Origin of the sequence: Actinomadura rayongensis, assembly GCF_009831215.1 — a bacterium.
Lineage (GTDB): Bacteria > Actinomycetota > Actinomycetes > Streptosporangiales > Streptosporangiaceae > Spirillospora > Spirillospora rayongensis.
In genome coordinates this window covers 401,499-458,405 of record NZ_WUTW01000002.1, presented here as the reverse complement: position 1 = coordinate 458,405, position 56,907 = coordinate 401,499, and the positions used below count along the sequence as shown (strand labels likewise).

The 56,907-nt window shown below is 73.3% G+C and carries 52 protein-coding genes (1 of these 52 cut by a window edge); 37 read left to right on the top strand and 15 right to left on the bottom strand.

The window, feature by feature from the left end; all coding sequences use genetic code 11:
• The 4 genes in view from GQ466_RS11475 to GQ466_RS11460 are tightly spaced (each overlapping or abutting the next) and all read left to right on the top strand, a layout consistent with a single transcriptional unit that may run on beyond the window.
• Window positions 1-414, top strand: the 3' portion of a protein-coding gene (locus tag GQ466_RS11475; protein ID WP_161102857.1) for a hypothetical protein. The gene continues 57 nt to the left of window position 1, outside the view; the window shows 414 of its 471 coding nt (coding positions 58-471); its start codon lies beyond the left edge, outside the window; the stop codon is at window positions 412-414.
• Window positions 411-1,481 carry an efflux RND transporter periplasmic adaptor subunit gene (locus GQ466_RS11470; RefSeq protein ID WP_161102856.1) on the top strand — a complete coding sequence of 357 codons (1,071 nt, stop codon included), beginning with the start codon at window positions 411-413 and terminating at the stop codon, window positions 1,479-1,481. Before GQ466_RS11475 ends, GQ466_RS11470 begins: the two co-directional genes overlap by 4 nt.
• A complete protein-coding gene (locus GQ466_RS11465) occupies window positions 1,478-2,149 on the top strand; it encodes an ABC transporter ATP-binding protein (RefSeq protein ID WP_161102855.1) in 672 nt (223 codons plus the stop codon). The genes GQ466_RS11470 and GQ466_RS11465 overlap by 4 nt, the downstream gene beginning before the upstream one ends.
• Complete coding sequence (locus GQ466_RS11460) at window positions 2,146-3,333, top strand: ABC transporter permease (RefSeq protein ID WP_161102854.1); 1,188 nt, start codon at window positions 2,146-2,148, stop codon at window positions 3,331-3,333. The genes GQ466_RS11465 and GQ466_RS11460 overlap by 4 nt, the downstream gene beginning before the upstream one ends.
• Here the strand turns inward: GQ466_RS11460 and GQ466_RS11455 are convergent.
• On the bottom strand, window positions 3,330-3,983 hold the full coding sequence (locus GQ466_RS11455) for a response regulator transcription factor (protein ID WP_161102853.1): 654 nt from the start codon (window positions 3,981-3,983) through the stop codon (window positions 3,330-3,332). The genes GQ466_RS11460 and GQ466_RS11455 overlap by 4 nt on opposite strands.
• Before the next feature lie 70 nt (window positions 3,984-4,053).
• Between GQ466_RS11455 and GQ466_RS11450 the strand changes: the two genes are divergently transcribed.
• The 5 genes from GQ466_RS11450 (at window position 4,054) to GQ466_RS11430 (ending at window position 10,579) form a co-directional block, all read left to right on the top strand.
• The gene (locus GQ466_RS11450; protein ID WP_161102852.1) at window positions 4,054-4,938 is read left to right on the top strand and encodes a DNA glycosylase family protein; all 885 of its coding nucleotides are present in this window, start codon (window positions 4,054-4,056) and stop codon (window positions 4,936-4,938) included.
• A gap of 282 nt (window positions 4,939-5,220) precedes the next feature.
• Window positions 5,221-6,168, top strand: coding sequence for a LysR family transcriptional regulator (locus GQ466_RS11445; protein ID WP_161102851.1), 948 nt, complete (start codon window positions 5,221-5,223; stop codon window positions 6,166-6,168).
• 80 nt (window positions 6,169-6,248) lie between these two features.
• The gene (locus GQ466_RS11440; RefSeq protein WP_161102850.1) at window positions 6,249-8,816 is read left to right on the top strand and encodes a bifunctional FO biosynthesis protein CofGH; all 2,568 of its coding nucleotides are present in this window, start codon (window positions 6,249-6,251) and stop codon (window positions 8,814-8,816) included.
• A 670-nt stretch (window positions 8,817-9,486) separates the two neighbouring features.
• Window positions 9,487-10,338: a helix-turn-helix domain-containing protein gene (locus tag GQ466_RS11435; RefSeq protein WP_161102849.1), complete on the top strand. Its 852-nt coding sequence runs from the start codon at window positions 9,487-9,489 to the stop codon at window positions 10,336-10,338.
• Between the two features lie 10 nt (window positions 10,339-10,348).
• Window positions 10,349-10,579 (top strand): helix-turn-helix domain-containing protein, encoded by a 231-nt coding sequence (locus GQ466_RS11430; protein WP_161102848.1) that lies wholly within the window; start codon window positions 10,349-10,351, stop codon window positions 10,577-10,579.
• On the opposite strand, the gene GQ466_RS11425 is transcribed toward GQ466_RS11430, so the two are convergent.
• Window positions 10,563-11,945 carry a coenzyme F420-0:L-glutamate ligase gene (locus tag GQ466_RS11425; protein WP_161102847.1) on the bottom strand — a complete coding sequence of 461 codons (1,383 nt, stop codon included), beginning with the start codon at window positions 11,943-11,945 and terminating at the stop codon, window positions 10,563-10,565. The genes GQ466_RS11430 and GQ466_RS11425 overlap by 17 nt on opposite strands.
• Window positions 11,942-12,883 (bottom strand): 2-phospho-L-lactate transferase, encoded by a 942-nt coding sequence (gene cofD, locus GQ466_RS11420; protein ID WP_161102846.1) that lies wholly within the window; start codon window positions 12,881-12,883, stop codon window positions 11,942-11,944. Before cofD ends, GQ466_RS11425 begins: the two co-directional genes overlap by 4 nt.
• Before the next feature lie 239 nt (window positions 12,884-13,122).
• Here cofD and GQ466_RS30705 point away from each other — a divergent pair, with 239 nt between their 5' ends.
• From GQ466_RS30705 to GQ466_RS11400, 4 genes are all read left to right on the top strand, one after another.
• Entirely contained in the window at window positions 13,123-14,079 is a 957-nt protein-coding gene (locus tag GQ466_RS30705) for a hypothetical protein (RefSeq protein WP_202420387.1), read from the top strand.
• A gap of 201 nt (window positions 14,080-14,280) precedes the next feature.
• The gene (locus GQ466_RS11410) at window positions 14,281-14,547 is read left to right on the top strand and encodes a WhiB family transcriptional regulator (protein ID WP_019629142.1); all 267 of its coding nucleotides are present in this window, start codon (window positions 14,281-14,283) and stop codon (window positions 14,545-14,547) included.
• 132 nt (window positions 14,548-14,679) lie between these two features.
• The gene (locus GQ466_RS11405) at window positions 14,680-17,781 is read left to right on the top strand and encodes a glycosyltransferase family 2 protein (RefSeq protein WP_161102845.1); all 3,102 of its coding nucleotides are present in this window, start codon (window positions 14,680-14,682) and stop codon (window positions 17,779-17,781) included.
• Window positions 17,778-19,286, top strand: a complete 1,509-nt coding sequence (locus GQ466_RS11400) for a DUF5719 family protein (protein WP_161102844.1) — start codon at window positions 17,778-17,780, stop codon at window positions 19,284-19,286. Before GQ466_RS11405 ends, GQ466_RS11400 begins: the two co-directional genes overlap by 4 nt.
• A 4-nt stretch (window positions 19,287-19,290) precedes the next feature.
• Here the strand turns inward: GQ466_RS11400 and GQ466_RS11395 are convergent, their stop codons facing one another.
• A complete protein-coding gene (locus tag GQ466_RS11395; RefSeq protein WP_161103837.1) occupies window positions 19,291-19,704 on the bottom strand; it encodes a metallopeptidase family protein in 414 nt (137 codons plus the stop codon).
• Window positions 19,705-19,904: 200 nt separating this feature from the next.
• On the opposite strand from GQ466_RS11395, the gene GQ466_RS32285 reads away from it, so the two are divergent.
• The 8 genes from GQ466_RS32285 to GQ466_RS11355 all read left to right on the top strand — a co-directional run bounded on the left by GQ466_RS32285 (window position 19,905) and on the right by GQ466_RS11355 (window position 27,648).
• Window positions 19,905-20,285 (top strand): DUF3499 family protein, encoded by a 381-nt coding sequence (locus tag GQ466_RS32285; protein WP_161102843.1) that lies wholly within the window; start codon window positions 19,905-19,907, stop codon window positions 20,283-20,285.
• A gap of 60 nt (window positions 20,286-20,345) precedes the next feature.
• Entirely contained in the window at window positions 20,346-21,695 is a 1,350-nt protein-coding gene (locus GQ466_RS11385) for a phosphomannomutase/phosphoglucomutase (RefSeq protein ID WP_161102842.1), read from the top strand.
• On the top strand, window positions 21,692-21,874 hold the full coding sequence (locus tag GQ466_RS11380; protein ID WP_161102841.1) for a Trm112 family protein: 183 nt from the start codon (window positions 21,692-21,694) through the stop codon (window positions 21,872-21,874). Before GQ466_RS11385 ends, GQ466_RS11380 begins: the two co-directional genes overlap by 4 nt.
• Window positions 21,871-23,010 (top strand): SIS domain-containing protein, encoded by a 1,140-nt coding sequence (locus GQ466_RS11375; RefSeq protein WP_161102840.1) that lies wholly within the window; start codon window positions 21,871-21,873, stop codon window positions 23,008-23,010. The genes GQ466_RS11380 and GQ466_RS11375 overlap by 4 nt, the downstream gene beginning before the upstream one ends.
• Window positions 23,007-23,942: a cation diffusion facilitator family transporter gene (locus GQ466_RS11370; protein ID WP_161102839.1), complete on the top strand. Its 936-nt coding sequence runs from the start codon at window positions 23,007-23,009 to the stop codon at window positions 23,940-23,942. The genes GQ466_RS11375 and GQ466_RS11370 overlap by 4 nt, the downstream gene beginning before the upstream one ends.
• Window positions 23,943-24,047: 105 nt before the next feature.
• A complete protein-coding gene (locus GQ466_RS11365; protein WP_161102838.1) occupies window positions 24,048-24,302 on the top strand; it encodes a hypothetical protein in 255 nt (84 codons plus the stop codon).
• 1,129 nt (window positions 24,303-25,431) lie between these two features.
• Window positions 25,432-26,946, top strand: a complete 1,515-nt coding sequence (locus GQ466_RS32715; protein ID WP_161102837.1) for a histidine kinase — start codon at window positions 25,432-25,434, stop codon at window positions 26,944-26,946.
• 21 nt (window positions 26,947-26,967) lie between these two features.
• Window positions 26,968-27,648: a response regulator gene (locus tag GQ466_RS11355; RefSeq protein ID WP_161102836.1), complete on the top strand. Its 681-nt coding sequence runs from the start codon at window positions 26,968-26,970 to the stop codon at window positions 27,646-27,648.
• Window positions 27,649-27,871: 223 nt separating this feature from the next.
• Here the strand turns inward: GQ466_RS11355 and GQ466_RS11350 are convergent, their stop codons facing one another.
• The gene (locus tag GQ466_RS11350; RefSeq protein WP_161102835.1) at window positions 27,872-28,456 is read right to left on the bottom strand and encodes a hypothetical protein; all 585 of its coding nucleotides are present in this window, start codon (window positions 28,454-28,456) and stop codon (window positions 27,872-27,874) included.
• A 79-nt stretch (window positions 28,457-28,535) separates the two neighbouring features.
• The gene (locus GQ466_RS11345; RefSeq protein ID WP_103561863.1) at window positions 28,536-28,874 is read right to left on the bottom strand and encodes a MerR family transcriptional regulator; all 339 of its coding nucleotides are present in this window, start codon (window positions 28,872-28,874) and stop codon (window positions 28,536-28,538) included.
• Window positions 28,875-28,998: 124 nt separating this feature from the next.
• Between GQ466_RS11345 and ahcY (GQ466_RS11340) the strand changes: the two genes are divergently transcribed.
• The 3 genes from ahcY (GQ466_RS11340) to GQ466_RS11330 all read left to right on the top strand — a co-directional run bounded on the left by ahcY (GQ466_RS11340) (window position 28,999) and on the right by GQ466_RS11330 (window position 32,937).
• On the top strand, window positions 28,999-30,429 hold the full coding sequence (gene ahcY, locus GQ466_RS11340; protein ID WP_161102834.1) for an adenosylhomocysteinase: 1,431 nt from the start codon (window positions 28,999-29,001) through the stop codon (window positions 30,427-30,429).
• A gap of 77 nt (window positions 30,430-30,506) precedes the next feature.
• Window positions 30,507-31,763 (top strand): adenosylhomocysteinase, encoded by a 1,257-nt coding sequence (ahcY, locus tag GQ466_RS11335; RefSeq protein ID WP_161102833.1) that lies wholly within the window; start codon window positions 30,507-30,509, stop codon window positions 31,761-31,763.
• 58 nt (window positions 31,764-31,821) lie between these two features.
• Entirely contained in the window at window positions 31,822-32,937 is a 1,116-nt protein-coding gene (locus GQ466_RS11330; protein ID WP_161102832.1) for a hypothetical protein, read from the top strand.
• 103 nt (window positions 32,938-33,040) lie between these two features.
• Here GQ466_RS11330 and GQ466_RS11325 read toward each other — a convergent pair whose 3' ends face one another.
• Complete coding sequence (locus tag GQ466_RS11325; RefSeq protein WP_161102831.1) at window positions 33,041-34,204, bottom strand: S8 family peptidase; 1,164 nt, start codon at window positions 34,202-34,204, stop codon at window positions 33,041-33,043.
• A gap of 317 nt (window positions 34,205-34,521) precedes the next feature.
• Between GQ466_RS11325 and GQ466_RS11320 the strand changes: the two genes are divergently transcribed.
• Genes GQ466_RS11320 through GQ466_RS11305 form a run of 4 tightly spaced genes read left to right on the top strand, consistent with a single transcriptional unit; the run spans window position 34,522 to window position 37,020 of the window.
• A complete protein-coding gene (locus GQ466_RS11320) occupies window positions 34,522-34,998 on the top strand; it encodes a hypothetical protein (protein WP_337193423.1) in 477 nt (158 codons plus the stop codon).
• 50 nt (window positions 34,999-35,048) lie between these two features.
• Complete coding sequence (locus GQ466_RS11315) at window positions 35,049-35,876, top strand: MBL fold metallo-hydrolase (RefSeq protein WP_161102829.1); 828 nt, start codon at window positions 35,049-35,051, stop codon at window positions 35,874-35,876.
• A gap of 5 nt (window positions 35,877-35,881) precedes the next feature.
• Entirely contained in the window at window positions 35,882-36,538 is a 657-nt protein-coding gene (locus GQ466_RS11310; RefSeq protein ID WP_161102828.1) for a phosphodiesterase, read from the top strand.
• 35 nt (window positions 36,539-36,573) lie between these two features.
• Window positions 36,574-37,020, top strand: coding sequence for a hypothetical protein (locus tag GQ466_RS11305; protein WP_161102827.1), 447 nt, complete (start codon window positions 36,574-36,576; stop codon window positions 37,018-37,020).
• Window positions 37,021-37,422: 402 nt separating this feature from the next.
• On the opposite strand, the gene GQ466_RS11300 is transcribed toward GQ466_RS11305, so the two are convergent.
• Window positions 37,423-38,508 (bottom strand): RDD family protein, encoded by a 1,086-nt coding sequence (locus GQ466_RS11300; protein WP_161102826.1) that lies wholly within the window; start codon window positions 38,506-38,508, stop codon window positions 37,423-37,425.
• 52 nt (window positions 38,509-38,560) lie between these two features.
• On the opposite strand from GQ466_RS11300, the gene GQ466_RS11295 reads away from it, so the two are divergent.
• Window positions 38,561-39,556, top strand: a complete 996-nt coding sequence (locus GQ466_RS11295; protein ID WP_161102825.1) for a stage II sporulation protein M — start codon at window positions 38,561-38,563, stop codon at window positions 39,554-39,556.
• On the opposite strand, the gene GQ466_RS11290 is transcribed toward GQ466_RS11295, so the two are convergent.
• From GQ466_RS11290 to GQ466_RS11270, 5 genes are read right to left on the bottom strand one after another with little or no spacing between them, the layout of a single operon-like run.
• Complete coding sequence (locus tag GQ466_RS11290) at window positions 39,553-40,845, bottom strand: DUF58 domain-containing protein (protein WP_161102824.1); 1,293 nt, start codon at window positions 40,843-40,845, stop codon at window positions 39,553-39,555. The two genes, GQ466_RS11295 and GQ466_RS11290, sit on opposite strands and share 4 nt — an antisense overlap.
• A complete protein-coding gene (locus GQ466_RS11285) occupies window positions 40,845-41,822 on the bottom strand; it encodes an AAA family ATPase (RefSeq protein WP_161102823.1) in 978 nt (325 codons plus the stop codon). Before GQ466_RS11285 ends, GQ466_RS11290 begins: the two co-directional genes overlap by 1 nt.
• Complete coding sequence (locus tag GQ466_RS11280; protein ID WP_337193422.1) at window positions 41,819-42,979, bottom strand: DUF4350 domain-containing protein; 1,161 nt, start codon at window positions 42,977-42,979, stop codon at window positions 41,819-41,821. Before GQ466_RS11280 ends, GQ466_RS11285 begins: the two co-directional genes overlap by 4 nt.
• A complete protein-coding gene (locus tag GQ466_RS11275) occupies window positions 42,976-43,638 on the bottom strand; it encodes a DUF4129 domain-containing protein (RefSeq protein ID WP_202420383.1) in 663 nt (220 codons plus the stop codon). The genes GQ466_RS11280 and GQ466_RS11275 overlap by 4 nt, the downstream gene beginning before the upstream one ends.
• Window positions 43,635-44,621: a hypothetical protein gene (locus tag GQ466_RS11270; RefSeq protein WP_161102822.1), complete on the bottom strand. Its 987-nt coding sequence runs from the start codon at window positions 44,619-44,621 to the stop codon at window positions 43,635-43,637. The genes GQ466_RS11275 and GQ466_RS11270 overlap by 4 nt, the downstream gene beginning before the upstream one ends.
• A 272-nt stretch (window positions 44,622-44,893) precedes the next feature.
• Here GQ466_RS11270 and mtrA point away from each other — a divergent pair, with 272 nt between their 5' ends.
• The 8 genes from mtrA (at window position 44,894) to GQ466_RS11230 (ending at window position 54,557) form a co-directional block, all read left to right on the top strand.
• On the top strand, window positions 44,894-45,571 hold the full coding sequence (gene mtrA / locus GQ466_RS11265; RefSeq protein WP_103561876.1) for an MtrAB system response regulator MtrA: 678 nt from the start codon (window positions 44,894-44,896) through the stop codon (window positions 45,569-45,571).
• 38 nt (window positions 45,572-45,609) lie between these two features.
• Window positions 45,610-47,187 (top strand): MtrAB system histidine kinase MtrB, encoded by a 1,578-nt coding sequence (gene mtrB, locus GQ466_RS11260; protein WP_161103834.1) that lies wholly within the window; start codon window positions 45,610-45,612, stop codon window positions 47,185-47,187.
• Window positions 47,188-47,207: 20 nt separating this feature from the next.
• Complete coding sequence (locus tag GQ466_RS11255) at window positions 47,208-48,953, top strand: LpqB family beta-propeller domain-containing protein (protein ID WP_237417850.1); 1,746 nt, start codon at window positions 47,208-47,210, stop codon at window positions 48,951-48,953.
• 108 nt (window positions 48,954-49,061) lie between these two features.
• The gene (locus GQ466_RS11250; protein WP_161102820.1) at window positions 49,062-49,427 is read left to right on the top strand and encodes a VOC family protein; all 366 of its coding nucleotides are present in this window, start codon (window positions 49,062-49,064) and stop codon (window positions 49,425-49,427) included.
• A gap of 70 nt (window positions 49,428-49,497) precedes the next feature.
• On the top strand, window positions 49,498-50,343 hold the full coding sequence (locus GQ466_RS33115) for a ComF family protein (RefSeq protein WP_378186359.1): 846 nt from the start codon (window positions 49,498-49,500) through the stop codon (window positions 50,341-50,343).
• Window positions 50,344-51,346: 1,003 nt separating this feature from the next.
• On the top strand, window positions 51,347-52,255 hold the full coding sequence (locus GQ466_RS11240) for an alkaline phosphatase family protein (protein ID WP_337193421.1): 909 nt from the start codon (window positions 51,347-51,349) through the stop codon (window positions 52,253-52,255).
• Between the two features lie 83 nt (window positions 52,256-52,338).
• A complete protein-coding gene (locus tag GQ466_RS11235) occupies window positions 52,339-53,580 on the top strand; it encodes an MFS transporter (protein WP_337193420.1) in 1,242 nt (413 codons plus the stop codon).
• On the top strand, window positions 53,577-54,557 hold the full coding sequence (locus tag GQ466_RS11230; RefSeq protein ID WP_161102818.1) for a TolB family protein: 981 nt from the start codon (window positions 53,577-53,579) through the stop codon (window positions 54,555-54,557). Before GQ466_RS11235 ends, GQ466_RS11230 begins: the two co-directional genes overlap by 4 nt.
• Before the next feature lie 4 nt (window positions 54,558-54,561).
• Here the strand turns inward: GQ466_RS11230 and GQ466_RS11225 are convergent, their stop codons facing one another.
• Entirely contained in the window at window positions 54,562-55,470 is a 909-nt protein-coding gene (locus tag GQ466_RS11225) for a phosphotransferase (RefSeq protein ID WP_161102817.1), read from the bottom strand.
• Between the two features lie 57 nt (window positions 55,471-55,527).
• Window positions 55,528-56,157, bottom strand: coding sequence for an HNH endonuclease family protein (locus tag GQ466_RS11220; protein ID WP_161102816.1), 630 nt, complete (start codon window positions 56,155-56,157; stop codon window positions 55,528-55,530).
• Window positions 56,158-56,907 lie beyond the last annotated feature (750 nt).

Genomic DNA, 56,907 nt, shown 5'->3' with positions numbered 1-56,907 from the left:
GGCGGATCGGACGACAAGGCGGGCGGCGGGTCCACGCCATCCGGGAACGATCAGTTCGTGGCGTTCGCCCAGTGCCTGCGGCAGCACGGCGTGGACGTCCCCGACCCCAAGCCCGGCCAGAACGTCGGGAACTGGATGTCGGACGCGGCCCGGGCGAAGCTGCGTGACACCAAGGCGCTGACGCAGTGCCAGGACAAGCTTCCGGCAGGCGTCCTGGACCGGCTCAAGAGCCCCGAGGCGCAGGACGCGCTGCTGAAGTTCGCCCGCTGCATGCGCACCAACGGCGTGGACGTGCCCGATCCGAAGAACGGTCAGCCCGACCTCGGGTCCGTCGACCGCGACTCGCCGCGCTTCAAGGCGGCGGCCGACAAGTGCAAGGGCACGCTGGACGCGCTGCGCGGGGGCGGCCGATGAGACGGCGGATGGCCGTCGCGGGCGGCGCCGTGGCGGCGGTCCTCGCGGCGGGCGCGCTCACGGCCGCGTCCCTGGCCGGCGGCGAGGACGACGACACGAAACCGGCACGGCTGCCGAAGGCCACGGCGACCGTCGAACGCGGCGACCTGGTCGACACTGAGACCGTGGACGGCACGCTCGGCTACGGCGACGAGGTGAAGCTGACGGCCGGGGCGTCCGGGAAGATCACCTGGCTGCCCGCCGAGGGCGCGACCGTGCGGCGCGGGCACACGCTGTACGACCTCAACGGCAAGCCCGTCACGCTGATGTACGGCGCGGAACCGGTCTACCGGCCGCTGTACGCGGGCGTCGCGGACGGCCGGGACGTCCGTCAGCTCGAACGCAACCTCAAGGCACTCGGCTACGGCGGATTCACCGTGGACGACCACTTCACGGCCGACACGGCCGACGCGGTCGAGCGCTGGCAGGACGACCGGGACCTCCCCGAGACCGGCCAGATCGACGGCGCGCAGATCGCGTTCGCGCCGGGTGCGGTGCGGGTCACGGCCCTGCCCGTCCCGGTCGGCGGGCGGCTCGGCGACGGCCAGCCGGTGCTGATGACGACGGGCACCGACCGGCTCGTCCGGATCGACCTGGACGCCGCCGACCAGAGCATGGCCCGCAAGGGCGCGAAGGTGAGCGTTGAGCTGCCTGGGAACAAGACGGTCCCGGGCCGGATCAGCGCGGTCGGCACGGTCGCCACCGCGCCCGCGTCGGCGAACGGCCAGACGAGCGACACGAAGGCGACGATCGAGGTGAACGTCGTCCTGGACCGCCCGAAGGACGCGGGCCGCCTCGACCAGGCCCCGGTGAGCGTCGAGCTGGAGAGCGAACGGCATCGCGACGTGCTGTCGGTGCCGCTGGAGGCGCTGGTCGCGCGGCGCGAGGGCGGCTACGCGGTGCAGGTCGTGTCCGGCGGGACGGTCCGGCTCGTCCCCGTCGAGACGGGTCTGTACGGCGACACGCGCGTGGAGGTCCGCGGCGCGGGCCTGGTGGCCGGGACGAAGGTCGGGGTGCCCGCGCGATGACGCCGATCGTGGAGCTGTCCGGGGTCGGCAAGGAGTACCCCGGCGGAGTCGCGGCGCTGCGCGCCGTGTCGCTGGAGATCGCGGAGGGCGAACTGGTCGCGATCGTGGGTCCGTCGGGATCGGGGAAGTCGACGCTGCTGAACCTGGCCGGGACGCTGGACCGTCCGACGACCGGGACCGTCCGCATCGCCGGGCAGGACGTGAACGCGCTCGGCGACCGTGAGCTGTCGGCGCTGCGGGCACGGCTCATCGGGTTCGTGTTCCAGCAGTTCCATCTGTCCGATGGCGTGAGCTGCGTCGACAACGTCGCCGACGGCCTGCTCTACTCCGGCGTGGACCTGCGGACGCGGCGTCGCCGGGCCGCCGTCGCGTTGGAGCGGGTCGGGCTCGGGCACCGGCTGAGACACCGTCCGAACGAGCTGTCGGGCGGGGAACGGCAGCGTGTCGCGGTCGCGCGGGCGGTGGTCGGCGACCCGCGCCTGCTGCTGGCCGACGAGCCGACCGGGAACCTCGACACCGCGTCCGGGAACGGCGTGCTGGCGCTGCTCACCGAGCTGAACGCCGCCGGGACGACCGTCGTGATCATCACGCACGACACCGAGGTCGCGGCGAGCGTGCCGCGCCGCATCGGCGTCCGCGACGGCGAGGTCAGCGGAGGCAGGCCATGACGACGTACACGCCCGCGCGGCTGAGCACGCGCGACACGCTGCGCGTCGGCGCCACCGGGCTGCGGACCCGGCCGCTGCGGGCCGTGCTGTCCGCGCTCGGCATCGCGATCGGGATCGCGACGATGGTGGCCGTGCTCGGGATCTCCTCGTCCAACCGGGCGGACCTGCTCGCCGAACTGGACCGGCTCGGTACCAACCTGCTCACCGCGTCGCCGGGGAACAGTCTCCTCGGCGGCAAGGTCTCGCTGCCGGAGCGCTCGGTGGAGATGACGCGGGCCGTGGACGGGGTGAAGACGGTCGGCGCGGTCGGCGCCACGGACGCGTCGATCCGCCGCACCGACAAGATCCCCGCGACCGAGACCGGCGGCGTCGGCGTCAGCGCCGCTACTCCCGACCTGCTGCGCACGCTGGACGTGACGGTCGTCAGCGGCGCCTGGCTCAACGCCGCCACGGCCCGCTACCCGGCGGTGGTGCTCGGCTCGGTCGCCGCCGACCGGCTCGGCGTGCAGGAGGCCGGGACGCCCGTGTGGATCGACGACCGCTGGTACACCGTCACCGGGATCCTCGGCCCCGCGCCGCTCGCGCCCGACATCGAGCGGTCCGCGCTGGTCGGCTGGCAGACGGCCCGCGACCGCCTCGGCTTCGACGGCGCGCCCACCACGATCTACGAGCGGTCCACGCCGGAGACGGTCGAGGCCGTCCGGGCGGTCCTCGCGGGCACGATCGACCCCGAACACCCCGAGCAGGTGGACGTGAGCCGCCCGTCCGACGCGCTCGCCGCCCGCGCCGCCGCCGACAAGGCGTTCACCGGAACGCTGCTCGGCCTCGGCGTCGTCGCGCTGCTCGTCGGCGGCATCGGCGTCGCCAACACGATGGTGATCTCGGTACTGGAGCGGCGCCGCGAGATCGGCCTGCGCCGGTCGCTCGGCGCCACGCGCGGGCAGATCCGGACGCAGTTCCTCACCGAGTCGCTGCTGCTGTCGACGCTCGGCGGCGTGGCCGGCGCGGGACTCGGCGCGCTGGTCACCGCCGGGTACGCGGTCGCACGGGACATCCCGGTCACACTGCCCTGGTGGGTGCCCGCCGGTGCGCTCGCCGCGACCCTGCTCGTCGGGACGGTCGCGGGCCTGTACCCGGCGGCGCGAGCCTCCCGCGTCTCGCCGACCGTCGCGCTCGCCGCCTAGATCCGGTAGCCCGCCCCCGGGACGGTCACCACGAGGGGCGGGTCGCCGAGCTTGCGCCGCAGCTTCATCACCGTCATCCGGACGATGTTGGTGAACGGGTCGATGTTCTCGTCCCACACCCGTTCCAGCAGGTCCTCGGCGGAGACGACGGCGCCGTCCGCGCGCAGCAGCTCGGTCAGCACCGCGAACTCACGGTTCCCGAGCGGGACGATCCGGTCGTCCCGGCGCACCTCCCGGCGCGCGACGTCCACGGTCAGCCCGTCGCGCCGCAACACCGGCGGCGCGGCGGGCACCGCGCGACGCAGCAGGGCGTGGACACGGGCTGACAGCTCCGCGAACGCGAACGGCTTGGACAGATAGTCGTCGGCGCCGATCCCGAGCCCGGCCACGCGGTCCCGCACGGCCGACGCCGCCGTCAGCATCAACACCCGCGTCCGCGCCCCGGACGCGACGATGGACCGGCACACGTCGTCGCCGTGGACGACCGGTAGATCCCGGTCCAGCACGACGACGTCGTAGTCGTCCACCGCGAGCCGTTCCAGCGCGCGGTCGCCGTCGAGCGCGACGTCCACCGCCAGCGCCTCGCGCCGCAGCCATTCCGCGATCGCGTCGGCGAGCAGCCGTTCGTCCTCCACCACCAGGACGCGCATGTCCGGCCTCCGATCGTTCCCGTGCCCCCAGAATCGCGGACGATTCGTCAGCTCCGCGTAACCTGTGCCGGTGACCGGGAGTGAACGCGAGTGGGCGCCGCCCTGGCCGCTGGACGTGGGCCGGGTGCTGGCCCCGCACCGGCGCGGCCACGGCGACCCGGCGTTCCGGGTGGACGAGGCGGGCGGGATCTGGCGCGCGTCCTTCACCCCCGACGGCCCGGGCACTCTGCGGATCGTCCAGACCCGTGCGGCGGTGCGGGCGACGGCGTGGGGACCGGGCGCGGCGTGGCTGCTGGACAACATCCCGGACCTGCTCGGCGCGCGGGACTCGACGGACGGCTTCGAACCCGTCCACCCCGTGCTGCGCGACGTCGCGACGCGCGTCCCCGGCCTACGGGTCGGACGGACGAACCGGGTGTTCGAGGCGCTCGTCCCGGCCGTCCTGGAGCAGAAGGTGCTGGGCGTGGAGGCGTTCCGCGCCTGGCGCTACCTGCTGCGCCGTTTCGGCACGCCCGCGCCGGGCGCTCCGGCGATGCGCGTGCCCCCGCCGCCGGACGTCTGGGCGCGGATCCCGTCCTGGGAATGGCACCGGTCGGGCGCGGAGGCCGTCCGGGCGCGGACGATCGTGCGGGCCGCCCGGGTCGCGGCACGGCTGGAGGAGGATCCGGCCGAGGCGCGACTGCGGTCCCTACCGGGCGTCGGCGTATGGACGGCCGCCGAGGTGCGCCAGCGCGCCGTGGGCGACGCCGACGCGGTGTCGGTCGGCGACTACCACCTGCCCGGCCTCGTCGGCTGGGCGCTCGCCGGGCGGAAGGTGGACGACGCGGGCATGCTCGAACTGCTCGCGCCCTACGCCGGCCACCGGCACCGCGTCACTAGGCTGCTCGAACTGTCGGGCGCGGGTCCGCCGCGACGCGGTCCACGACTTCCAGTTCGCGACTACCGGTCGTTCTGATCTCTTCGGGCTCTTCCGGCGGCCGGTCGCGCTCGCTCGTGGCCCAGTCGCGGCCGTCGCGCGAGTCCGCACCGAAGAAGTACGCGAGCGCGCCGAACGCCGCGATCGTCAGGAAGAGGGCGAGAATGGTGAACATGATGGGACCGTCCGGTTCTGGGGTGTTGGTGGACCCTGGCCAAGGGTCCGGGGGACGTTCCCGCGGGACTTGTTACAAGTCTGTATCGCCGCATCGTTCAGGTCCAGCGACGATTGCTGCACTGTTCATGTAAGGAATCCTTCACGATGCTCGACCTCGGCCGGCTGCGGGTGCTGCGCGAACTGAAGCTGCGGGGGACGGCGGGCGCGGTCGCCGACGCGCTCGGCTACAGCCCGTCGGCCGTGTCGCAGCAACTCGCGCAACTCCAGCGCGAGGTCGGGGTGCCGCTGGTCGAACGGGTCGGTCGCAGGCTGCGGCTCACCGACGCGGGCGAGGTGCTGGCCGAGCGGGCGCGGACGCTGCTCGCCGAGGCCGAGCGCGCGGAGGAGGCGGCGCTGGCCGCGAGCGGACGGGTCGCCGGGACGGTCCGCGTCGTCGGGTTCCAGACCGCGCTGCTGAACGTCGTCGTGCCGTCGCTGCCGGGGCTCGCCGCCGCCTACCCGGAGCTGCGGATCGACGTCCGCGACGAGGAGGACGACGGGATCCTGGACCGGGTCGCGTCCCAGGAGATCGACGTCGCGCTCACCGACGAGCACCCGCATCTCCCGCGCGCGGAGCGGCCGGAACTGGACTCCGAAGTGCTGATCACCGAGCCGATGGGCATCGTGCTGCCCGCCGCGCACCCGCTGGCCGCCGCGCCGGGGCCCGTCCCGCTCGCCGACCTCGCCGCCGAGGCGTGGGTCGCTCCGTACGCGACGACGAACCACGCCGCGCAGGTCGAGCGGGCGTGCCTGGAACTGGGCGGGTTCCGTCCGGACGTCCGGCACCGCTCCAACGACCTGCGCGTCATCTTCGGGCTGATCCGCGCGGCCGGCGCGGTCGGGATCGTGCCGCATCTCGCGGGCGCCGCCGACGAGCCGGGCATGGTCGTCCGGGCCATCGCGGGCGCGCCGCTGCACCGCCGGATGGAGCTGTGGCGGCGGGCGGGGGCGGACGTTCGTCCGTCGGTGCGAGCGGTGCTGGACGCGCTGCGCACCACGGCGGACGCGCTCGTCACGGCACGGCCCGGGCTCGTCCGCGGGTGCGGGGAATAGATCGCGCGCGGGCGTGGCTGCCATGAACAGGCGGGCTCCCCGGGCGTTCCGAAATATGACGCTTGGCATAGAGTGCCCGCATGGACGCCAACAGGACGCCGCCGGCCGAGTCCGCGCTGCGCCGGGCGCTGGCCCGCGCGCGCGACGGCAAGGCGCTCGACCGATCCGAGGCCGCGACCCTGCTGCACGCGCGTGGCGCGCAGCTCGACGAACTGCTCACCTACGCCTCCCGCACCCGCGACGCCGGTCTGGAAGCCGCCGGGCGGCCCGGGATCATCACCTACAGCCGCAAGGTCTTCATTCCCCTGACGCGCCTGTGCCGTGACCGCTGCGGCTACTGCACGTTCGCGACCGTCCCGCACAAGCTCGACTCCCCGTACCTGAGCCCCGACGAGGTCCTGGAGATCGCCCGGCAGGGCGCGGCGCTCGGCTGCAAGGAAGCGCTGTTCACGCTCGGCGACCGGCCCGAGGACCGCTGGAAACCCGCTCGCGAGTGGCTGGACGCGCACGGCTACGACGACACGCTCTCCTACGTGCGCGCGATGGCGATCCGCGTCCTGGAGGAGACGGGCCTGCTGCCGCACCTCAACCCCGGCGTGCTGACCTGGCGCGACTTCCAGCGGCTCAAGCCCGTCGCGCCGTCCATGGGCATGATGCTGGAGACGACCGCGACACGGCTTTTCACTGAGCGCGGCGGCGCGCACTTCGGATCCCCGGACAAGGACCCGGCGGTGCGGCTGCGGGTGCTGGAGGACGCTGGGCGCACGAACGTCCCGTTCACGACCGGCGTCCTCATCGGGATCGGCGAGACGATCGAGGAGCGCGCCGACGCGATCTTCGAGATCCGCCGGACGATGCGCGAGTACGGGGCGATCCAAGAGGTCATCGTCCAGAACTTCCGCGCCAAGCCGGACACGAAGATGCGGAACATGCCGGACGCGGAGCTGGCCGAACTGGCGGCGACGGTCGCGGTGACGCGGCTCATCCTGGGCCCGAAGGCACGCGTCCAGGCCCCGCCGAACCTTGTCGAGGACGAGTACGCGCTGCTGCTGCGCTCGGGGATCGACGACTGGGGCGGGGTGTCGCCGCTGACGCCCGACCACGTCAACCCCGAACGTCCGTGGCCGCACATCGACGAGCTGGCCGCGCGCACCGCCGCCGCCGGGTTCGAGCTGCGCGAACGCCTGACGATCTACCCCGAGTACGTGAAGCGCGGCGAGCCGTGGCTGGACCCGCGCCTGGCCGCGCACGTCGCCGCGCTCGCCGACCCTCGGACGGGCCTGGCCCGCGAGGACGCCGTGGTCGAGGGCCGTCCGTGGCAGGAACCGGACGGCGGGTTCACGTCGTCCGGCCGCACCGACCTGCACGTCGCGATCGACGCGACCGGCCGCTCCGCCGACCGCCGTGAGGATTTCGACTCGGTCTACGGCGACTGGGACGCGCTGCGCGAGCGGATCGATGCGCCCCGACGCTTCGACGCCGACGTCCGCTCCGCCCTGGCCCGCGCCGAGACCGACCCGACCGGCCTGTCCGACGACGAGGCCCTCGCCCTGCTGCACGCCGACGGCCCCGAACTCGACGCGCTCGCCCGCGTCGCCGACGATCTGCGCCGCGACGCGGTCGGCGACGACGTCACCTACGTCGTGACGCGGAACATCAACTTCACCAACGTCTGCTACACCGGCTGCCGGTTCTGCGCGTTCGCGCAGCGCCGCACCGACGCGGACGCCTACACGCTGTCGCTGTCCCAGGTCGGCGACCGTGTGGACGAGGCGTGGGCGGCGGGCGCCACCGAGGTCTGCATGCAGGGCGGCATCCACCCCGACCTGCCCGGCACGGCCTACTTCGACCTGGCGCGCGAGGTGAAGCGCCGCGCGCCCGGCATCCACCTGCACTCTTACAGCCCGATGGAGGTCGTGAACGGCGCGTCACGGACGAACCTGTCGATCCGCGAATGGCTGCAGGAGGCCAAGGCCGCCGGCGTGGACTCGCTCCCCGGCACGGCCGCCGAGATCCTGGACGACGACGTCCGCTGGGTCCTGACGAAGGGCAAACTGCCCGCCGACCAGTGGGTCGAGGTCGTCACGACCGCCCACGAGATCGGCCTGCCGACGACGTCCACGATGATGTACGGGCACGTCGACGAGCCGTCGCACTGGGTGGCGCACCTGCGGCTCCTGCGCTCGATCCAGGAACGCACGGGCGGTTTCAGCGAGTTCGTTCTACTCCCGTTCGTCCACCACAACGCGCCGATCTACCTGGCGGGCCTCGCCCGCCCCGGCCCGACCGTCCGCGAGAACATCGTCGTCCACGCGGTGGCCCGCATCCTCCTCCACGGCGCGATCCCCAACATCCAGACGTCCTGGGTGAAGCTGGGCGACGAACTCTGCACCCGAGTCCTGCGCGGCGGAGTCAACGATCTGGGCGGCACGCTGATGGAAGAGACGATCAGCCGCATGGCCGGTTCCGAGAACGGCTCCTACAAGCCCATCAGCTCGCTGGAGGCGATAGCCGCGGCAGCCGGGCGCCCCGCAAGGCAGCGCACGACCCTCTACGGTGAGGTCCCCGAGGAACGCTTGGCGGCGTCCCGCAGCACCGACGGCATCGGCAACTTCGGCCACCCGTCCCTCGGGCTCACGCCCGCCTGATCCCGAGCCGTGCCGCCGTCCCCAGGCGGCGGCACGGCGCTCCCCGGGGCGGTTCCGGCGGCCGGAGCTCGGCTCGGGGCGCCGCGACCGGCCGCGGCGTGATCGTGCACTGCACGTTCCTTCGGCGCGGCGGGTCCGGCCGTGCTCGTCCCCGCGTCCGCCGAGGTCCTGCGGTCATCACGCCTTTGCTCAAGGACGTGAATGACCCGCGCCATGGCGAACCACATGGTTCGCAGTACCCGGCCCGTCCGGGTCTTCTCCCGGATCTCGATCATTCCCTCGGACACCACCACCTCCAGGCAGCGGCCTGCACGACCGGCGATCATCACGTACGTGCGCTGGTCGCCGCTTCCGCAGTCGACCAGCACCTCGACACTGTCGCCTCGCATGGGCTCCGTCCTTCCTCGTGAGCGGATGAGCCCATGACAGCCGCTTCGTGGCGGTGATCGCATCACGAAGTCGGACCTGTGGATAACCGGACTCCGGGGCGTCCGCGATCGGGTGAAATGCCGGGCGTACCTGTCTGCGGCACTATGCGTCAGTCGGGACGGCAAGTGGGCCGTCCGGCCAAGGCCGTCGAAGAGTGTCACTCGTACGTTACGGGGCGGAATTCGAGAACTACCGAACGTCATGGGTTGCGGGGTGCTGTGATGGTCGCGGGAGGTTCGCCATGTCAGTTGAACGTCGTCCCCGCAAGGTCAACATGTTCCGCCTGGGGATGTATCTCCAGCACACGCGTGAGTTCCTGGAACTGTCGTACGAGCAGGCGGCCGAGCGGGCCGGGTGCGACGTCGAGTGGCTGATCCGGGTCGAGGAGGGGCTCGACGAGCCCGCGCCCGAACGCGTCCGGCACATCCTTGAGCGCTATGGCGTGATCGGCGCGCGGATCGCCGAGGTCATGATCGACCTGGCGTACCGGCCCGACGGCCCGTCCTGGCTGGACCAGCACGCGGCGGACATCAGCGCCAACCTGCGTGACGTGCTCGTCTGCGAGGCGGAAGCGACGATCGTGCGCAGCTACCGCGTCCGCCTGATCCCGGAACTCCTCCGGACCGAAGAGTACGAGCGCAGGATCGCGGCGGACCGCTACCCGCGGATCAGCCCGGATGTCGCGTGGGACATCCTGGACCACCGCCAGCGTCTCACCCCGGGCGGCCGATCACGCCGGATCGACGCGATGCTCGACGAGGCGGTCCTGAAAATTCCGGTGGGGGGCCCGCAGGTGATGATCGGCCAGCTCCGGCACCTGCTGGACGTCACGGACAGTCCCGACATCACCCTCCGCGTGGCCCCGTTCGACTCGCCCGCCTTCGAGGAACGCGCGCATGACTTCGACGTCTTCGAGTTCTTCAGCGCCGCGGACCGGGTGAGCGTCGCGCACATATCGCTGGGCGCCGAACTCGCCCCGAAAGATCTCCTCGCAGTGTGGGAGGAGATCGACGAGAGGGCGGCCCTGTCGCCGGACGAGAGCCGGGTCATGATCGAGTCGGCCCTCGCCGATTTCACAGCCCGGCACGGCTGACGGGCCGCGCATGGCCGTCGACCGACGCAAGGCCGACTCCTGGCGCCTCGGCCTGTACCTCCGGCGCACCCGCGAACTCCTCGACCTGTCCTACGAGCGCGCCGCCGAGCACATCGGCTGTGACGTGGACTGGCTCGTCCGCGTGGAAACCGGCTTCGCGTCCCTGTCGACGCGGCACGTCCGCCACATCCTGGAGCGCTACCAGGCGGCGGACGGGCCGCCCGTCAGCGGACCTCGATGAAGGCGGCGGGGTCGCGGGGCGGACGGTCGCGGGGCGGGGCGGCGGGATGGCCGACGCCGACCGCGCCCATCGGATCCCATTCCGTGGGAACGGACAGGGTCTCGCGGACGACGTCGCGGCAGAACATCGTGCTGGACACCCAGCAGGAACCGAGGCCCTGCACGGCGAGCTGGACCAGGAGGTTCTGGACGGCCGCGCCCGCCGCGACGGTGAACATCTCGCGTTCGGCCGTGTTGCGGCGGTCGTCGGGGTAGGTGTGGGCGCCGTCGGCGACCAGGCACGGGACGACAAGATAGGGCGCGCGACGCAGGACGTCGCCGCGTCGGAGGCGCTTGGCGATCGAGTCTTCGGAGAAGCCGTCGCGGCGCAGGTCCGCCTCCCAGGCGTCGCGCATCGCGTCCAGCAGACGGGTCCGGGATTCGGCCGACTCCAGCAGGACGAACCGCCATGGCGTCGTGTGGTGCGGCGCCGGGGCGGTGATCGCCGCCGCGACGGCCCGCCGGACCGCCGCCGGATCCACCGGGTCGGACGTGAACTCCCGGATCGTGCGGCGGGCGTGCAGGACGTCCATCGAGCCGTATCGGAACATGTCCTCGTCCGGGGGGCGCTGCAGGATGCGCGCGCCCGGTCCGTCGTCCGTCGTGACGAGCCCGGCGAGGCCGCGCACCACCGCGACCGGGACGCCGTCCAGCTTGCCCTTGACCAGGTCGGCCGCAGCCGCCAGTTCGTCGGCCACCGCGATGACCGTGGCCTCCAGCCGGTTGCCGTACACGTCGGTCCCGCCGCGCAGGTCGGCGGCCGGATCTAGGCCCGCGACGCCGATCGCCGCGTCCATCAGCCCGAAGCGCCACGGCCGGCCGAGCGTGTCGGAGATGATCACGGCGACGTCGCGGCCTCGGGCGCGCAGGGCCGCGCGCAGGCGCCGCGCCGACGCATCCGGGTCCTCGGGCAGCAGCAGGACGGTACCGAGCGGGGTGTTGGACGCGTCCACGCCCGCCGCCGCCAGCACGAGCCCCTGCCGCGTCTCGACGATCCGCGTGACGCCGCCCGGATGCTCGCGCCGTGCCACGAGCCGGACGGTCTCGGCGTCGATCGCCTTCTCGCGGTCGCCGGCGTGCAGCACCCGGCCCTCCGCCTTGCTGACGATCTTGGAGGTGACGACGAGCACGTCCCCGTCCCGCACCAGGTCCAGCGGTACGAGCGCCGCAAGATCCGTCCCCTCGGCGATCTCCGGCAGCCCGGGAATCCCGAACACCTCGAAGCTCGGTGTTCCCCGCTCGCCTGCGGCGAGCTCGGCGCCGCGCGGTTCCTTTGACGCGGGCTCCCCGCCCTCTTCAGGCAGGTGCCGTTCCTCGGCCTCGCTCATGACGCCAGTTCAAGGGCCAGTTCGAGGGCGGCTGCGGCGATGGCCTCGGTGGAAGCCGCGTCTTTCATGAGTAGCGGCAGGGACCGCACCGCGACGCCGTCCACCGCGACGCCCGCGTCGGCCTCGTCCACCAGCCAGCCGTCCAGCAGCGACGGCCCGTACAGCTCCGCCACGGCCCGCGCCGACGTCTCCACGCCGATCGCGGTCAGACACGCGTCCGCCATGCCGCGCACCGGCGCGTCCCCGACGATTGGGGAGACGCCCACGACGGTCTTCGCCGCCAGCGCGTCCCGGATGCCGGGCACCGACAGGATCGTCCCGATGCTCACCACCGGGTTGGACGGCGGGAACAGCACCACGTCCGCTGCCGCGATCGCGTCCAGCACGCCCGGCGCGGGCTTGGCGTCCTCCGCCCCGACCGGCGCGATCGACACGGCGGGCAGCGACGCCCGCAACCGCACCCACCACTCCTGGAAGTGGATCGCGCGGCGGCCGTGCTCGGGATCGTCCACGACGACGTGCGTCTCGACCTGGTCGTCGGTCATCGGGATCAGCCGGACGCCCGGCTCCCACCGCGCGCACAGGGCTTCGGTGACGGCCGAGAGCCGGTATCCGGCCGCGAGCATCTGCGTCCGGACGATGTGCGTCGCGAAATCCCGGTCGCCGAGCCCGAACCAGCCCGGCCCGACCCCGTACTCCGCCAGTTCCGCCTTGACGGCGAACGTCTCGTCCGCGCGGCCCCAGCCTTGTTCCTCGTTGATTCCACCGCCGAGCGTGTACATCACGGTGTCGAGGTCGGGACAGACCCGCAGTCCGAACAGGGAGATGTCGTCGCCCGTGTTCCCGATCACCGTGATCTCGGCCTGGGGGGCGGCCGTCCGCAATCCGCGCAGGAAGCGGGCCGCTCCGATGCCGCCCGCCGGCGCCACGATCTTCATGGGGCCAGCCTAGGCCGCCCGGGGACGCATGCGGCGTGGCGGCCCGCTTTGGACGGTCCTGGCCGAACGCAGGCGGAATGAGACGCGGGCGGGCGCGATGTGCAAAGCTTTGCGCTGTCATCCGATTGCCGTCGTCCGTGCTCTGTGCTTGCGCGGTGGGCGGGAATCGCGACGTCGGGCACAATGATGCGCCCGTCCTCGGGGCGGGTCAGAGGACCGCAACGTCTGGAGAAATCGTCGTGAACAAGGAAGCCGTCCAGCGCCTGCGCGAGCCGGCGGCCTGGGTACTGCTCGCCGCCGCGGGACTGCAGCTGCTCGCGGGACTCATCAGCCTCGTGATCGCCTCGTCGTCGTCGGAGTTCGCGAAGAGCTCGTTCTCCATCCGCGCGTTCACCGAGACCCAGAACGGGATCTTCACCCAGGTCGCGACGGTGGCGCTGCTCGTCGTCGCGGTGCTGCTGGTGACGCACACCTCGGCCGAGCCGACGCCGCAGGCCCGGACGGTCGTGCTCGGCTCCCTGATCGTCATCGGCGGGCTCGCGCTGTTCGGCGTCGTCGCCTGGCTCGCGGGCATGTTCGCCGACCTCGGCGACGGGACGAGCGGCTCGGTGAAGCTGGAGGCGTTCCTCTACGGTGCCTCTAAGCTCGCGGTGATCGGCGTTTCCGGATGGTTCGTGTTCACCGTCTTCCAGGGTCTGCCCGCGCGGCCCAAGGCCCCGGCGGGACAGGTGCCGCCCGGCTACGACCAGTACGGCCAGCAGCAGCAGTACCAGCAGTACGGTCAGCAGCAGTACGGCCAGCAGCAGGGGTACGACCAGTACGGCCAGCAGCAGGGCTACGCGCAGCAGGGCTACGACCAGTACGGCCAGCAGGCTCAGCAGGGCCAGCAGCAGGGCTATGGCCAGCAGGGGTACGAGCAGCAGCAGGGCTACGAGCAGCAGCCGCAGCAGCAGGGCTACGAGCAGTACCAGCAGTACCAGCAGCAGCAGTACGGCCAGCAGCAGCCGCAGGAGGGCCAGCAGCAGGCCGCGCAGCAGGCCGAGGACGAGGCCGCGGGCGAGTGGACGCGGGCCTACGGCGGCGAGCAGGGCCAGCAGCCGCAGCAGGGCTACGGCCAGCAGTACGGCCAGCAGCCGCAGCAAGGTCAGGAACAGCAGGGCTCTGATTGGTACCGGGACAACCGACCGCCCCAGTGACGTATGGCTTAACTGATCCCCTGTCAAAGCAGGCGGCTCCTTAGCCCAAAAGACCCTGTTCGTCCCTTCACAAACACGTTCCGCTTGACGGACCAGGTGTTACACACGTGTAATTTCGTGGGTGTAGTTCTATGCCTTCTCGGGGGAACGGAGCGCAGGGAAGGCATCGACCAGGGGGCTCCACGGGTTGGGAGGTGCGCTGTGAGCGAGGTGGTCATCCCGCTGGCGCACGGCACAGACGACGGCGAAGAGCTGGGCTGGCAGGAGCGCGCGCTGTGCGCGCAGACGGATCCGGAGGCGTTTTTTCCGGAGAAGGGCGGCTCGACGCGCGAAGCCAAGAAGGTGTGCCGCGCATGCGAGGTCCGGGCCGAGTGCCTGGAGTACGCGTTGCAGCATGATGAGCGTTTCGGTATTTGGGGCGGGCTCTCCGAGCGGGAGCGCCGCAAGCTGAAGCGCCAGGCCGTCTGACGGGCGGCCGGGATAAGGACGACGGCGGCGGCCGTCGCGTGCCACGGGGGGAACCGAGGGCGCGCGACGGCCGCCGCGGCGTACAGTGACCCGCGTCCCCGGCCGTCCTAGTCACCCGAGCGAGCGGATCCGTTGTCGCCCACTGTCGACCGCCATGTCGTCACCGCCGTCCTCGTCGTCCACGACGGGGCGCGCTGGCTGCCGGTGACGCTGAAGGCGCTGCTGACCCAGTCCCGTCCGGTGCAGCGACTCGTCGTGGCCAACAGCGGGAGCACGGACACGGGCGCGGCGGTGGCCGCCGAGGTGGTCGGCGGGCTGCTGGAGCTGCCGCGCACAACCGGGTACGGAGCGGCGGTAGCGGCGGCGCTGGCGCATCCGGCGGCGTCGGCGGACGTTTCCGATCCCGATCCCGGCGCTGGCCCGCGCACCGAGTGGGTGTGGCTGCTGCACGACGACTCCGCGCCCGCCCCGGACGCGCTGGCCCGTCTGCTGCGCGCCGCCGACGGCCACCAGGGCGCGACGGTGCTCGGCCCGAAGGTCCGGGCGTGGGACGACCACCGCGTCCTGCTGGAGATGGGCGTCACGCTGGACGGCGCCGGACGCCGCGAGACCGGCCTGGACCGCCGCGAGATCGACCAAGGACAGCACGACGGCGTCCACGACGTCCACGCGGTGGGCAGCGCGGGCATGCTCGTCCGCCGCGACGTCTGGGACCGGCTCGGCGGCTTCGACCCCGACTTCGGACTGTTCCGCGAGGACGTGGACTTCTGCTGGCGCGCTCACGCCGCAGGGCAGCGGGTTCTGGTCGTGGGCGACGCGGTCGTCCACCATGCCGAGGCGTCCCGGCGCGGGCTGCGCGAGATCGGCGCGACCGAGCAGCCGCGCCGCCTCGACCGCCGCAACGCCCTCTACACGCTGCTCGGCAACGTGCCGCCGCGAGTCCTACCGTGCGTGCTAGCGCGCAATGTGATGGCCTCGCTGCTGCGGGCGCTGCGCCTCTTCGTCGTGAAGCAGCCGGACGCGGCGCGCGACGAGCTGGCCGCGCTCGCCGACGTGCTGCGGGACCCGGCGAAGCTGCGGCGGGTGCGAGCGGCGCGCGCGGACGGCCGGACACGCGTCTACCGGACCGTCCGGCGCTTCCAGCCCCGCGCGGTCGCGTTGCGCCGCACGGCCGACGCCGTGTCGTACCGGCTGGCCGCGCGCGAGGCGGCGCGGCGCGCAGCGGCCGAACGGCGAGCGGCCGAGGGCGGTCCGCCGCCGCTGGTCCGGCTGCTGGCCCGGCCGCAGATCCTGCTGGCGGCGGCGCTCGTCGCGGTGACGCTGGCCGCCGAGCGCGGCCTGCCCGCCGCCGGAGACGCCCTCGGCGGCGGTGCGCTTGTCCCCGCGTGGGGCGGCGCGTCCGACCTGTGGGACCAGTACCTGTCGAGCTGGCATCCGGTCGCGCTCGGCTCGGACGCGGGCGCCCCGCCTTACATCGGAGTGCTCGCCGTGCTGGCGACGCTCGCGTTCGGCAAGCCGTGGATTCCCGTCGCGATCCTGCTGCTGGGCAGCGTGCCGCTCGCGGGGCTCACCGCCTACCGGGCGTCCGCGCTGCTGATGCCGCGTCCGCGCGAACGGGCGGGCCGCCGCGCCAAGGGACGGCGGAACATCCCGTTCGAGGCCGAGCGGATGTGGTTCGCCGCGACCTACGCGCTGCTGCCCACGGCCACCGGCGCCATCGCGGGCGGACGGCTCGGGACCGCCGTCGTGCTCGTCCTGCTGCCGCTGCTCGCGGTACGGGTCGCGCGGGCCATCGGGCTGCCGCGCCATCTCGCGACCGGCGACCGGCGGGCGCGGGCCCGCTCGGCGTGGGGCGCGGCGCTGCTGCTGACGGTCGCGACGGCGTTCGTCCCGTTGGTGTGGCCGCTCGCGCTGATCACCGGGCTGCTCGGACGGGCGCTGCTGGACGGTCGGCGCGGCGCCCCGTCCGGCCGAACGCTCGCCGCCGTCCTCGCGACGCCCCCGCTGCTCCTGCTGCCGTGGACGCTCGGCCTGCTCGCGCATCCGTCGCGGTTCCTGCTGGAGGCGGGCATCACGTCCGGATCGGCGTCGCCGACGCCCGCCGGGCTGGTCGCGCTCGACCCGGGCGGCCCCGGGACGCCCGCGTTCTGGGTGACCGCCGGGGTGCTGCTCGCGGCGCTCGTCGCGCTTCCGATGCGCGCCCGTCGGACGGCCGTCCTCGCGGGCTGGCTGCTGGCGATCTTCGGGTTGCTGGTCGCGATCTTGACCGCCGCCGCGTCCGCCACCGCCTGGCCGGGCGTCGCCGTGCTTTTCGCCGCAACGGGCGTGCTGCTGGCCGCCGCGACGGCGGTGGGACGCGCCGTGGACGCCCTCGCCGGCACCCATCCGCCGTATCGCGCGGGCGGCGCCGTCGTCGTGCTCGCCGCCTTGACCACGCCGGTGCTGGCGGCAGTCCTGTGGATCGCGCACGGCGCGGGCGGGCCGCTCGGCCGCGTGGACACCGGGCTCGTGCCCGAGTTCCTGGCCGGGTCCCGCACGCTCGTCCTGCACACCGGCGCGGACGGACGGGTCGACTACACGCTCGTCCGCGACGGCGCCCGTCCCCGGATCGGGGAGGGCGAGACGCCGCCGCCGGCCCGCGCCCGCCACGTGCTGGACGGCGCGGTCGCCGCGCTCGCCGGGGCGCGGCCGGGGGACGACGGGGCGGTGCTGACCCGGATGGGCGTCCAGTACGTGCTGGTGCTCGATCCGGGTAAGGACGCGCACACGCCCGTCCTGGACGCCGCGCCCGAACTGGCCCGCTACAGCCGCAACGCCGACTTCGCAGTGTGGAAGGTGCCTACGCCGACCGGCCGGGTGCTGCTGATCAGCGGCGCCGCTCAGACGCCGCTGAGGGTGGGCGCGGACGGCGCCGTCCGTGTCCCGCCCGGCACCGGCCCGCGCACCCTGCTGCTCGCCGAGCCCGCCGACGGAGGCTGGACCGCGTCCCTCGCCGGCCGCGACCTGCCGCGCCGAACTGTGGACGGCTGGGCGCAGGGATTCGCGGTGCCGCCGACCGGCGGACGGGTCGAGCTGGAGCGCGGTGAGACGCTCCGGCACCTGTGGGCGGCCGTGCAGGGCGTCGCCGTCGTCGTGCTGCTGATCCTGGCGTCGCCGGGCGCGGCTTCCGACGGGTTCGCGCCCGCGCGCCGCCGTGCGGTCCGTCCCGAGCCTGTCAAAGAGCCGGCCGTATGAGCAGCCAGCACCGCAGGCACCGGAAGCGGCGGCGGCCCGCCCCGCGGTTCACCGCACTGCGCTCCCTGCGGCCCACCGCGCGGCCCGCGGCCCGGTCGGTCCCGCGGCCCGCTGTGCGTCTCGCCGTTCCGCAGAACCGGTACGCGATCACGCTGCTCGTGCCCGTCGCTCTCGCCGCCCTGTACGGGACGGCCGCGCTCGCGCTCCCCGGCGGCTCGCCGGACCGTCCGCACGGCACGTCCGCGCCCGTCACGGCCGCACTCGCCGTCTGCCCGGGCGGAAAGGGCGCGCGGATCGGCGTCCAGACGCGGCCGGGCAGCCCCTCGGGAGGGAAGCAGGCAGGGGCGAGCACGGTGAACGTCACCGCGCTGGGCGGCGCGGCGCTGGCACAGTTCACCGGCGGGCTGTGGACGGGCGACGCCCCGGACGGCCCCGTCGTCGTCCGCGCGGACGGCCCCCTGGCGGCCGGGCTCACCGCGGAGCAGACCGGCGACACCGGTGACGGCGACGACCGGGGTCTCACGGCCGTCCGCTGCGCCGTCCCGGGCACCGACCAGTGGTTCACCGGCCCCGGACCGGCCTCCGCCGACCGTGTCGAGGTCGTCCTCGCCAACGCCGAGGCGCAGCCCGCCGCCGTCGATCTCACCGCGCTCTCCGGCGACGGCCCGCTCGACACGACCGAGGGCCGGGGGATCCAGGTGGATCCGGGGACGTCGCGCGTCGTGCGGCTCGGCACGTCCCCCGACGGGCTCGGCGACATCGTCGGCGTCGCGCACGACCTCGCGCTGCGCGTCCACGCCACGACGGGACGGGTCGCCGCGTTCGTCCGCGTCCGCACCGCGCCGGGCAAGGGCGTGGACTGGCTTCCGACCGCGGCCGAGCCCGCCGCGTCGGCGTTCGTGCCCGGCGTGCCGGGCGGACGGGGCGCGCGGCGGCTGCTGATCGTCGTCCCGGGCGACGCCGACGCCAAGGTGGGCGTGCGCGTGCTCACCGGCGACGGCGCCTTCACCCCGGCCGGGCAGGACGCCGTGGACGCCCCCGCCCGCACCGTCACGGCCGTGGACCTCCCGATGAACGGCAAGGCGGGAGCGGTGGTGGTGACGGCGGACCGTCCCGTCCTCACAGGGTTCACGGCCGAGCGCGGCGTGGACACGGCCTACGGTGCGGCGGGCACGCCGCTCGGCCCGGACGGCGGTCTCGCGGCCGGGGACGGGAACACCTGGTGGCTCGCGCTCGCCGCTCCCGGCAAAGCGGCGAAGGTGCGGCTGAGCGGACGCGCCGACACCGTGGTCACCGTCCCGGCCGGACGCGTGGTGGAGACCCGCGTCGCGCCCGCCGCCGGGCTGCTCGTCCGCCCCGAGAGCGGCGGCCCGGTCTACGCCACGCGGATGATCAGTGCCGGGCCGAACGACGAGCTGCGGTTCTCGGTGCTGCCCGTCGTTCCGCAGGTCCTCACGACGCCGCTGCCGCCCGTCCGGGAATCGGTGCGCGTCCTGTTGCGGTGAAAAGTCAGTCGTCGGGGGAGTCGTAGCTCGGGTCCACCGACTCCGGCGACAGGCCGAGCAGGTCCGCGACCTCCTCGACCAGCAGGTCCCGGACGAGCCGCCCGGTCTCCCGGTCGCCGTCCGCGCGGGCCTCCACGGGCCGCCGGTAGACCACGATGCGCACGCCGCCGTCGGCGTCCGCCTCGGTCAGGCCGAGCGGAACGGGGCCGTCCGACGCCGGGTCCACGTCGGGGACGTCCTCGACGACGAAGTCCACCCGGGCCAGCTCCCGCCCCCAGCGGCGGCCGAGCCTACGCACCTCGTCGGCGACCAGGTCCTCGAAGCGTTCGGCGCGAGTGCGCGACACAGGCGCCCGCGGCGGGGTCAGCGGGCCGCGCAGACCTCGTCCGCGCCGGTCGCGGCGCCGGACGCCTGCCACACGGGATCGCACGTCCCCAGCTTACCGCCCGTCCCCGTGATCGAACCCTGCATCGGCGGTCAGGTGACCGTCCCCACCGGGTGACGCAGCGTGCCGCACGGCAGCGGGATTGTGATCGTTACCGGGAAATTGACCGGTAACGGCGACACGTTCCGCGGGGTGGTGGCGGAGTCGGCGGCGGCGGGGTACGGTCGGCCATCGTGAGCCCCGTCCGCATCTGCTCCCGCACCGCCTGCAAGGCGCCCGCAGTGTTCACGCTCACGTACGTCTACCGAGACTCGACGGCCGTCCTCGGGCCGCTGGCCGCGTACGCCGAGCCGCACTGCTACGACCTCTGCGCGGAGCACTCCGAACGGCTCACCGCCCCCATGGGATGGGAACTGGTGCGTCTCCCCGTCGAGACCGAGGCCGAGCCGAGCGCCGACGACCTGGAGGCCCTCGCCGACGCCGTCCGCGAGGCCGCCCGCCCCGCCCCCGGATCCGGTCAGGAGCCCGTCGGCCAGGGCACCGAGGTGGGCCGCCGCGGCCACCTGCGCGTCCTGCGCTCCGAGCCCGCCGGAACCCAGCCCGGCCAGGAGTAGCCCGCCCCGCCCCCCGATAGGCTCATGGCCTCCGCAGGCGGTGACAGAACGGGAGCAGGAGTGGGCGACCTCGCCAAGATCTTCAAGGCGTACGACATCCGCGGCGTGGTGCCCGCCGAGCTGGACGAGGCCACGGCCGAGGCGGTCGGCGCGGCGTTCGTCGCGGTCACCGGGGCGTCGGCGGTCGTCACAGCCCACGACATGCGGCCTTCGTCCGTTCCGCTGGCCGAGGCGTTCGCGCGCGGCGCGACCGGGCAGGGCGCGGACGTCGTCGCCGCCGGACTCGGCTCCACCGACCTGCTCTACTACGCCAGCGGCGTCCTGGACCTGCCCGGCGTCATGTTCACCGCAAGCCACAACCCCGCCCGCTACAACGGCATGAAACTGTGCCGCGCGGGCGCCCGTCCGATCGGGCGCGACACCGGGCTCAGCGAGATCCGCGACCTGGTCGAGCGCGGCGTGCCGCCGTTCGCCGGGACGCCCGGGACGGTCGAGGCGCGTGACCTGCTCTCCGGTTACGCCGACCACCTCACGTCGCTGGTGGACCTTTCGGGCATCCGGCGGCTCAAGGTCGCCGTGGACGCGGGCAACGGGATGGCCGGGCACACCGTCCCGTCCGTCTTCGCCGGGCTGCCGCTTGACGTCGTCCCGCTCTACTTCGAGCTGGACGGCACGTTCCCCAACCACGAGGCCAACCCGATCGAGCCGGAGAACCTGCGTGACTTGCAGGCCGCCGTCCGCGCGAGCGGCGCCGACCTCGGGCTCGCGTTCGACGGCGACGCCGACCGCTGCTTCGTCGTGGACGAGCGCGGTGAGATCGTCTCGCCGTCCACGATCACGGCGCTGGTCGCGGCGCGGGAGCTGGCCAAGCACCCGGGGGCGCCGATCGTCCACAACCTGATCACATCGCGGGCCGTCCCGGAGATCATCGCCGAACACGGCGGCACGCCCGTCCGGACCCGCGTCGGCCACTCGTTCATCAAGCAGACGATGGCCGAGAGCGGTGCGGTCTTCGGCGGCGAGCACTCCGCGCACTTCTACTTCCGCGACTTCTGGTTCGCCGACTCGGGGATGCTCGCGGCGCTGCACGTCCTCGCTGCGCTCGGCGAGCAGGACGCGCCGCTGTCCGATCTGCTCGCCGAGTACACCCGCTACGCCGCGTCCGGTGAGATCAACAGCGAGGTCGCCGACCAGACCGCCGCCGCGGAGCAGGTGCGGGCGGCGTTCGCGGCGCGGCCCGGCGTTACGATCGACGAACTGGACGGATTGACGGTCATCGCCCGCGACTGGTGGTTCAACCTGCGGCCGTCCAACACCGAACCGCTGCTGCGCCTCAACGCGGAGGCCGCCGACGAGCCGACGATGGCTGCGCTCCGCGACGAGGTCCTGGCCATCGTGAGGGAGAAGTGACCGTGAAGCTGGACGCGTGGCTGCTGGAGGTCCTGGCCTGCCCGAACTGCGGGGGCCGGCTCGACGCCGACGAGGCCGCCGCCGAGCTGGTCTGCACGGGTCCCTGCCACTACGCCTACCCCGTCTTGGACGACATCCCGGTCCTGCTGGTGGACGAGGCGCGGACCCCCGCCCCGTGAACGTCGCGGTCGACACCGGGCGGCTGGACGATCCCGCCCGCATCGAGGCCGCCGACCCCCAGGGCATGCTGCGCCAGGTCGCGTCGTCGGCCGCCCAGATCCGCTCCGGGCTGCGCGCCGCGCTGGAGTCGGGCGCCGCGGACGTCCTCGCCCGTGACGGACGGCCTCGCGCGCTCGTCGTGACCGGCATGGGCGGCTCGGGGATCTCCGGGGACGTCCTGGCGGCCGTATGCGGGGCCGGCTGCGCGATCCCGGTCGTCACCGTGCGCGGTTACCGACTGCCCGGCTGGGTCGGCGCGGCGGACCTTGTCGTCGCCGTGTCCTGTTCCGGCGGCACCGAGGAGACCCTGTCGGTCGCCGCCGAGGCGGCGCGGCGGGGCTGCCGGCTGCTGTTCGTCGGCGGCGCGGACTCGCCCCTCGCCGACCTCGCCGCGGGGACCCGGTCGCCGTTCGTGCCCGTCCGGTCGGAGGGACAGCCACGTTCGTCGCTGTGGGCGCTGACGACGCCGCTGCTGGTCGCGGCGCGCGCCCTCGGGCTCGCGGACGCCCCGGACGGCCTGCTGGAGACCGTCGCCGGACGGCTCGAAGACATCGCGCACCGGTGCCGCCCGGCCAGCGAGACGTTCGTGAACCCCGCCAAGGAACTCGCCGCCGAGCTGCTCGGCAGCATGCCGATGGTGTGGGGCTCGTCCGATCTCGCCGCGACCGCCGCGTACCGGTTCTGCTGCCAGCTCAACGAGAACGCCAAGTACCCGGGCGTCGCGGGAAGCCTGCCGGAGGCCGACCACAATCAGGTCGTCGCGTTCGACGGGTTCTTCGCCGGCGGGGCGTCCGACCCCGACGACTTCTTCCGCGACCGCGCGGACGACACCGAGCACGGGCTGCACCTGGTCGTCATGCGCGACACCGACGAGCATCCGCAGGTCGCCAAGCGGCGCGCGGTGTCGGCGGAACTCGCGGCGGCGCGCGGCATACCGGTCACCGAGCTGCGCGCCGAGGGCGACCACCCGCTGGAACGGATCGCCACTTTGATCGCGCTCGCCGACTACGTCACGGTTTACTTGGCTATCGCACTGGGCGTCGACCCGACGCCGGTCGCGACCATCCAGGAACTGAAGACGAGGATCGCAGAATGAGTGCTGAGGGCGGGACGAAGGCCATCATCGCGGCGCTGGCCGCCAATCTGGGCATCGCCGCGTCCAAGCTGGTGGCGTTCGTGTTCACGGGGTCGTCGTCCATGCTGGCCGAGTCGATCCACTCGCTCGCCGACTCCGGCAACCAGGGACTGCTGATCCTCGGCCGCAAGCGCTCCGAACGGGACCGGACGCCCGAGCACCCGTTCGGCTACGGCCGCGAGCGCTTCTTCTACGCGTTCGTCGTCGCGGTCGTCCTGTTCACCGTCGGTGCGGCGTTCTCGCTCTACGAGGGCGTCGAGAAGGTGCTGCACCCGCACCACGTCGAGTCCCCGGCGTGGGCGTTCGCGGTGCTGATCGCCGCCATCGCGATGGAGAGCTTCTCGTTCCGGACGGCGATCAAGGAGTCCAACGCGCTGCGCGCCGACAAGTCCTGGGTGCAGTTCATCCGCCGGGCGAAGGCGCCGGAACTGCCGGTCGTCCTGCTGGAGGACGCGGCGGCGCTCATCGGGCTCGTCCTCGCCCTGTTCGGCGTGACGATGGCGGTCGTCACCGGTGACGGCGTCTGGGACGGCATCGGAACCATCGCGATCGGCCTGCTGCTCGCCTGCGTCGCGACCGTCCTCGCGATCGAGACCAAGAGTCTCCTGATCGGCGAGGGCGCCGACCCGGACCAGGAGAAGCGGATCGTCGCGGCCCTGGAGTCGGCCGAGGAGGTCGACCACGTGATCCACCTGCGCACCGAGTACATCGGTCCGGAGGAACTGCTGATCGCGGCCAAGATCGCCGTCCACCACGACGACACGGCCGCCCAGGTCGCCCGCGGCATCGACGCCGCCGAGGCCCGCGTCCGCGCGGAACTTCCCGAGGCACGCCTGATCTACCTGGAGCCCGCCCTGGCGGACAAAAAGGACGAGGCTCCCACCACTCACTAAAACGTCTGGCTTCCCCCTCCAGTGGGTAAGGTCAAAGTGTCCGGCACCGGCGTTGCTCCCGCCTCCAGACCGCACCGCCGCACCGGCCCACCCCAGGGGGAAGCCATGTCGTCCAGCCAGCACCACCTACCCGACCCCACCCGCCACTCGGACGCGCCCACCGCCCGCCGGGGCCGCGGCATGCCCCTCCTGGTCGCCGCCACGACCGTCATCGCTTTCCTGATCTTCTGGCTGACGACGACTCTGCTCGTGGCCCTCATCCTCGGCGCCCTCACGCTGACAGCGGGGATCGTCCTGCTCGGCCTGATGTTCGGCGCCCCTTGGCACCGCGCCGCATCCTCCCTATGGCGCAACCGCTGACCCGACGTCCAAGGCAACGTTGCGAGGCCGCGCGCTGAGAACCACGGCGCGCTGACGTCCCCATCGCTCCAGGCAGACGCGAGCGCTCCCGCGCACGACCGTTACGTGCCGCGCTGTGCGGTGGGGCCAGCAGTCCGTTGCGCGGCCCGCCGCGCTTTCAGGACCGCGCCAGGCACGCTGGCAGGGTTGCCTGGTGCTGCTGCTGCTGCTGCTGCTGCTGGTGCTGCTGCTGGTGCGCCGCCGCGTGCGATCGCGCTTGCGTATACGCGTTCACGGACACGCGCGCCAGCACGCATGCGGTTGCGGGTGACGGTGCGAGGCAGCCGGTCGGACCCGCCGCGTGATGCGCGTGCTGCACTGCGCGTGGTGGCGCGATGCGCGTGCTGCGCGGCGTGGTGGTGTGGTGACGCGTGCTGTGCGGCGCGTAGTGGCGCGGTGCGGCGCGGCGGTGACGCGTGCTGCGCTGCGCGTGGTGGCGTGGTGGCGTGGTGGCGTGGCGACGCGGTGCGCGGCGGCGCGGCGGGTGGTGATGTGGTGCGTGGGCTGCGCCTGCGCTGTGCGTGGCGGGTGTGGGCGCCTTGCGTTGGGCGGCGTCCGCGATCGAGGGCGGGGAGGGCGCCTCGCCGACCGGTTTTCGGTGGCCCCAGCCCAGGCGTCTCCGTGGGCGGCCGACGAGGGCGCCTTCCCCGGCGCCCGCCCGAACCCCTGAACCGGGCGGGCGCCGAGGTTCCAGGCCGTGCCTGGACGTCTCGCATGCGTGGACCTGGCACGCCGCCTGGCGGGCGGAGTGGAGGTCCCGCGGTTGTGGGCGGACTTCCGCTGGCGCGGTGGGTCCGTCCTGTCCCGGCCGGGGCTTCGGTCGCCGTCTGGTGGGCGGCGGGTTTCGGCCCTTGCGGGAGCTTGTGGCGGGCTCCGGTGGTTCGTGTGGAGCGCGGTGAGCGGGTTGGCGCCCCGGAGTCCCCCGCCGGGGCGCCGTTACCCGGTCACGTCAAGAACACTACGTTCCACGCACCCGGGCGGACGTCAGCCTGGAGGAGGGACTGGGGGTCGTCCTCCAGAGGGATGCCGTCCGGCCAGGTAAGCCTTGGCGGTGAGGTGAGAAGCGTGGCCGAGCGGTCACCATGAAGGGGTGACCGCTGACAACCGTCCCGCATCCGCGCCCGCCGAGGCGCCCACCGCTCTTGGACCTGCCGTCGCCCATCAGGCTTGGCGGCTGTCCGGCCGGATCGTCGCGGGCGTCGGCCAGTTGCTGCTGTGGATCCTGACCGGGATCGGGACATTGCTGCGTCCTGTGCGTCGACGTCTCGCGGATCGGCTCACGGGGAGTCGTCCACCGGTGCCGGGGGACGCGGGGACGCGGCGGGCCGTCTTCCCGCGCTGGGTCCACCTTTGGGAGGAGGTGACGGGGGCGTGGTACTTCGCGCCGCTGACCGGCCTGGCGCTGACCGTCGCCGCCCTCGCCGAGCTGGTTCCGCGCGCCGAGGCGCCGGTGAGCGTGGCCGGTGCGTTCGCCGTCGCGGCGACGTTGCCGCTGGTGTGGCGGCGCGAGTATCTGCGGCCCGTCGCGGCGGTGGCGTTGGGCGCTTCGGCGGCGTCGCTGTTGACCGGGCAGCCGGTGCTGGTGACCACGGCGTTCGCCGCGCTCTACACGTTGTACGCGCTGGGGCGGGAACTGCCGCGTCAATCCACGGGCGTCCTGGCTGCGGGCGCGGTCGTCACGGTCGCGGTGGTGTATCTCGCGACGGCGACGCTGGACGACGTCCCGTGGCCCGCGACGGTCCTCGCGGTGCTCGCCGCGATCGGGCTCGGTGACGCCCGCACCGCCGTGGAGAGCGCCGGACGCACCGAGGCCGCCGCTGCGGAGCGCACCAACGAGACCCTGACCCGGCTCAGCGTGGCGCAGCGCGAGCAGGCCGTCATGCGCGAGCGCGCCCGGATCGCCCGGGAGCTGCACGACGTCGTCGCGCACTCGGTCTCGATGATCGCCGTGCAGGCGGAGACGGCGCCGTACACGATGGACAACCTGTCCCCGGAGGCCCGCGCGGGCTACACCGAGATCGCCAAGACGGCGCGGGAGGCGCTGGTCGAAATGCGGCGGCTGCTCGGCGTCCTGCGCGCGGACGCCCGTCCCGAGCAGCCCGACTCCGCCCCGCAGCCCCGGCTGGACCGCCTGCCGGAGCTGATCGACCAGCATCGCGGCGCGGGCGGACGGGTCGACCTGCGCGTCCAGGGCGATCCGCGGACGCTGTCCACGACGGTCGAACTGTCGGCGTACCGGATCGTCCAGGAGGCGCTGACGAACGCCCGGCGGCACGCACCCGGCGCCGAGGTGAAAGTGGACCTCGTGTACTTGCCCGACCGGCTGGCCGTCCGGGTCCGGGACGACGGTGCGGGCAGGACGGCCGTCCTGCCGCAGGCCGGCGACCCGGCCGCCACGATGCTGGACGGCCCGGCGCGCACCCGCGTCCTCCCGGACCAGGGCGGCCACGGTCTGGTGGGCATGCGGGAACGTGCGACCATGCTGGGCGGACGGTTCTCCGCCGGACCCGCCGTGCAGGGGGGCTTTCAGGTGGAGGCCGAGCTTCCGCTGAACAGGGAGGAGAACCCCAGCCGTGAGCCCGAGGCACCGCCCGGCCGTCGCTGATTTCCCGGTGGGGACGCGCTGGTGATCAAGGTCCTGATCGTCGACGACCAGACCATCGTCCGCGCGGGCTTCGCGGCGCTGCTCGGCGCCCAGGACGACATCACGGTCGCGGGCGAGGGCGCCGACGGGCACGACGCGGTGCGGCTCGCCGAACTCCACCGGCCGGACGTGATCGTCATGGACATCCGGATGCCCGGCATGGACGGCATCGAGGCGACCCGCCGGATCCTGGCGCAGCCGTGGGCGGAGGGCGTGCGAATCCTCGTCCTGACGACCTTCGACGTGGACGAGTACGTCTACGAAGCCCTGGCCGTCGGCGCGAGCGGCTTCCTGCTCAAGGACGCGACGGCGGACGAGCTGGTCGCGGCCGTTCGCGTCGTGGCGCGCGGCGACGCGCTGCTGGCGCCGCAGGTGACGGGACGGCTCATCCGCGAGTTCACCAAGCAGCGCCGGACCCGTCCGCAGGCGCCGCCCGGGCTTGAGACGCTGACCGCGCGCGAGACCGAGGTGCTCGTCCTCATCGCGGGCGGCCTGTCGAACGCGGAGATCGCGCGACGGCTGGTGGTGAGCGAGCACACGGTGAAGACGCACGTGGCGCGGGTGTTCACCAAGCTCGGCCTGCGGGACCGAGCGCAGGCGGTGATGCTGGCGTACGAGTCGGGCGTGGTCGTCCCCGGCGGCGGCGCACCCGATTCGTCCTGACCCCTCGCCTTTCACCGACCCCGGGGTGCTCAGCGGCAGCCCCGTTTCCCGCAGTGCGCTGTCCGCAGAGCTCTACCTCTAGCGCTCTGCCCGGTTTGGCCTGAAGCGCCGCGCTCCGACGGGCGCCGCCCGAGGCTTAGATGCTCGCGGCGGTACGGCGGTTGCCCGCGTGCCTGCCGCACGACGCGCGGCCGGGGCGGCGCGCCTGGCTCGGTCTGGCCGGTCAGTGCCGGGGTGGTGGCGGGTAGCCCGGCTGCCCGTGGCCGGGCGGCGGCGCGGCCTGCGGCCCGCCGTAGGGCTGCTGCGGCGCGCCGTACGGCGGGGTGGGTTGGGGTCCGCTTCCGTGCGGTGCGTGCTGCGGTGCGTGTTGTGGTGCGGGCTGGGGTGCGCCGTAGTGAGGTGGGGCGTACTGCGGGCCGTAGTGCGGAGCGCCGTGCTGTGGCGGGGGCTGGGGGGTGTTGGGGTGGGGCGGGTTGTTCTGGAGGGCGCGGCCGGGTGGCGGGACGGTCGCGCGTGCGGCCGACCGTCGGCGTGCGACCCCGGCGGCTTGGCCGAGGAACACGAGGCCGCCGAGGAGCACGATCGGGCCGACCACCATCATGATCACGGCCTCACGGCCGTTCTGCGACTTCTGTTCGTCGTAGCCGCGGGTCGTGGACGAGCCGTTGCTGACCGTCCGGCACGTGTCGCCCGGTGCCATGACCTCGCTGCCGCACTTGACCTCGGAGCTGCCCCGGGACGCGATGCCCCCGATGAACAGCCCGATTCCGGCGACGATCCCGACGATTCCGTACAGCCAGCCCTTCACGGTGGCCCGCCTCTCAAACTGGGGGAGTTGGCGAAGCACTCCGATGCCGACGCGGCCGGACGAGTTCGTACCGATTCGATCACCGCCGCCGCAGCAGGCGCAGCGCCTTCTCCTTCTCGAAGTCGAGGTAGCGGGCGGGCGGAGCGGACAGCCGCCCGACGCGTTCGCCGAGTTCGCGCAGCCGCGCCTGCACTTCGGGCTCGGCGAGCACGCGCAGCCCGAAGGCGAGTTCGGCGGGCCCGATGTCGTAGCGTCGCTCCAAGGAGAGGGCGAGGGCGACGGCGCGCAGTTCGTCGTCCCCGAACCGACGGTGGCCCGGCCCGGCGTCGCGGGTGGCGGGGAGCAGGCCGAGCGACTCGCGGTACCGGAGCATCCGGGGGGACGTGCCGAGCCGCCGCGCGGCCTCTGTGATACGCATGGCCCAATTCTGACAAATCAGTGGCAGAAATGCGCCCCCGACCGTGCCCCGGAGCGAACACCGTGCTTAGACTCCCTCCGGGACCCGGCCCCAAGCACCCATCACGTGGACACTGAGGAGCAGCATGGACTTCAAGGTCGCCGACCTTTCGCTCGCCGACTTCGGGCGCCGGGAGATCCGGCTCGCCGAGCACGAGATGCCCGGCCTGATGGCGGTCCGGGAGGAGTACGCCGCCGCCAAGCCGCTGCGCGGCGCCCGGATCATGGGCTCGCTGCACATGACGATCCAGACCGCCGTCCTCATCGAGACGCTGGTCGACCTCGGCGCGGACGTCCGCTGGGTGAGCTGCAACATCTTCTCCACGCAGGACCACGCCGCCGCGGCGGTCGTCGTCGGCCGGGACGGCACCGTCGAGGAGCCGAAGGGCGTACCGGTGTTCGCCTGGAAGGGCGAGACGCTGGAGGAGTACTGGTGGTGCACCGACCAGGCGCTGCGCTGGCCGGACGGTGGGACCCCGAACATGATCCTGGACGACGGCGGCGACGCGACGCTGCTCGTCCACAAGGGCGCGGAGTACGAGAAGCTCGGCTCCGTCCCGACGGCGACCGCCGACGACCCCGAGGAGTGGGGCGTCATCCTGGAGACGCTGCGCCGGACGATCGCCGAGACCCCCGGCCGCTGGACCGAGACGGCCAAGAACGTCAAGGGCGTCACCGAGGAGACCACGACCGGCGTCCACCGCCTGTACGAGATGCACAAGGCGGGCACGCTCGCGTTCCCGGCGATCAACGTCAACGACTCGGTGACGAAGTCGAAGTTCGACAACAAGTACGGCTGCCGGCACTCGGTGATCGACGGCCTGAACCGCGCCACGGACGTCCTGATCGGCGGCAAGGTCGCGGTCGTGTGCGGCTACGGCGACGTCGGCAAGGGCTGCGCGGAGGCGCTGAAGGGCCAGGGCGCCCGCGTCATCGTCACCGAGATCGACCCGATCTGCGCGCTGCAGGCCGCGATGGACGGCTTCCAGGTCACCGTGCTGGAGGACGTGGTCGACAAGGCGGACATCTTCGTCACGACGACCGGCAACTTCAACATCATCCGCGCCGACCACATGGAGCGGATGAAGCACCAGGCGATCGTGTCCAACATCGGGCACTTCGACAACGAGATCGACATGGCCGGGCTCGCCAAGATCCCGGGCATCGTCAAGACCGAGATCAAGCCGCAGGTCCACGAGTGGCGCTTCCCCGACGGCCACACGATCCTCGTGCTGGCCGAGGGCCGGCTGATGAACCTCGGCTGCGCGACCGGCCACCCGTCGTTCGTGATGTCGAACTCCTTCACCAACCAGGTCATCGCGCAGATCGAGCTGTTCACCAAGACCGAGGAGTACCCGGTCGGCGTGTACGTCCTGCCGAAGCACCTGGACGAGAAGGTCGCCCGCCTGCACCTGGACGCGCTGGGCGTCAAGCTGACGGAGCTGACCAAGGAGCAGGCCGCCTACATCGGCGTCCACCAGGAAGGCCCGTACAAGCCGGACCACTACCGCTACTGATCCGAGCGCCGCGACGCCGCCGTGCCCGAGGGCGCGGCGGCGTCGCCGTCCCCGCCGAAAGCACAGGGAGGTCGAGGGTGAGCGACGTCGCCGATGTGACGCTGGCCGCCGCCGGGGTGGGCCGGATCGAGTGGGCCGACCGGTCGATGCCGGTGCTGCGGCGGATCCGCGAGCGGTTCGCGGCGGACCGGCCGCTGGACGGGTGGCGCATCGCGGCGTGCATGCACGTCACGACGGAGACCGCGAACCTGATCCGGACGCTTCAGGCAGGCGGCGCGCAGGTGGCGTTGGCCGCGTCGAACCCGCTGTCCACGCAGGACGATACGGCCGCCGCGCTCGCCGTCGAGTACGGCGTTTCGGTGTTCGCCCGGTCGGGCGTGGACCGCGACGGTTATTACCGGCACATCCACCAGGCACTGGAGATCGGCCCCGACCTGGTGCTGGACGACGGCTGCGACCTCGTCAACCTCCTGCACCTGGAGCGGACGGACCTGCTCGACACGGTGAAGGGCGGCTGCGAGGAGACGACGACGGGCGTCATCCGGCTGCACCAGATGGCGCGCGAGGGGGCCCTGAAGTTCCCGATGGTGGCGGTCAACGACACCGACACCAAGCACATGTTCGACAACCGGTACGGGACGGGCCAGTCCACGCTGGACGGGATCATCCGCGCCACGAACACCCTGCTGGCGGGCAAGACGATCGTCATCGCCGGGTTCGGCTACTGCGGACGCGGCCTGGCCGAGCGGGCCAGGGGCCTCGGCGCGCGCGTCGTCGTGACCGAGATCGACCCGGTGAAGGCGCTGGACGCGGTGCTGCAGGGCTTCGCGGTCGAGCCGATGGACGACGCCTGCCGCCACGGTGACGTCTTCATCACCGTCACGGGCAACCGGGACGTGATCCGGGGTGAGCATCTGGCGGCGATGAAGGACGGCGCGATCCTCGCGAACTCCGGCCACTTCGACGTGGAGATCGACGTCCGGGCACTGGCGGACCTCGCGGTTGCGGTGAACCCGGACGTCCGCCCGCAGGCCGACGAGTACGTGCTCGCCGACGGCCGCCGCCTGGTGCTGCTCGCCGAAGGCCGTCTGGTGAACCTGGCCGCCGCCGAGGGCCACCCGGCGGCCGTCATGGACATGTCGTTCGCCGACCAGGCGCTGACGTGCGCGTGGCTGGCCGAGGCGCACGCGGGGCTGGCCGCGGCCGTCCACGACGTGCCGAAGGAGATCGACACCGAGGTCGCGCGGCTCAAGCTCGCGTCGATGGCCGTCGGGATCGACAGCCTGACGCCCGACCAGGAGGAGTACCTCCGCTCCTGGCGACTCGGGTCCTGAACGCGGAGGATTGTCGGTCTTCCGGCGGTGTGCTCCGGGACGCGTTACCGTTTCGCGGGTGGACGACGGCACGGGCGACGCGGAACTGGCCGACCTGATCCAGGAGGGTCGCCCGGGGCCGGCGGAGCCCGAACGCCTCGGCCGGCACGACGTCCTGGTGGAGCGCGCGGGCCTCGGGACCAGCGTCTACCTCGTGAAGCACGGGCGCGTCCTCACGCTCCGCGCCAATCACGGTTACCGCGAGGACGTCGCCGAAGCCCTGCTCGACGCCGTCGTGGACCTCATGGCCGTTGACCAGGGCCCGGTCGTGCGGCTGCGGACCCTGTCCGTGCCGGGCTTCCCCCTCGACCGCGCCGCGTTGCTCGGCCCCGGCGAGACCGACTTCTTCGCGCGTCGGCCGGGCCTCGCCGAACGCGGGCTCCAGGTCGTCCCGGTGCACCGGAGCGAGGCGGCGGACGGCGAGAGCGCGGCCGAGTTCCGCTGGGCGGTCTTCGGCCGGGGCCTCGGACTGCGCGCGGCGCACTGGGACCGGGCGCCCGAGCCGCGCGCGGTGCTCGTCCGGGGACGGCGGCGACCCGCGACCGTCCGGGCGCGAACGGTCCTGGAGCGCGACGCCCCGACTCTGCTCGACGGCCGGGACCTGTGCGTCCGTGACATGCGCGGCCACGAGCTTCGGTTGGTGCGCGAGTGGGACCGGCTGCGCGGCACGCTGATCGAGGCCAGTGGCGACCCGCTGCCGGTGGACGTCCCGCGCCTCGGCGCGTGGGCCGCGCTCGGCCCGCTGTTCTTCGGTGCCGACCCCGCCGACGTCGTCCGGATCGCGCCCGGCGATCCCGAGCCGATGCTGGAGATCCGCGTCGCCGACCCTGGCCGTGGCCGCGCCGACATCGAGATGCATCCCGAGACGCTGGACGCGTGCCTGGCGTGGGTGCGGGCGCTGACGCCGGAGAACGGCGCGTTCCTCGTGTTCGCGGGCCGGTCCGGCGGCGTCGTGCAGATGGTGTGGGAGGACGACGGGCTCTGGCTGGAGACGCCCGAGCCCGAACGGCGCCGCTCGCGCGGGCGGCACGTGACCCTCGACGAGGCCGAGCGCATGGTCGAGATCCTGGCCCGCGACGACCGGGTGGCCGTGGACGAGCTGGGCGGCCTCACCGAGATCTCGCTGGACGGCTGACACGGCCGGGACGGGCCCCCGAGCGCCCGCCCCGGCTGGACGGCGCGGGCCCCGGCGCCGGAGGGGCGGCGCCGGGACCCGAGACGTTCTCCCTGTACGGGGGTCAGAGAGAACGCTTGTTCAGAAGGAGGTTCGGGGTCCCCGCCGGGACGCCGGACAGGACGTTCGGGGTGGCGTTCGCCGTCAGCCACGACCGGATCGTGGAGTAGGACGCGTTGCCGTAGGTGGCCTTGTAGAGCGCGGCGGTGCCCGTGACGTGCGGCGTCGCCATCGACGTACCGCTGATCGTGTTGGTGCCGCCGTTCAGCCAGTCGGAGGTGATGTTCGTCCCGGGGGCGTACAGGTCGACGCAGCCTCCGACGTTGGTGTAGCTGGCGCTGGCGTCGGAACTGGTGCTCGCGGCGACGGTCGTGGCGTTGGCGGCGCTGGACGGCGAGCTGTTGCAGGCGTCGGCACCGTAGGAATTCCCCGCCGCGACGGCGAGGAACACCCCCGAGCTGGCCAGGTTGTTGGCCGCCGTGTTCACCGACGAGGAGAACCCGCCGCCGAGCGACATGTTCGCCACCGCCGGGTTGGAGTGGTTGGTCGCGACCCAGTTCATACCGGCGATGACCTGCGAATAAGTACCGCTGCCGTTGCAGTCCAGGACCTTCACACCGCGCAGGTAGACGCCCTTGGCCACGCCGTAGGCCGTACCGCCGACCGTCCCGGCGACGTGCGTGCCGTGGCCGTTGCAGTCGTTGGCGCTGCCGCCGACGGCGTTGTAGACGTTGCTGGCCCGGCTGCCGAAGTCGGAGTTCGGGAGCGAGAGGCCCGTGTCGATGATGTAGGCGTAGACGCCCGCACCCGTCGAGTTGTAGGTGTAGCTGTTCGACAGCGGCAGGTTCGTCTGGTCGATGCGGTCAAGGCCCCAGGACGGCGGATTGACCTGCGTCGTGGACGCGTGGACATAACCGTCCTGCTCGATGGAAGCGACGCCGCGCGTGCGGCGCAGCGCGTCGAGCTGGCTCGCCGAGAGTTTCGCCGAGAATCCGTTCAGCACCTTCCCGAACGTCCGTGCGGCGGTGATGTTGCGCTTGCGGGTCGTCTCGCTGACGGACACGCCGGATTTCAACGTCACGATGTACTGCCCCTTCACACCGGTGCCGGGAGCGGCGAGCGTGAGGGGGGCGGTGAGCGTGGCGGCCTGCGCCGGGGTCACCGACACGGCCACCAGGGACGCCGCGGCCGGGCCGGCCAGCAGCGCCGCGAGCAGGGACTTTCTCATCAGGGCTCCGTTCGTGCGAGAGGACCGGCGCGGCCGGGGGACCGGCCGGTCGGCGACGAAGATGATGTGAATCTCGATCAGCGCCGGGGACGCGTCAACGCCTTCGACCCCGACAGAAATTCACTCTGAACGGGCACGGGATTCGATAGGACGCGCCTTTAACACGGGCGTCACACTCTGAACGGTCGAGAACGATGCGATAACGTCCGGGAATGCCGCGCGGAATCTACGTCCATGCCGACGGGGAACTGACGGAGCGCTTCCAGTGCGCCCCGGGACCCGGCGGATGGCGCTACGTGGGGGAACGGTCCGATGGCGTGCGCACCGATCTGGTGGTGGACGCCCGCTGGCGGCAGATCCGCGTCGAGGTGCGCGCCCCCGGCGGCTGGCTGCGCGGGGGGTATACCGGACAGGCCATGACATGGGTCCGGGGCACCGACGGTGACGCGTCCGAATTCACCGCGCGCGCGGCGGGCTTCCTCGGCGAGTCCCCGGGATTCCTGGTCGCGGTGGCGCGGTCGCTCGCGCTCGCCGACGGGGCCGCGACCGGGCTGCGGGTCGTGACGATCGCCGGGCCGGCGCTGGCCGCGCTGACGGTGGCGCGCCGCGTCCTGCGGGCCGGGACGGAGGTTCACGTGACGGACGTGGCACCGCTGCCCGTCGAGCGGTACGAGATCACCGACCCCGACACGGCCGAGACCGGGATCGTCCACCTCGCCGGGGACGTCGTGCTGGACGCGCCCGGCATCGAACTGGCCGAGCTGGAGAGCCCGCCGAACCTCGTCCGCGCGTAGCCGCCGCCTCCACGGGTAGGGGCGGCGCCCGCGCCCGAGGAAGGGGACCCATGAGCGCAGTCGAGCCGGAGGACGGCACGCTGACGTTCGTCGGCAACGCCACGACGATCATCCGTTACGGCGGCTTCACGCTGCTCACCGACCCGAACTTCCTGCGTCGGGGCGACCACGCGCGGCTCGGCTACGGGCTCACGACCCGCCGCCTGAAGGACCCGGCGTGCACGCCCGACGAGCTGCCCGACCTGGACGCCGTCGTGCTCTCCCACCTCCATGACGACCACTGGGACCGCGTCGCCGAGGAACATCTCGACCCGGACCTGCCGATCTACACGACGCCGGCCGCCGCGCGGACGCTTCGCGACCGGGGCTTCCTTGAGGCCGAGGGCATCGGGACGTGGCGGCACCGGACGCTCAGCAAGGGCGGCCGGGCGCTCCGCGTCACGGCGCTGCCCGGACGGCACGGGCCGGGGCCGCTCGCCCGGCTGCTCCCGCCCGTCATGGGCGCGCTGCTGGAGTTCGGCCCGCACGGATCGCCGCCGGACCTGCGGATCTGCGTCAGCGGCGACACGCTGATGTACGGCGAGATCGCCGAGATCACGCGCCGCCATCCGGGGATCGACACCGGGATCGTCCACCTCGGCGGGACGCGGCTGCTCGGCGTCACCGTCACGATGGACGGACGGCAGGGCGCGGACTGGGTCGAGACGGTCCGCTGCGCGACGGTCGTGCCCGTCCACTACGACGACTACACCGCGATGAAGTCCCCGCTGTCCCAGTTCGAGACGGAACTTGACCGGCGGGGACTCGGTCGGCGCCTCCAGCGCGTCGAACGCGGCCAGAGCCTGCGGCTGGCGCCCCTCGCGGGCGCGGCCCGCTGAGCGCCGTGGCCGGCCAGGCCGCGGTCGAGGAGACCGCGCGGCTCCGACACGCCCGCGCCCTGCACCCGGCCGGACGGATGTTCGGCGGCACGCTCCACATCGACCCGGACGCCCGGCACGTCCTACCCGCCGGGTCCGGGCCGCTGGCGGCGGTCGGCGAGCACGGCGTGATCGCGCGGCTGTCCAAGGGCGGCGGACTGCCGGACGGCCTGCCGGACGCGCTCGGCCTCGCACTGCGCGTCCCGACCCACGGCACGCCGATCGACCTGCTGTTCACAACATCGCTGCTGCGGCATCTGCCCTGGCCCCGCCGCTCGTTCGCGACCGGAGTGTTCAGCACGCTGATGCCCTACCGGCTCGGCGGGCGGATCCGGCTGCTCGGCGTGTTCCCGCTGCGCGGCCAGCGGCTGCCCGCGCGGATCGGCGACCTCGACGACGCCGTCCGCGCCGAACGGCCGCTGTTCGCGCTGGCCGCGACGACCATCGTCGGCGGATGGCGCCCGTTCGCGCGGCTCCGGCTGCACACGCCGCTGGACGACGACCGGACGTTCGATCCGGTGCTCAACGCCCGTCCCGAGGCGCATCTGGCCGGGCCGCTGGTCCGGCTGCGCCGCCGCGCGTACGCCGCATCCCGCCGGGGCCGCGACGCGCCCGAGCCGTGAGCGCATACCGCGCGTTCGGCGGGTAGGGGCGGCGCATGAACACCATCACCAAAGGGCTGATCGCGGGCGCGGCGGGGACGAGCGCCCTCAACTTCACCACCTACCTCGACATGGCCGTGCGGGGCCGTCCGGCCAGCAGCACGCCGGAGGAGACGGTCGAGCGGCTCGCCGGCGACACGCACGTGGACCTCGGCGAAGGGCAGCAGGCCGAGGCGCGCAAGGAAGGCGTCGGGACGCTGCTCGGCTACGCGACCGGGCTGGCGTCGGCCGTCGGGTACGGCGTGCTGGCGCGGCGGCGGGTGCCGTGGCCGGTGGGCGTGCTCGCGCTGACGGCACTGGCGATGACGGGCTCGAACGCGCCGATGACCGTTCTCGGCGTGACCGATCCGCGCAAGTGGCCGGTGTCGAGCTGGCTGTCGGACGCGATCCCGCATCTCGCCTACGGAGCCGCCGCCTACCTGGCCTACGAGCACCTGCGCTGAGCGGGTCGGTGCGGTGGGCCGAGGACGTCCTCGCCCGGCCTCATCAAACGCTTCGGCAGGAAGCCCCGGACGAGCCGGACGGCCCGAACGGCGGCGGCCCGTCGGCCGTCTCCAGATGCGACGCTGGACGCACCGGGGGAACTCTGCCCGTCCGAGATCGGGTCGGCAGGCGGCGCGCCGCCTCCCGCGAATCGCGGCATCGGGCCGGTTGATGGCTCGCCAACCCATCCAGGGGTACGGCCTGCGGCCAATTGGCGGCGCACCGCCCGTCGGAGGTAGGGCATTGGCCGGTCGATGGCCCGCTGGCCGTCGGGGTTACGGCATGGCGCGCCGGGCCGGCTTTCTCCCGGCTGTCAGCCGGGCCAGTCGTCGCCCGTGAGCGCCGCACCGGGACAGGCCGCGTCAGGTGCGCGGGCCGTTCGGTGGCCAGCCTCCCGTCGGGGGATACGGCATGGGGCCAGTCGGCGGTCCGCCCGCCGGCGGGGGATAGAGCATGGGTCCGGTCGGTGGCCCGCCGGCGGGCGGGGGGTACGGCATCGGGCCGGAGGGGGGACGGCCGACCGTCGCCGGGTAGGGCGCTGGGCCGCCCGCCATCGTGGGGTGCGGCGCCGGACCGCCTGCGGTCGGGTACGGGATGGGGCCCGTCGGTGGACCACCGGGCGTCGCGGGATAGGGCGGCGGGCCGCCCGCCATCGCGGGTTCGGGGGACAGGCCGCGCAGGCGGCGGAGTTGCGCGCGCTGTGCCGCGAGACGCCGCGACTCCCGTACGCGCCGCTCGGCCAGCACCGCCGACAGCACCAGCTCCGGCCGCCAGCCCGGCGGTGGAGGCGGGCTGACCAGCGCGCCCACCTGCCCGGCGATCCGGGCGCCCAGCTCGTCGCGGACCTCCGGCAGCAGCTCCCAGAACCGGACGAGGTACTGCCGCGCCGTCATCGCCAGATCGTCCGGCACCCGCGACAGCTCCAGCCCGGCCGCCCACGCCGCGAGCCCAGGCGGCATCACCGCGACCGGCCCGAAATGCGCCGGCCCCGACGCGCGCTCCTGGATGACGATCGTCCCGGCGAACACGTCCCCGAGCCGCCGCCCGCGCCGGCTGCAGAGCGACGCGACGAGCGCGGGCGCGCCGTAGAGCGTCCAGAACTCCAGGAACCCGGCGAGGGCGCGGACGAGTGCCTGCCGGAACCGCACCGGCCCGCCGTCGCTCGCGACGACGCGCATGCCGAGGGCGAGCTTGCCGAGCGTCCGGCCGCGCGTCACCGTCTCCATCACGCACGGGTAGCCGACGATGACGAGCACGACCGTCGCGAGCGTCACGCCGACGCCCCACGCGGGGTCGGCGATCGAGGTGAGGGCGCCGAGCAGGTTCCCGAAGAGGCCGAGCAGCGTGAGCTGGAGCATCAGGTCGATGAAGAGGGCGCACGCCCGGCTCGGCAGCCGCGCGACCCGCAGGTCCAGCGCGACGGCCTCGCCGGTCACGAGTTCGGCCACGAGCGGCCCTCCTCCGCGTCGAAGGAGGTCCATTTTGCCGTACTCTCGCCGGGTGGACGTCGACGCCTACGCCGCCGCGCACGACGCGGAATGGCGGCGCCTGGAGAAGCTCGTCAACTCCGCCCGCAAGCTGAGCGGCCCGGAGATCGACGAGCTGGTCGAGCTGTACCAGCGGACGGCGACGCATCTGTCGGTCGTGCGCTCCAGCTCGCCCGACCCGCATCTCGTGGCGCGGCTGTCGTCGCTGGTCGCTCGGGGACGCGCGACGGTCGCGGGCGCGCAGGCGCCGATGTGGCGGGACGTGACGCGCTTCGCCACCGTCGCGTTCCCCGCCGCCGCATACCGGCTGCGCTGGTGGTGGATCGGCATCACGGTCGTCGGGAACGTGTTCGCGGTGATCCTCGCGGTGTGGGTCGCGCGGAACCCGGACGTCCAGGCGTCGATCGGTTCCGACCACGCGATTCGCCAGCTCGTGGAGCACGACTTCGCGAACTACTACACCGAGCACTCGGCGTCGTCGTTCGCGTTCCAGGTGTGGGTGAACAACGCCTGGGTGTCGGCCGTCGCGCTGATGTTCGGGATCTTCCTCGGGCTGCCGACGCTTTACGTCCTCTTCGCCAACCAGCTCAACCTGGGCCTGACGGCCGGGCTGATGTTCGCGCACGGCAAGGGCGACGTGTTCTTCGGGCTGATCCTGCCGCACGGGATGCTGGAGCTGACGGCCGTCTACCTGGCCTGCGCGGCGGGCCTGCGGCTCGGCTGGACGGTCGTGGACCCCGGCCCGCGCCGCCGCGGCGAGGCGCTCGCCGCCGAGGGCCGTGCGCTGGTCGCCATCGCGATCGGGCTGGTCGGCGTGCTGCTGGTGTCCGGTCTCATCGAAGGGTTCGTGACGGGCTGGGTCCACGTCACGTGGCTGCGGATCGGGATCGGCGCGGTCGCCGAGGCGGGCTTCCTGACCTACGTGATCGTCCTCGGCCGCCGCGCGCTCGCCGCCGGGGAGACCGGCGCGGACGACCTGGTCCCCGACACCGTGCCCGTCGCGGCCTAGAGCCGTCCGGCGGCCTTCAGCGCAAGGTAGGCGTCGGCGAGCGCGGGCGCGATGCGGTCCGGCGGCGCGTCCACGACCTCGACGCCGAACGCGCGCAGCTCGGCCGTCAGCCGGTCCCGCTCGGCGCGGGCGCGCTCGGCCGCCGCCGCGTCGTAGGCGGACACGAGGTCGCCGCGCGCTCGCGCCATCGCTGCGGCGCGCGGGTCCGACACGGCCGCGACGAGCACCAGGTGCCGCGCGGTGAGCCGAGGCAGCACCGGGTACAGGCCCTCTTCGATCGCGGCGGCGTTCAGATCGGTGAGCAGCACGACGAGCGACCGCTGCCGGACGCGCGCCAGCAGCGCCGACACCATCCCGGCCGCGTCCGACTCGACCAGCGCGGGCTCCAGCGGCGCCATCGCCTGGACCATCGCGGTCAGGACGTCCGTCCGGGACGTCCCCTCGACGCGTGCCCGGACGCGCCGGTCGTAGGCGAGCAGGTCCACCCGGTCGCCTGCGCGGGACGCCAGCGCGCCGAGCAGCAGCGCCGCGTCCATCGAGCAGTCGAGGCGCGGGACGTCCCCGACCCGCCCGGCGGACGTGCGGCCGGTGTCCAGCACCAGGTAGAGGCGGCGGTTCTGCTCGGGCCGCCACGTCCGCACGACGACGTCGCCGCGCCGCGCGGTGGCCCGCCAGTCGATCGACCGGACGTCGTCGCCCGCCACGTACTCGCGCAGCGAGTCGAACTCGGTGCCCTGGCCCCGGATCTGCGCGACGTTCGCGCCGGTCAGCTCGCGCAGCCGGGCCAGCTTGGCGGGCAGGTGGCGGCGCGAGGGGAACGCGGGCAGCACCCGCACCCGCCACGGCGCGGGCCGGGAGAGCTGCCGCGCCGCGAGCCCGAGCGGGCCGCGCGACCGGACGACGACCGTCACCGCGTCCCGGTCGCCGCGCCGCGTCGGAGTCAAGGTCATCTCGATCCGGCGGCGCTCGCCGGCGGGCACGTCGATCCGGACGACCCGGGGCGCGGCGCCCGCGCTCGGCGGCCAGACGTCCCGCAGCCGCGCCCGGACGCGCCGCCGTCCGGCGTTCTCCACGATCAGCGCGACGCGGGCGGCCTCGCCGAGCCGCACGCTCGTGTCCCCTGCGCGGTGCAGCTCCAGCGCCCGGACGTTGCCCGCGAACGCCACGTCCACGATCACGCCGAACGCCAGCACCGCCCACACGGCGAGCAGCGTCCACCAGCTCGGCACCAGCAGCGGCAGGAGCGCGCCGAGCAGCGCGAGCAGCCCGAGACGGCCGGTGACCGCCATCAGCGCGGCGCGGGGACGTGGGCGAGGATGCCGTCCAGCACGCCGTCGGCCGTCGCGCCCTCCAGCTCGGCCTCCGGACGGAGCTGGACGCGGTGCCGCAGCGTCGGCCGGGCGAGCGCCTTCACGTCGTCGGGCGACACGTAGTCGCGGCCCGACAGCCACGCCCACGCCCGCGCCGTCGCGAGCAGCGCCGTCGCGCCGCGCGGCGACACGCCGAGCGCCAGGGACGGCGACTGCCGGGTCGCCCGGCACAGGTCCACGACGTAGGCGGCGACCTTCGGGTCCAGGTGGACGGCCCGGACCTGCGCCCGCCCCGCCGCGAGGTCCGCCGCGCCCGCGACCGGCTTGACCTCCGACAGGTCGGACGGGTCGAAGCCCGCCGCGTGCCGCTGGAGCATGGTGATCTCCTCGTCCCGGGCCGGGACGGGCACGGTCAGCTTCACGAGGAACCGGTCGAGCTGGGCCTCGGGCAGCGGGTACGTCCCCTCGTACTCGACGGGGTTCTGCGTCGCGCACACCACGAACGGGTCGGGCAGCGGACGGGCTGTGCCCTCCACCGACACCTGCCGCTCCTCCATCGCCTCCAGCAGCGACGCCTGGGTCTTCGGCGGCGTCCGGTTGATCTCGTCGGCGAGCAGCAGGTTCGTGAACACCGGGCCGGGCCGGAACTCGAACTCCGCGGACCGGTTGTCGTAGATCAGCGAGCCGGTGACGTCGCCGGGCATGAGGTCCGGGGTGAACTGGACGCGCTTGAAGTCCAGCTCCAGACTGCGCGCCAGCGTCTTGACCAGCAGCGTCTTGGCGGTGCCCGGCACGCCCTCCAGCAGCACGTGCCCCCGGCACAGCAGCGCGATGACCAGGCCCGTCACCACCGACTCCTGGCCGACGACGGTCTTGCCGACCTCGCCGCGCAGCGCGGCGAGCGCGGCGCGCGCCCGTTCCGCGTCGGGAAGGTCGTCGGTCTTGTCCAGGTTCACGAGTCGCGTACCTGCCTTTCCAGATCGTCGAGGAGGCCGGGGAGCGCGACGAGCGCCGCGTCGTCGGCCGGTTCGGGGCCGTAGAGGGCGTAGCCGACCGCGGCCTCGTCGTGGGTCGTCCGCCGGGCGACCGCCGTGACGATCTCCGGCGCGGCGGCCGGGTCGGTCGCGGCGCCGCGCGGGAGGCCGAGCAGCGGGACGAGCCGGGCGCGCGCGGACGCCCGCAGCGCGGCGGCGGCGCTGCCGCGCGCGTGGTGCGCCCGGTAGAGCCGGGAGCGGCCCTCGATCGTCTCGGCGGACCGGACGACCACCGGCAGCGCCTCGGCCACCACCGGCCCGAACCGCCGCATCCGCCAGAGCGCGATCAGCACGATCGCGACGGCGAGCCCGACGGGCAGCAGCCGCCACCCGAACGGCACCATGTCGCCGAGGCTGCGGTCGCCCCGGTCGGCGCCGGGCGGCGGCAGGTCCGGGACGAGCCACACCGCCGACGACCGCGCGCCGACCAGGTTCAGCGCGAGCGCCGCGTCGCCCTCTTCATCCAGGTGGGCGTTGGTGAGCGGCGCGGCGCTGCCGAGGATCGTCACCGTCCGGCTCCCGACCGGCACCTGCACCAGCCGGGCCAGGCCGCTCTCGCGGTAGCAGCCGGTCGCGCCGGGCGGGACCGTGTAGGTCAGGGACGAGCCGAACGCGACCGAACCGGCCTGTTGCGCGGCGGGGACGGGGCAGTCGGGCGGGCCGCTGTCTCCGTAGGACTGGCCGCCCTCCTCGACCGTCGGCGCGAGCGCGGCCAGCACCCGCGCGCTCGGCGCGACGAGCACGAGGTCACCAGGCGCGGCGCTCAGCCGCAGCAGGTCGGCGCGGGTCAGCCGGCCGGGCCGGGTCACGACGACCACGCTGTCGGACGTGCTGTGCTCCGCCGCGTCGGTCGTCGTCCGCGCCACGGTCAGCGGGGTGCCGCGCTGGCGCAGGATCTCGGTGAGCGCCCGCGCGCCGTCCTGGTCCGGGGACGCGGGGTCCAGGGCGTCGGCGGGCGTGGCGGGCCGCAGCGCCGCCAGGACGATCGCCACGAGCACGATGGCCAGCAGCGCCCCGGCGACGCCGCGCGACGCGCGCAGCCGCCGCCCGGCGACCTGCCGTGCGGTGGGGACGGTCACCAGCGCGCCCCCTCCTCCGCGCCGACCGGTTCCAGCGGCTGCGGCCGGGTCGCCCTGACGTGCTCGTCCAGGGCCGTGAGCAGCGCGTATCCGTCGGGGCCGCCGGGCCGGTCGCCGTACCAGACGTCGTCGAAGACCCGCACGGCCGCGCGGAACTCGCCGGCCAGGCCGGGCAGCGCGGCGCCGGCCTCGCGGGCCAGCTCGTCGGCGGTGCGGCCGGGCCGGGGCTCGACCACGGCGCGTTCCTCCAGGTCGCGGGCCACGGCGAGGAGCCGGGCGCGGATCGCCTCGGGCCACCGTCCGGCGGCGGCGTGCCGCTCGGCGGTGACGCGCAGGTCCAGCGCGGTGGCCTCGGGCTCGCCCGCGAACAGGCCGTCCCGGTCGGCGCTCGGGTTGCGGCGCCCGCGCATCAGCCACGCGACCAGCGCGATGACGAGCCCGACAATCAGCAGGATGACCACCAGCGACAGCCAGCCGTTGCCGTGCTGCTGCCCGCCGGGGTCGCTCGCCCGGTGCAGCAGTTCGTTGAGCCAGTCGGCGAAGCGCCGCCACGTCCGCTCCGCCCAGGACGGCTCGTCGCGGTGGTAGATCGGCTTCTCCAGCTCCCGGCGGGCCAGCTCGCGGGCCTGCTCGCGGCCGATCGGGTCCAGGACGATCATGCGGTCTGCCAGTGGTCGAAGAAGTCGGCGTCCGGCGCGTCCGGCCGGGTCCGCAGATGCAGGTCGAAGCCCTCGCGGCGCATCCGCCCGTCCAGGTAGAGCAGCACGATCACCCCGGCGTCGAACGGCAGCACGACCGACCAGCTCACGATGCGTCCGACCGTGTCCACGACCAGCGCGGCGAAGGCCTGCCCACCGGACGGATCGCCCGCCGACAGCACGACGCTCACGATGATGAACGGCAGCCGCAGCGCGAGGAAGCCCATGAAGATCGTCAGCAGCAGCGTGACGACCAGCGTCGCGCAGGTGCGCCACCAGCCGCCGCGCGCGAGCGTCCGGCCCCGCGCCAGCGCCGCCGCGACGCCGCGCCGCTCCAGCACCGCCGCCGGGACGGCCTGGACGAGCAGCACGTAGAGCCAGATCATCAGCACCAGCCCGACCGGCACGCCGAACACCGCCGTCGCGACGATCACCGGCGGGTCCGCCTCCGCCGCCAGCGCGGCGATCATGGGCAGCGTCGGCACTAGCAGCCCGGCCAGCGCCGCCGCCATGACCAGCAGCGCGGTGCCGAGCAGGGAGAACAGGCGCGGACGGACATCCCGGAGCGCCCGGCCCGGCGCGGGTCGGCCGAACATCTCGCGGCCGAGCGCGGGCGCCAGAAAGCCCGCCAGCACGAGGATCCCGAACGCCGACAGCACCATTCCGGCCATGCTCAGCGTGACCTGGGCGCCCAGCGAGCGCAGCAGGACGGCCGGGGTGCGCTCGTCGCGGGCGGCGTCCCCGACGAAGAAATACGCAGCGACCGTCACCAGGACCTGCACGAACGTGCTCACGGCGAGGGCGAAACCGAGGCTGAGGCGCGGGGCGCGGCGGATCGCGGCGACGGCGCCGTCCAGGATCTCCGCGACCGACATCGGCCGCAGCGGCACGTCGCCGCCGAGCAGCGCGGCGGGATCGTCGTCCCGTCCGGCCGGTCTCGGCATCTCCGCTCCTCGTTCGGCTCACTCGGCGTCTGGACATCCTGTCACGGCCCGGGAGCGCGATCGTCGGATGCGGCCCTGGCGGAACAAAAGTGCCCGAATCGGGGCGAACGTCCGGCGGAACCTGTCTACACTCCGGCCTTTGAGTACGGCTGTCGTAGTCACACTCCGCTTTTACCTTCGGCTGGATGAGTCATGGCGCAGGTAAACGCAGGTAACCTGGCTGACCAAGGCGTACTGCCCTGCCAACCCAACGTATTGCGACGATGAGGGCCATGAGAGGACGTGTACTGGTCGTCGATGACGACCTCGCGCTCGCCGAGATGCTCGGCATCGTGCTGCGCGGCGAGGGCTTCGAGCCCTCCTTCGTGCACGACGGCGACAAGGCGCTCGATGCGTTCCGGGAGACGCGGCCCGACCTCGTGCTGCTCGACCTGATGCTGCCCGGCGCGGACGGCATCGACGTGTGCCGCCAGATCCGGGCGGAATCGGGCATCCCGATCGTCATGCTGACGGCCAAGAGCGACACCGTGGACGTCGTGCTCGGACTGGAGTCCGGCGCCGACGACTACATCGTCAAGCCGTTCAAGCCCAAGGAACTGGTCGCCCGCGTCCGCGCCCGGCTGCGCCGCACCGACGAGCCCGCCCCCGAGACCCTGCAGATCGGCGACATCACGATCGACGTCGCCGGGCACTCGGTCAAGCGGCTCGACAAGCACATCCCGCTCACCCCGCTGGAGTTCGACCTGCTCGTCGCGCTGGCCCGCAAGCCGCGCCAGGTCTTCACCCGCGAGGTCCTGCTCGAACAGGTCTGGGGGTACCGGCACGCCGCCGACACGCGGCTGGTGAACGTCCACGTCCAGCGGCTCCGCGCGAAGATCGAGAAGGATCCGGAACGGCCGGAGATCGTCGTCACCGTGCGGGGCGTCGGTTACAAGGCGGGCCCGGCCTGACCGCGCAGGCGACTGCGGCGCGCCGCCGGGCCGGGCGGCTGCTGGCCCGGCTGCGCCGTCTCGTCGGCGCCGTCTACCTGCGCTGGCGCCGCTCGATCCAGATCCGGGTCGTCACCTCGACGCTGTGCATCTCGGCGATCGTCGTGGCGATCCTCGGCATGTTCCTGACGCAGCAGATGTCGAACGCGCTGCTGGACGGCAAGATCAAGGCGGCGCGGCTGCAACTGGACGAGGGGCTGTCGACCGTCGAGCGCCAGCTCGGCAACCAGCCCGACAACGGCAGCCGCCTGGACAACGTGATGGCCGGGCTGAAGGCGCGCAGCGGGCCGTCCGGACTGTACGAGGTGTACATCCGGGACACGCGCGACTCGTCCTTCGACGGCTACAGCACCAACGAGCTGCGGGTGGAGAGCATCCCGCAGCGGCTCCGGGACGAGCTGCGCCGCAGCCCCGCCGACACGACCGCGTACACGTTCGGGAAGCTGTCGTACGTGGGCCGTCCGTCCGAGCGGGGGCTGATCGTCGGCGGCAAGGCCGGGCAGTTCGAGCTGTACTACCTGTTCCCGCTCACCCAGGACCAGCGGACGCTGACGGTCGTCAGCCAGGCGCTCGTCGGCGTCGGTGTCGTGCTCGTGCTGCTGCTCGCGGCGATCGCGTCGCTGGTCACGCGGCAGGTCGTCATCCCGGTGCGGCTCGCGGCCCAGGGCGCGCAGCGGCTCGCGGACGGACGGCTGGAGGAGCGGATGCGGGTGCGCGGCGAGGACGACCTCGCGGCGCTCGCCCGCTCGTTCAACGAGATGGCCGCCAACCTCCAGGACAAGATCGTGGAGCTGGAGGACCTGTCGCAGGTCCAGCGGCAGTTCGTGTCGGACGTTTCGCATGAGCTGCGCACGCCGCTCACCACGATCCGCATCGCGGCCGACATGCTGTACGAGAACCGCGACACCTTCGACGACCCGATGGTGGGCCGGTCCGCCGAACTGCTGCAGAGCCAGCTGGAACGCTTCGAGTCGCTGCTCGCGGACCTGCTGGAGATCAGCCGGCACGACGCGGGCGCGGCCACCCTCGACGCCGAGTCGCTCGACATGCGCGACCTCGTCCTGCGCGTCGTCGGCGACATCCAGAACCTCGCCGAGCGCAAGGGCAGCAAGGTCCTGCTCCAGCTGCCCGGCGAGCCCTGCATGGCCGAGGTGGACCGCCGCCGCGTCGAGCGGATCCTGCGGAACCTGCTGGTCAACGCGGTCGAGCACGGGGAGGGCGAGGACATCGTCGTGTCCGTCGGGGCGGACCGGGACGCGGTGGCGGTCGCCGTCCGCGACCACGGCGTCGGCCTCAAGCCGGGGGAGGGCCAGATGGTGTTCGACCGGTTCTGGCGCGCCGACCCGGCCCGCGCCCGCACCACCGGCGGTACCGGGCTCGGCCTGTCGATCTCCCGCGAGGACGCCCAGCTGCACGGCGGCTGGCTCCAGGCGTGGGGCGAGCCCGGCGCCGGATCCCAGTTCCGGCTGTCGCTGCCGCGCGTGGCGGGCGCCGAGCTGCGCGGGTCGCCGCTGCCGCTGGTGCCGCCGGGGGCCGGGGGACGTCCCGTCTTCGCCGAACTGGAGGCCGGCGAATGAAGGCGTGCGCGCGGGGGGTCATGGCCGCTTTCGTGCTCGCCGCATCGCTGACCGGCTGCGCGAGCGTGCCGAGCGGTGGCCGGGTGATCACCGGACGGCCCGCCGAGCCCGCCGAGCAGGTCGATGATCCGTATGTTCGGCTGATTCCGGTCAGTCCCCGGCCCGAGTGGGATCCGGCGCAGCTCGTCGCGGGGTTCCTCGCCGCGTCCGCGAGCTTCGACGACGGCCACAAGGTCGCCCGCCGGTACCTGACGGGCACCGCCGGCGGCTGGAACCCGGGGGCGCGCCCGCCCGTCCTCGTGTTCGCCGACCGGCCCCGGCTGGAGATCACCGAGCAGAACGCGACGCGCGCGACCGTCCGGGCGTCCGGGGACCGGCTCGGCTCGATCGGCGCGGACGGTCAGTACATCTCCGATCCCAAGCCCGTGGACGTCACGTTCGCCGTCACGCGCGCCGCGCCCGGCAGTCCGTGGCGGATTGGCGGGCTGCCGCCGGAGGCCCGGGGCGGGCTGATCCTCACCAAGAGCGACGTGGACCGGGCGTACCGGACCGTCAACCTCTACTTCTTCGCGCCGGACGGGGGCACGCTCGTCCCGAACGGGATCTTCCTGCCGCTGGTGAACCGGCGCGATCTGCCAGGGCAGCTCGTCCGGGCGCTGCTGGACGGGCAGACGTCCTGGCTGGGATCGGCGGTGGAATCGGCATTCCCGTCCGGGACGCGGCTGCGGGACGTCCATGTGGAGGACGACACTGCGGTCGTGGACCTGAGCCCCCAGGCGCGGTCCGGCGATGTGGAACGGATGTCGGCGCAACTGTCGTGGACGCTGCGGCAGTTGTCAGAGATCAGCCGGTGGAAGCTGGAGATCGGCGGGGACACGGTCGCTTCGCGCGGATACGGCGCCGTCCAGCCGGTGCGGGCCTGGGACGGCAACGCTCCCGACGGCCCGGCCGTGCCGGATCAGCCCGCGTACGTCCTCGCCTCGTCGGGACGGCTGAGCAGGCTCACCGGAGACCAGCCGCAGCCCGTCCTGCCGGCCGGGGGGCCGCTCGTACGGCCGACCGTGTCGCCGGACTACCGGCAGGTCGCGGGCCTCAGTCCGTCCGGCGACCGCATCGTGCTGCGCGACCTCGTCAGCGGGACAACGTTCCGTACCGTCCTCTCCCGGCACAGCGCGGGCACCCACTTCACGGCGCCCGCGTTCGACCGGGACGGCGCCCTGTGGACGGTCGAGACCAAGAAGGACCACTCGTGGCTGTGGGTGGTGCCGCGCGGAGGCCCGGCGTTCCGCGTCACGGACTGGGGCCTCGCCGACCGCGAGGTGAAGGCGTTCCGGCTGGCCCGCGACGGCGTCCGGGCGGCGGTGGTCGTCACCGTGGACGGCCGCGCGCAGGTACAGCTCGGTCGTATCGTCCGCGATCGGTCGTCGGGCCTGGAGGCGGGCGCGTTCCTGCCGGTCAGCTCCGAACTGGTGGACGCGATCGACCTGTCCTGGCGGGACTACGCGACACTGGCGGTGCTGGGCCGCAAGGGCAACGACACCCGCGTGCTGCCCTATCTGATCCCGGTGAACGGCGGCGGGATCAGCTCGCTGGGCGTGGGCGCCCTGGGCAACCCCACGTCGATCGCGGCGGCCCCCGGCGCCCCGGTCCTGATCGGCACCAAGGACGGCGGCCCCGGCCGCGTCTGCCGCCAGCGCGCGCCCCGCGACACGATCAGCGAGTGGACATGCCCGGTACCGGGCGCCGACCCCACCTACGCCCGCTAACTCCCGTTCCCTCCGCCGCTCACTTCTTCCGCTGCCGCCCATCACCAGGACGGACTCAGATCGCCGTACGGCCGTCAGCCTGTCGTACCGAGCCTCTACCGTGCGGGTATGTTCCTCGGCCTGCGAACGATCGTCTATCCCGTCCGGGACCTCGCGACCGCGCGTCGCTGGTGGTCGGAGATCCTCGGATCGGCCCCCTACTTCGACGAGCCGTTCTACGTCGGCTTCAACGTCGGCGGTTACGAGCTTGCGCTCGACCCGAACGGCCATGCGGAGAGCGGCGCAGGACCGGTCACGTACTGGGGAGTCGAGGACGTCGACCAAGCGGTCACGCGGCTGACGAGCTCCGGCGCGACCGTCCACGCGCCCATCACGGACTACGGCGGCGGGATCCGCACGGCAGTCGTCGTGACGCCGGACGGGAACCTGCTGGGGGTGATCGAGAACCCCCACTTCCCCGACTCGCCCGCCTGATCGTCCGGAAGTTATCCACAGCTTGTGGGCAGAGTGGCGGCAAGGCCGACAAGCGGACGATGCTCGCCCCATGAGCTTCCTCCACGACCTGCTCGACCTGATCGTCCCCGAGACGTGCGCAGGCTGCGGACGCGGCGGCACCGCACTCTGCGGAACCTGTGCCGTCCCCCTGACCCTGGACCCGCGCCCGGCCCCGCTGCCCGTCCGTCCGCCCGGCGTGCGCTGCTGGACGGTGGCGGACTACGCGGGAAACGTCCGCAAAGTGATCAACGCGCACAAGGAACAGGGCCGAACCACGCTGACCCGCCCCCTAGCCGCCGCCCTGACCCGCGCCTTGAAAGCCTCCCTGCCCCCGCCCGCCGTCCCTGCCCAACCAACTCCGCCACCGTCCGACCGAGAACTCCCACCACTGCGACCCGGCCAGATCCCACCCCGCGACACGCCACCCACCACCCCAACGGAAGGACTCATCCGCAAGCCCTCAAAAACTTCCGGACAAGGGACCAGGAGCCGCCGGGTCGTAACCGGCGAGCTGACGGGATCAAATCTCATCCACGTGATCCCGGTGCCATCCGCCCGAAGGGCCGTGCGCCGACGCGGTGATGACCCCTTGCTCAACGTCGCCCGCACAGCCGTCCGAACCCTGACGAACGAGGGACTCCCACTCGTCCTGACGACCGCGCTAAGGCAGACGCGCCCCGTGGCCGACCAAGCCGCACTCAGCCGCACCGAACGCGTAGCCAACGTGAAAGGAGCCCTAACCGCCGCACACCCGCTAGACGGCGCTCGCGTCATCGTCGTAGACGACATCGTGACGACGGGCGCGACGCTGACCGAAGCCGTTTGCACTCTCCACCGAGCAGGCGCCCACGTCCTTGCAGCGGCGACGATCGCAGCGACAACACGAACAACCTGATCAACCCCAACCTCCAGCACACCCGCCCGCGTGCCGCACCCATCCGCGTGCCGCACCGGCCCGCGTGCCGCAGCGGCCCGCGTGCCGCACCCACTTGCTCGCGGCGCCGACCCTGCCCGCAGTGCTTACGGTGCCCACCGCGCCTGCCCCCATCACGCGCACCTTTCACGCGCCGCGCTGGCCTAGCGTGCCGCGGCCCCTTACGCGCGCTGCGCTCACCCACGCATCGCGGTGCTCGTTTGCCCGGCACGGCCAAGTCCGTGTGGCGCGCACCCGTGTCGCGCTTCATCCCGCGCCTTTCCACGCGTTCCAATCGCCGCGCCCGCTCCGCGCGTCGCGTGCTTCCCGCGCGTCGCACGCCCCGTCGGCGGTGCGCTCCGTCCGCCGCACTCCCTGCGTCGTCGCGCTCATTTCGTGCTTCGCGATGGCTCCGCGTGCCATGCCCTAACGCGCGCCGCACTCAACCTTTATGCCGAGGCGCCGCCCGGGCCCGCCGGGGGCCGCGCTTGCCCACACGGAGTGTCCGCGCGCCGCGTCCGCGCGCCGTGTCCGCGCGCCGTGTCCCGCGCGCTGCGCCTACATGCCGTTCACTCGTGTCGCACCCATCCTGTGCGTCGAGCCCACCGCAAGGCCGCACTTGTCCACATGCTGCGCCGGGTACAACGGGCGGCGCCAACTTGCGCGCGGTGCCCCATGGCCCGTGCCCACGTGCGCCTTGCGTGCAGTGGTGGGCGTTGGGTTGAGCCGGTGCTGCGCGCTTGTTCGGTTGTTGTGCGTGTGTGCGTGGCTGGGTGGGGGCTGGGAGGTTGCTGGATAGTCGCTGGAAGGTTCTAGGAGGTCTGCTGGACGGTTAGGGAGGTGTGGCGGGGGCGGTCGGAGGGTGGTTGGGTTCATCTGGCGTTGGTCGTCGGGTCTTCCGGTGGTCGTGGAGCGGCGGGGACGCGGTGGCATCTTCGCGTGGCCGGGCCGTCCAGTCCGGCGTGCAGTCACGCAGGAGGCCGCAGTGTCCGATCCTTCCACCGCGCTCCGTTCGTTCAGAATCTCCCGGCGCAGGGGCGTCGTCATCGTCGCCCTGGCCGCCGTCGCCGCCCTCGTGTCCGCGCTCGCCGCGCAGGGCGAGCGGCACCGGGCCTATGCCGCGACCATCCCGACGCCCGACCACGTCGTGGTGGCCGTCTTCGAGAACCACGCGTACTCGCAGGTCATCGGCAGTTCCAGTGCCCCGTACATCAACTCGCTCGCCACCGGAGGCGCCAACCTCACCAACATCTTCGCCGAGACGCACCCGAGCGAGCCGAACTACTTCGCGCTCTTCTCCGGCAGCACGCAGGGCATCACCGACGACGCCTGCCCGCCCCCCGGGTCGCCCTACAACAAGGCGAACCTCGGCGCCGAGGTCATCGCGGCCGGCCGGACGTGGGGGAGCTACAACGAGGGCCTGCCGTCGCAGGGCTCCACGACGTGCTCCAACAGCGCGGGCAAGTACGCGCGCAAGCACAACCCGTGGTTCTCGTTCAGCAACGTCCCGGCGTCCACGGGCTACACGTTCAACCAGTGGCCCACGGACTACACCACGCTGCCGACCGTGTCGTTCGTCGTCCCGAACCTGTGCAACGACATGCACGACTGCTCGGTGAGCACCGGCGACACGTGGCTGAAGAACAAGCTCGACGGCTACGCCCAGTGGGCCAAGACGCACAACAGCGTCCTCATCGTCACGTTCGACGAGGACAACGGCTCCGCCGGGAACAAGATCGCGACCGTGTTCTACGGCGCGCACGTCCGTCCCGGCGCGACCGACGGCACCCAGTTCAACCACTACAACCTGCTGCGCACCATCGAGGACATGTACGGCACCACCCACGCGGGCAACGCGGGGTCGGCCACGCCCATCACGTCGATCTGGCAGTGACGGATCGCTGACGGCTCGATGAAAGGACCGTTCCCCGGGGCCGTTGCGCTCCGGGGGACGGTCGCGCGGCGAGGAGGTCCGTGGTGTATCTGTCGGCAGGCCGCGTCGCGGACGCGGCGGGCGGGGTGCGGCGGCGCGTCCCGCTGCGCTCGGTCGCGAGGAACATCGCGCCGAACGTGGTGGCGCTCGGCGCGGTCAGTCTGATCACGGACGTGTCGTCGGAGATGGTGACGGCCGTCCTTCCCCTCTACCTGGTGGCGGGCCTCGGCCTGTCGCCGCTGGCCTTCGGCTTCCTGGACGGGCTGTACGGCGGCGCGTCGGCGTTCGTCCGGCTCGCCGGCGGGCATCTGGCCGACCGCCGGACGGGCCACAAGGCCGTCGCCGGCTTCGGCTACGCGCTGTCCGCGCTGGTCAAGCCGGTGTTCCTGGTCGCGACGTCCGTCCCCGGCATCGGCGCCGCGCTGGTCGCGGACCGGGTCGGCAAGGGCGTCCGGACGGCCCCCCGCGACGCGCTGATCTCGCTGTCCAGCCCGCCGGACGCGCAGGGCCGCGCGTTCGGCGTCCACCGCGCGATGGACACGGCCGGGGCGCTGCTCGGCCCGCTCGTCGCGTTCGGCGTGCTGAGCGCCGCCAGCCAGCGCTACGACCCGGTGTTCATGGTGAGCTTCTGCTTCGCGGTGCTGGGCGTGGTGGTGCTGGTGCTGTTCGTCCAGGACCGGAAGGGCACGGCGACGGCGTCGGTCCGCGCGACGCTGGCGGTGCTGCGCCGTCCCGCGTTCGCCCGCGTGTGCGCCGCCTCGCTGCTGCTCGCCACGACGACCGTCAGCGACGCGTTCGTGTACCTGCTGCTGCAAAAGATGGCGGACGTGCCCGTCCGGTACTTCCCGCTGCTGCCCGTCGGGACGGCCGCGTCGTACCTGCTGCTGGCCGTCCCGCTCGGCATCGCCGCCGACCGGCTGGGCCGCCGCCGGGTGTTCCTCGCCGGGCACGCGGTCCTGCTGCTGGTGTGCGCGCTGCTGCTGACGCCGCTGGGCGGCACGGTGCTCCTCGTCGCCTCCCTGGCCCTGCACGGCGCGTTCTACGCCGCGACCGACGGCGTCCTGATGGCGCTGGCCGGTCCGATGCTGCCCGCCGGCACCCGCGCGGGCGGCCTCGCGGTGCTCCAGACGGGCCAGGCCACGGCCGCGCTCGGCTGCTCGGTGGCGTTCGGCGCCGCCTGGACCTGGTGGGGTCCGCACACCGCCCTGCTCGCGGCGTCCGGGGCGCTGGCCGTCGCGGGCCTCGCCGCGTTCGCCCTGCTCACGAACCGAAAGGCGGTCGCATGACCACCCGCACCCGGCTGCTGATCGTCGCCGCCTGCGCCCTCGTGCTGGGCCTCGTCGCGACGGTGTTCACGCTGCGCGCCGGAAGCAGCGCCGCCAAGACCGGGCAAGGCGCGCAGTTCACGCTCGGCACGCCCGGCCGGATCGTCTTCCGCGACATGCGGATGGGGCCGGGTAAGGACCATCTGGCGTCCGTCGCCGCCGCCGACCCGAACGGACCCCGGACCGTCAGCGGCCTGGTGTGCGCCCGCTTCCACGCGGCGGCCGGGACGGGCCTGTGCCTGCGCGACGTCCCCGGCCTCGCGCCGGGCTACGACGCCGTCGTCGTCGACGCCCAGCTCCGCCCGAAGCGCCACGTCAAGGGCACGGGCGTCCCGTCCCGCACGCGGGTGTCGCCGAGCGGGCGCATGGCCGCCTGGACGGTCTTCGTCAGCGGCGACAACTACGGCGGACTCAACTTCTCCACCCGGACGAGCATCCTCGACACCCGGACGGGCCACCTGATCCCGTCTTTGGAGACCTTCACCGTCTACAAGGACGGCACCCGCTACCAGGCCGCCGACACCAACTTCTGGGGCGTCACGTTCAAGGACGACACGCACTTCTACGCCACCCTGGCCACCCACGGAAAGACGTACCTCGTCGCGGGCGACACGACCCGCCGGGAAGTGACGACCCTGCACGCGAACGTCGAGTGCCCGTCCCTCTCACCGGACGGCACGGCGATCGTGTACAAGAAGCGCGTCCGGGACGCGTCCACCGGCCGCCCCTGGCACCTTTACCGCCTCGACCTGGCGACCCGGCGCGAGACGCCGCTGGCCGAGGCGCGCAACGTGGACGACCAGGCCCTCTGGATCGACGCGGCGCACATCGCCTACTCCCTCCCCGGCGACTACGGCTCCGACCTGTGGACCGTCCCCGCAGACGGCACCGGGGCCCCAACAAAACTCCTCCAAGCCGCCTTGAACGCCGTCTTCTGACCGGTCAGGAGACGGACCGCCGCAGACCGGCCAGGGACTCGTCGCGCAGACGGGCGCGGCCGGTCGCGGCGGCGTACTCGGCCAGCGTCGCGCAGAGGGACACGGCGGCCACGCGGGCGCGCAGCTCGGTGGCGGGCGAGACGGGACCGTAGGCGGCCAGCAGGGCGTCCCGGGCGGCGCCCTGGAACCCGGCGTAGGCGAGCGACAGGTCCACCGCCGCGTCCGCGCGGCACAGGTCGCCCCAGTCGATGACGCCGGCGGCCCGTCCGTCCGGCCCGACGAGCAGGTGCCGCATGTGCAGGTCGCCGTGGGCCACGACGAGCCGCGCGTCCGACGGCCCGGACCGCGCCCCGGCGGCGAGCAGGTCGGCGACCGCCGCGTCGGGCTCGTAGAGGCCGCGCGAAGCGAGCCGGTCCAGCCGCTCCCGCGCCATCGGCGCGCGCACCGAGGGGTCGCCGCGCCGGAACGGGTCGACCGGCAGCCGCGCCCCGAGCGCGGCGGCGAGGTCCGGAGCGTGCAGCGCCCGCAGGAAAGAGCCCACCGAGGCGGCGGCGGGCGTCCGCAGCGCGTCGGGCAGCCCGCTCTCGGCCAGCTCGCGCCCCGGGAGCAGCCGCGCGCCGAAGAACGGCCACGGGAAGGCGTCGGACGGCCGGCCGACGATCTCCGGCACCGGCACGGGCAGCGGCAGCACGGCGGCCAGCCGGGGGAGGAGGGCGATCTCGCGCTCCACACCGGGAACGGCGATCCGGCGGCGCGGGAACCGCAGCACCCACGTCCCGTCGGCCAGGAAGACGGTGTTGTCCCAGCCGGTCGCGAGCGGGGCGACGTGCGCGAACCGGCCGCCGAACAGCTCGGCCGCCCAGGCCGCCGAGACGTCGATCTCGGGTTCCCATTCCGGACGGGCGTCGTCCATGACCAGAACGGTAGCCCGCCGTCCCGGCCATGGCGCGGACGGGACGGCGGGCCGGGCTCAGCAGGTCGCGAGCATCGAGGTCAGGGCGCTCTTCTCGGCGCTGTCGACGGTCAGGTTGTAGTACCACTTCACCTGGATCCAGGCGCGGGCGTAGGTGCAGCGGAACGACGCGACGGACGGCTGCCACTCGGCCGGGTCCTTGTCGCTCTTGGCCTGGTTGACGTTGTCGGTGACGGCCCACAGCTCGGGTCCGCCGAGGTCGTTGGCGTACGCCTGGCGCTGCGCGGTCGTCCAGGCCCACGCGCCCGAGCCCCACGCCTCGGCGAGCGGCACCATGTGGTCGATGTCGAGGTCGGACGCCGCGTGCCACGTGGCGCCGTCGTAGGGCGAGTACCAGGTGCCGGACACGGCGGCACAGGACGAGTCGGTAACGACGTTCGTCCCATCGCGCTTGAGGACCTGCTCCCGGGTGTTGCAGGTCCCGGAGATGGTGATCCAGTGCGGGAAGAGCGAACGGTCGTACGTGCTGCCGTGCGATTCGGGCGCGACGGTCAGCGCGGCGAGACGGGACGCGGCGGTGGACGCGGACGGAATGTTCGGCGGTGTTGCGAACGCGGGGGCCGTGACGGCGGTGACGAGTGCGGCGGCCAGCGGTACGGGCAGGAGGAACGACAGCAGACGGCGCATCGGGGCGTGCCCTTCTGACGCCGTGCCCGCCCGGGGTTCGGGACTCCGCCGGAGGGGGCGCGGGAACGGCGACACCGCGACCGTTACATTCGCCCCAAAGCCGATAAATGGCGCGTTCTGCCCAGGCGTGCAAGGCGCCTTGGGCGGAAGCTGCCGGACACCCGCCCCGACCTGCCGCGACACGCCGCCGGAACCGCCGGACGCCCCGATGAAGAATCGGCGAACCCCGCGCGGGCGACGCCCGGCCCGGACGCGACCGCCCGCTGTCACCCCAGGTCGCGCCCCGACCACGCCGTGGTGACAACGTTCACACCGCGGGGCAAGGCCGATCTGTCACCAGAAGTAGCGGCCGGGCGGCGCAGACGGGGTATGTGTCCCGCGCGACGGGTCACGCGCGATCAGCGGGGAGGTAGAGATTTCTCCAACAGCCGAAGCGAGGACGAGCACGTCACGGCCACGGCCCGAAACGCCCGCAGGCCCTGCGCCATAAGGGCCGGGCGCTCCGATGCAGGCTCCGGGGGAGGCGTCCGGACGCCGTCGGCGCGCCCGCCGATGACCGTCCGTGAGAATTTCGTCCGCCCAACCCCCCTGACATTCACGGCGTAAGGGGTTAGCGTTCCAGACATGGCACCCGCCCGGGTCCGTGGTTGCGTCGGATCGCAGCGCTCCTCGGGAGCGCGACCGCCGATCCGGCTAGCCGATGCCAGGCGCAGGCGAAACGGCCCACGTAAGGCGACTTCTCGTCGACCG

Excerpts from the sequence above, each read along its gene's own strand:
- GQ466_RS11270 (WP_161102822.1), bottom strand. The coding sequence starts at position 44,621 with ATGCCGAGACCGGCCGGACGGGACGACGATCCCGCCGCGCTGCTCGGC.
- cofD (WP_161102846.1), bottom strand. The coding sequence starts at position 12,883 with ATGAAGATCGTGGCGCCGGCGGGCGGCATCGGAGCGGCCCGCTTCCTG.
- GQ466_RS11275 (WP_202420383.1), bottom strand. The coding sequence starts at position 43,638 with ATGATCGTCCTGGACCCGATCGGCCGCGAGCAGGCCCGCGAGCTGGCC.
- GQ466_RS11225 (WP_161102817.1), bottom strand. The coding sequence starts at position 55,470 with ATGGACGACGCCCGTCCGGAATGGGAACCCGAGATCGACGTCTCGGCG.
- GQ466_RS11250 (WP_161102820.1), top strand. The coding sequence starts at position 49,062 with ATGTTCCTCGGCCTGCGAACGATCGTCTATCCCGTCCGGGACCTCGCG.
- GQ466_RS11465 (WP_161102855.1), top strand. The coding sequence starts at position 1,478 with ATGACGCCGATCGTGGAGCTGTCCGGGGTCGGCAAGGAGTACCCCGGC.
- GQ466_RS11345 (WP_103561863.1), bottom strand. The coding sequence starts at position 28,874 with ATGCGTATCACAGAGGCCGCGCGGCGGCTCGGCACGTCCCCCCGGATG.
- GQ466_RS11315 (WP_161102829.1), top strand. The coding sequence starts at position 35,049 with ATGAGCGCAGTCGAGCCGGAGGACGGCACGCTGACGTTCGTCGGCAAC.
- GQ466_RS11220 (WP_161102816.1), bottom strand. The coding sequence starts at position 56,157 with ATGCGCCGTCTGCTGTCGTTCCTCCTGCCCGTACCGCTGGCCGCCGCA.
- GQ466_RS11430 (WP_161102848.1), top strand. The coding sequence starts at position 10,349 with ATGGCCGTCGACCGACGCAAGGCCGACTCCTGGCGCCTCGGCCTGTAC.
- GQ466_RS11445 (WP_161102851.1), top strand. The coding sequence starts at position 5,221 with ATGCTCGACCTCGGCCGGCTGCGGGTGCTGCGCGAACTGAAGCTGCGG.
- GQ466_RS11370 (WP_161102839.1), top strand. The coding sequence starts at position 23,007 with ATGAGTGCTGAGGGCGGGACGAAGGCCATCATCGCGGCGCTGGCCGCC.
- GQ466_RS11460 (WP_161102854.1), top strand. The coding sequence starts at position 2,146 with ATGACGACGTACACGCCCGCGCGGCTGAGCACGCGCGACACGCTGCGC.
- GQ466_RS11440 (WP_161102850.1), top strand. The coding sequence starts at position 6,249 with ATGGACGCCAACAGGACGCCGCCGGCCGAGTCCGCGCTGCGCCGGGCG.
- GQ466_RS11230 (WP_161102818.1), top strand. The coding sequence starts at position 53,577 with ATGACCACCCGCACCCGGCTGCTGATCGTCGCCGCCTGCGCCCTCGTG.
- GQ466_RS11400 (WP_161102844.1), top strand. The coding sequence starts at position 17,778 with ATGAGCAGCCAGCACCGCAGGCACCGGAAGCGGCGGCGGCCCGCCCCG.
- mtrA (WP_103561876.1), top strand. The coding sequence starts at position 44,894 with ATGAGAGGACGTGTACTGGTCGTCGATGACGACCTCGCGCTCGCCGAG.
- GQ466_RS11425 (WP_161102847.1), bottom strand. The coding sequence starts at position 11,945 with ATGAGCGAGGCCGAGGAACGGCACCTGCCTGAAGAGGGCGGGGAGCCC.
- GQ466_RS11435 (WP_161102849.1), top strand. The coding sequence starts at position 9,487 with ATGTCAGTTGAACGTCGTCCCCGCAAGGTCAACATGTTCCGCCTGGGG.
- GQ466_RS11470 (WP_161102856.1), top strand. The coding sequence starts at position 411 with ATGAGACGGCGGATGGCCGTCGCGGGCGGCGCCGTGGCGGCGGTCCTC.
- GQ466_RS33115 (WP_378186359.1), top strand. The coding sequence starts at position 49,498 with ATGAGCTTCCTCCACGACCTGCTCGACCTGATCGTCCCCGAGACGTGC.
- GQ466_RS11455 (WP_161102853.1), bottom strand. The coding sequence starts at position 3,983 with ATGCGCGTCCTGGTGGTGGAGGACGAACGGCTGCTCGCCGACGCGATC.
- GQ466_RS11325 (WP_161102831.1), bottom strand. The coding sequence starts at position 34,204 with ATGAGAAAGTCCCTGCTCGCGGCGCTGCTGGCCGGCCCGGCCGCGGCG.
- GQ466_RS11255 (WP_237417850.1), top strand. The coding sequence starts at position 47,208 with ATGGCCGCTTTCGTGCTCGCCGCATCGCTGACCGGCTGCGCGAGCGTG.
- GQ466_RS11365 (WP_161102838.1), top strand. The coding sequence starts at position 24,048 with ATGTCGTCCAGCCAGCACCACCTACCCGACCCCACCCGCCACTCGGAC.
- GQ466_RS11305 (WP_161102827.1), top strand. The coding sequence starts at position 36,574 with ATGAACACCATCACCAAAGGGCTGATCGCGGGCGCGGCGGGGACGAGC.
- GQ466_RS11290 (WP_161102824.1), bottom strand. The coding sequence starts at position 40,845 with ATGGCGGTCACCGGCCGTCTCGGGCTGCTCGCGCTGCTCGGCGCGCTC.
- ahcY (WP_161102834.1), top strand. The coding sequence starts at position 28,999 with ATGGACTTCAAGGTCGCCGACCTTTCGCTCGCCGACTTCGGGCGCCGG.